The following is a 53,907-nucleotide window of genomic DNA, read 5'->3' as shown; positions in this document are numbered from 1 at the left end:
TCCGATGCCCCCTATGCCCACCAGCCCGGAAGCGAGCGCCACCAGCGCCTGCTGATCCTCGATTTCGGCAGCCAGGTGACGCAGCTGATCGCGCGCCGGCTGCGCGAGGAGGGGGTCTATTGCGAGATCTGGCCCTTCACCGCCGATGAGGCGCGTATCCGCGCCTTCGATCCCATGGGCATTATCCTCTCCGGCGGCCCGGCCTCTGTGACGGAGGGGGAGAGCCCGCGGGCGCCGCAGGCAGTGTTCGGGATGGGGCTGCCGGTGCTCGGCATCTGCTACGGCCAGCAGACCATGTGCGCGCAGCTCGGCGGCGTGGTGGAGGCCGGTGACCACCGGGAATTCGGCCGGGCGCATGTGACGGTGGCCGAGGATTGCGACCTGTTCCACGGGGTGTGGGACAAGGGCGCGCGAGAGCAGGTCTGGATGAGCCATGGCGACCGGGTCACGGCCCTGCCGCCCGGCTTTCGCGCCGTCGCCACCTCCGAGGGTGCGCCCTTCGCCGCCATCGCAGACGACGCCCGCCATTTCTACGGCGTGCAGTTCCACCCGGAGGTGGTGCACACGCCGCACGGCCATGCCCTGCTGAAGAACTTCGTCCGCCTCATCTGCGGCGCCAAGGGCGACTGGACCATGGGTGCCTTTCGCGCCGAGGAGATCGCGCGCATCCGTGCCAAGGTCGGCACTGGCCGCGTGATCTGCGGGCTCTCGGGCGGCGTCGACTCCTCGGTAGCTGCGGTGCTGCTGCACGAGGCGATTGGTGACCAGCTCACCTGCATCTATGTCGATCACGGGCTGATGCGGGGCGGGGAAACCGAGCAGGTGCTCTCCACCTTCCGCGACCGCTTCAACATCAAGCTGGTGCATCGGGACGCGAGCGACCTGTTCCTGGGCGCGCTGGCCGGGGTGACGGATCCCGAGATCAAGCGCAAGACGATCGGGCGTCTGTTCATCGAGGTGTTCGAGGAGGAGCAGGCGAAGATCGGCGGCGCCGACTTCCTGGCCCAGGGCACGCTGTATCCGGACGTGATCGAGAGTGTCTCCGCCACCGGCGGTCCGTCGGTCACCATCAAGTCCCACCACAATGTCGGCGGCCTGCCCGAGGGCATGCGGATGCAGCTGGTGGAGCCGCTGCGCGAGCTGTTCAAGGACGAGGTGCGGGCGCTCGGCCGCGAGTTGGGAATGCCGGAGGCGATCGTGGGCCGGCATCCCTTCCCGGGGCCGGGCCTGGCGATCCGCATCCCGGGCGAGGTGACGCGGGAGAGGGTGCAGATCCTGCAAAAGGCCGATGCGATCTTCCTCGAGGAGATCCGCAGCGCCGGGCTGTACGACGCGATCTGGCAGGCCTTCGCGGTGCTGCTGCCCGTGCGGACGGTGGGCGTGATGGGCGATGGCCGCACCTATGACCAGGCTTGCGCGCTGCGCGCCGTGACCAGCACGGACGGCATGACGGCCGATGTCTATCCCTTCGAGATCGCGTTCCTGACCCGGGTGTGCAACCGCATCGTCAACGAGGTGCGCGGCATCAACCGCGTGGCCTATGACGTGACGAGCAAGCCGCCCGGCACGATCGAGTGGGAGTGAGCGCTGCCGCCAGGGAGGCGGATAGCGGCTGAGGGCGGCTCTGGAGGGGCGGGACGGGAAGGGCCAGGATGCCCTTGCCATCCGGAGGACCGGGGGCGATTCCTTTTGGGGGAAACAGCCATGCTGAAGACGATCCTGGCCGCCGGGGTGGCGGCGCTTCTCGCACTGCCAGCCCTGGCGCAGCAAGCCGCGCCGGACACGGTGGCCGCCATCCGGGCCCGCGGCGCCCTTGTTTGCGGCGTCACGCCCAATTCCCCCGGCTTCGGCGTGCCGGACAGCCGCGGCGAGTGGCACGGCATCGATGTGGATTCCTGCCGGGCCATCGCGGTCGCCGTGCTCGGCGATGCTCGTAAGGTGCGTTTCGTGCCGGCCAGCACGGCGCAGCGATTCACCATGCTGCAGTCCGGCGAGATCGATGTTCTGGCCCGCGTGACGACCTGGAGCATGTCGCGGGAGGGAGGTCTCGGCCTCGCCTTTGCCAGCATCAACGTCTTCGACGGGCAGGGCTTCCTGGTGAAGACAGAGTCCGGCGTCACCTCCGCCCGCCAGCTTGATGGTGCGACAATCTGCCTGCTGCCGGGCACGACGAACGAGCTGAACGTTGCCGACTATTTCCGCACGCACAACATGCGCTTCACCCCCGTGATCATGGACAATGTTGAGGAGCTACGGGCGGCTTTCCTTTCCGGCCGCTGCGACAGCTACTCCACTGATGCCTCTGCGCTCGCCACCTACCGGGCCAGCCAGGGCGCGAATGCCAGCCGCTTCCTCGTGCTGCCCGACATCATCTCCAAGGAGCCGCTGGGCGTCGCTGTCCGCAAGGGCGATTGGCGCTTCTTCGACATGGCGCGCTGGGCCCATTTCGCCATGGTGACGGCGGAGGAGTTGGGCATCGACAGCCGCAACATCGACAGCTTCGCCAGCAGCCCGAACCCGGATGTGCAGCGCTTCCTCGGCAGGTCCGGCGACCTCGGCCAGGCAATGGGCATGAGCAACGACTGGGCGGCGCAGATTATCAGGCAGGTCGGCAACTTTGCAGAGGTGTGGGACCGCAATCTCGCGCCGCTCGGCATTCAGCGCGGGGTAAATGCGCTCTGGACCAAGGGTGGGCTTCAGTACGCGCCGCCGCTGCGCTGAGCCCTCGCGGACTGTGGATTACGCGGATCGTGGGGAAGGTTCTGCCTCACGGAGATGTTTCCGTTAGATGAAACTCGCAGCACTGGCCGACGACTCGCTGAAATCACGCGAGTCGTCGGCCTTTTGGCAGGTGCGTCATTGCCGGCCGTGTCCGGAACGCCACGGCAACCGACTACATGTGGGGTTCGTTTTCCGAACGCCGCGCGATATCTTGTGCGGACCACCTCCCAGAGGCATCCTCCGGTCCGGGGGAATTCAGGGGTTTTCTGCACGATGTTCGACGCCATTCAGCTCGAGGGCCACGGTCAGGTGAAGGTCGATCGCTCGCGCGATTCCCTTCTGACTGCCTTCGGCAAGGACACGCTGAGCGACCGTTATCTGCTGCCGGGCGAGTCCTATCAGGACCTCTTCGCGCGCGTCGCCAGCGCCTATGGCGATGACGCTGCGCATGCGCAGCGTCTTTACGACTATATCTCGAAGCTGTGGTTCATGCCGGCGACACCGGTGCTGTCGAATGGCGGCACCAAGCGCGGTCTGCCGATCTCCTGCTTCCTGAACGAGGCCGATGACAGCCTCGACTCCATCGTCGGCCTCTGGAATGAGAATGTGGCGCTCGCCTCCAAGGGCGGCGGCATCGGCTCTTACTGGGGCAACCTGCGCTCGATCGGTGAGAAGGTGGGCATGAATGGCAAGACCTCCGGGGTCGTGCCCTTCATCCGCGTGATGGACAGCCTGACGCTGGCCATTTCCCAGGGCTCGCTGCGCCGCGGCTCGGCGGCCGTGTACCTGCCGATCTCCCACCCTGAGGTGGAGGAGTTCGTCGAGATCCGGCGCCCGACCGGCGGCGACCCGAACCGCAAGGCGCTGAACCTGCACCACGGCATCCTGGTGTCGGACGCCTTCATGCGCGCCGTCGAGGCCGATGAGGAATGGGCCTTCACCAGCCCGAAGGACGGCGCCCTCGTGCGCAAGGTCTCCGCCCGCGCCCTGTGGATCCGCATCCTCACCGCCCGCATCGAGACGGGCGAGCCGTACCTGATTTTCTCCGACCACGTGAACCGCGCGATGCCGGAGCACCACAAGCTGGCCGGGCTGGAGGTGAAGACCTCCAACCTCTGCTCCGAGATCACGCTGCCGACCGGGCGCGACCATCACGGCAAGCAGCGTACTGCGGTGTGCTGCCTGTCCTCGCTGAATTGCGAGACTTGGTTCGAGTGGAAGGACGACCCCAACTTCATCCCGGACGTGATGCGCTTCCTGGATAACGTGCTGCAGTCCTTCATCGACAGCGCCCCGGACACGATGGCCAAGGCGAAATACAGCGCCATGCGCGAGCGCTCCGTCGGGCTGGGCATCATGGGCTTCCACTCCTTCCTGCAGGCGCAGAACGTTCCGTTCGAGAGCGTGATCGCCAAGGTGTGGAACGTGAAGATGTTCAAGCACATCCGTACCCAGGCCGATGCGGCGAGCCGCGAGTTGGCTGCCGAGCGCGGTCCGTGCCCGGACGCTGCCGAATACGGCATCATGGAGCGGTTCTCGAACAAGATCGCTATCGCCCCGACCGCCAGCATCAGCATCATCTGCGGCGGTGCGTCCCCGGGCATCGAGCCGATCGCGGCCAATGTCTACAACCACAAGACGCTGTCCGGCTCCTTCATCGTTCGTAACCCGTATCTACAGAAGGTTCTGGCGAAGCACGGGCGGGACGACGACGACACCTGGACCTCGATCACCGTCACCAAGGGTTCGGTGCAGCATCTGGACTTCCTGTCGCAGCAGGAGAAGGACGTCTTCAAGACGGCTTTCGAGCTGGACCAGCGCTGGGTGATCGAGCACGCTGCCGACCGCACGCCCTATATCTGCCAGAGCCAGTCGCTGAACGTCTTCCTGCCCGCCAACATTCACAAGCGGGACCTGCACCAGATCCATTATCAGGCGTGGAAGAGGGGCGTGAAGTCGCTCTACTACTGCCGCAGCCTGTCGATGCAGCGGGCTGACGTGGTCAGCGACAAGGTCGCAGTACAGCCGAAGCTCGGCTACGCGGTGGAGGACGTGGTAGCGCCGCTGCCGATCGCCGCCACGCCCACCGAGAGCACCAACTACGAGGAATGCCTCGCCTGCCAGTGATGTGAAGAGGTGTGATTGGACCGCCGGGTGTCGGCGGTCCCAATCTCCTTCCGAACCGTAGGGTCCTTGGCCCGCGGCATCGTCCAGGCCGGCCGCGTATTCCGGCCACAAGCAGACTCGACCAACGCCCATCAGGATTCCCGCCATGCCCGACGGCGCCATCTCCCGTGACGAACTGCCCGTTCAGTTCGACCTGCTGACCTCCAACCCCGTCTACAAGCCCTTCCGCTATCCTTGGGCGTATGACGCGTGGCTGATGCAGCAGCGCCTTCACTGGCTGCCGGAAGAGATTCCGATGGCTGACGACGTGAAGGATTGGCAGAAGAACGTTACCCCGGCCGAGAAGAACCTGCTGACGCAGATCTTCCGCTTCTTCACCCAGGCGGATGTCGAGGTGAATAACTGCTACATGAAGCACTACTCCCAGGTGTTTAAGCCGACGGAAGTGCTCATGATGCTGTCCGCCTTCAGCAACATCGAAACAATCCATATTGCGGCTTACAGCCACCTGCTCGACACGGTGGGAATGCCCGAGCTCGAGTACAGCGCCTTCCTCAAGTACAAGGAGATGAAGGACAAGTTCGACTACATGCAGAACTTCTCGGTCGAGAATAAGACCGAGATCGCGAAGACCCTGGCCGCCTTCGGTGCCTTCACCGAGGGGCTGCAGCTCTTCGCCTCGTTCGCCATCCTCATGAACTTCCCGCGCCACAATAAGATGAAGGGGATGGGTCAGATCGTCTCCTGGTCCGTGCGCGACGAGACGCTGCACTGCCTGTCCTGCATCCGTCTCTTCCGCACCTTTGTGCAGGAAAACCCGGAGATTTGGACTGAGGAGCTGCGTCGCGACCTTTACCTGATCTGCGCGACGATCGTGGACCATGAGGACGCCTTCATCGACCTGGCCTTCAGCATGGGCGGCGTGGAGGGCCTCGATGCGCCACAGACCAAGGAATACATCCGCTTCATCGCCGATCGCCGCCTGCAGCAGCTCGGCCTCGAGCCGCTCTACCACATCGAGAAGAACCCGCTTCCCTGGCTCGATGAGATGCTGAACGCGGTGGAGCACACCAACTTCTTCGAGAATCGTGCCACTGAGTACTCCCGCGCCTCGACCGAAGGGACGTGGGAGGAGGCCTTCGCCGAGCACACCTTCAGCGGCTCGCCGCAGCCCACGGGCGAGATCCTGCTCAGCGATTCGGCCCGACACTGAGTACAAAGGCGGTCCGGCAGCTATCGCCGGACCGCTTAAGAACCGTTTTCCGGGGCTGTTTCACACTTCATCCGCAATCCTCGGATCGGGGCCGTTCACGGTAACAGGTTCCACGGCTATGCTGGCCTCGTCGTCCCTGACTGAGGGAAACGGTTGTCCGGTGCGGGCGCCGCGTTGAACGGGAGTCGCAAAGGGCATGGCTGCGGACGAGCCAGACGGGCCAAAACCGCCGGGGCGCCCCCAGGCGGCTCCCCGGCACACCCGTCGGCTGACGGACAAGATCCTCATCGCCTTCCATCATGCCTGCGATCAGGGCGATTATGAGGTGGCGGAGGAAATGCTCCGGATCCTCGAGATGATGATCACGCGGCGCACGGTCGCGCCCGATGCCAACCGCCGCAAGAACATGGAGAGCCTCGTCGCCGCGCATGAGCGGCTCTGGCTGCTCCGCCATCCCGATACGGAGAGCTGAGCGCAAGTCTCAGCCAGGCGCGCCGCCCCAGGGCAGCACCGCGCCGCGCAGCACCGCATCGGCCTCCGCGGTCCAACCGTCTTCCCCATGCAGCACCAGCCCCGGATAGATCGCCGCTGGCGCCCCCGGCGCCTTCCGCGCGCGCAGCAACACCCGGCGCGCCGGGCGGCCAGTACGTGGCCAGAGCGGCATCACCTCCACCCCTCCAAGCCCTGCTGCGCGAAGCGCGGCAGTTCCGGCATCCAGCCGCGCGGCCGGAAGCACCAGCGTGGCCCGGCCGCCGCGGCCGAGCGAGGCGGCCAGCAGCGTCGCCCAGGGCTGCAGCCCGACACTCCCGCCATGGGTTGCCCCAGCCCTTACCGGCGCCGGTGGCGCGGAGCCGCCGGGCCAGTACGGGGGGTTGCTCACCGCATGGGCGCAGCGAGGCAGGCGAGCCCGCAAGGCCGGATCGGCCACGTCACCCTCGAGAACCTCCACTCGGTCGGCCCAGCCATTCAGTGCCGCATTCTCACGGGCAAGTGCCGCCAGTGCCGGGTCGCGCTCAACCGCGATCGCACGCGTGCCTGGGCAGCGGGCCAGCACGCAAAGGAAAACCCCGCCCGGGCCACATCCCGCATCCAGGACCAGCTCGCCCGACCGGGCCGGGACCGAGGCGGCCAGCATCACAGCGTCCAGCCCGGCGCGGAGCCCAGCCTCCGGTTGGCGCAACAGCACCTGGCCGCCCAGTAGGGTGTGGACAGGGCCCGAGGTCAGCCCGCCCGCCATTCCCCAGCCTCGCGCAGCAGGGTTTCGGCGGCGGCGGCCTGCTCCTCCGGCACGGCGAGGCGTTGGGGAAAGGCGCCGATGCGTCCCTCCACGGCACTGACATGCTGGTCCAGCAACAGGGGCCGCAGCCCACCATCGCGCAGCAGGGCCTGGAGGAAGCCCAGCCGGACGGGATCGCCCTCCGAGAGCAGGACGCGGATCATGGCACCTCGTCGTGATGGGGGTCTTTCCGGCCGCCCGTTGCTGCCTGCCGACCCCGCCGGTATGGTGCCGGCCCCCATGGACAGGTCAATGCCCGCGTGAGCGCCACCACCGCGCCCATTTCAGCCGCGCCCAATCCCGAACACGCGCTGGAAGCCCTCACCGAACTGGTCCGGGACGATCTGGAGGCGTGCAATCGACTCATCGTCGATCGGATGCAAAGCCCGGTCGCACTCATCCCGCAGCTCGCGGCGCATCTCGTTGCGGCGGGAGGCAAGCGCATCCGGCCGCTGCTGACGCTGGCGGCCGCCAAGCTGTGCGGCCATCGCGGCCAGCGCCACATCGCGCTCGCCGCTTGCGTGGAGTTCATTCACACCGCAACCCTGCTGCATGACGACGTGGTGGACGAGAGCGCGCTGCGCCGCGGCGCGCCCAGCGCCAATGCGGTGTTCGGCAACAAGCCCAGCGTTCTGGTCGGCGACTTCCTGTTCGCCCGCGCCTTCCAGGTGATGGTCTCTGACGGCTCGCTGCGGGTGCTAGACATCCTGGCCACAGCCTCCGCTACCATCGCGGAAGGCGAGGTGCTGCAGCTCGTCACCCAGAACGACACGGCGACCACCGAGGAGCAGTATCTCCAGGTGATTGAAGGGAAGACTGCCGCCCTTTTCGCCGCGGCCACCGAGGTCGGCGCGGTCGTTGCCGATCGGCCACAAGCCGAGGCGGAGGCGCTGCGCGAATATGGCCACAGCCTCGGAATCGCCTTCCAGCTCGTGGACGATGCGCTGGACTACTCTGCCAGTCAGGCTGCGCTCGGCAAGACGGTCGGTGATGACTTCCGCGAGGGGAAAATCACGCTTCCCGTGCTGCTGGCCTTCAATGCCGCCGGGGAGGAGGAGAAGGTCTTCTGGCGCCGCGTCCTCGAACAGCGGGAGCAGGAGGAGGGCGACCTGGAAAAGGCGATCGGCCTTATGCAGTCCCGCGGCACGCTGGACGCTACCATCACCCGCGCACGGGAATACGGGACGCGGGCGCTGAACGCGCTGGCAACTTTCCCGGACGGGCCAGAGCGGCGGGCGTTGGCAGGGATCGTCGAGTTCTGCATCGCGCGGGCGCGGTAGGGAGCAAGGCCGGGGGAAGGTGAACTCCTCGGGATCACCTACTCGCATTCCAAGATGATCAGCCAGCCGGCATCGCTGGACCGCCAACCTTACGGGCAGAAACAGAGGCGGCGGGGGGACACTTCCCCCCGGGCTTGCATTCTCAGCCCCGCCCGAGCCAGGGCATCTTCGTCGCCATGATCGTCAGGAAGGGGATGTTCGCGTCCAGCGGCATCGAAGCCATATGCGCGACCGTTCGGCCGACATGTGCCACGTCCATCCGCGGCTCCACCATCATCGACCCGTCCGGCTGCATCACACCCTTTGTCATGCGCTCGGTCATGGGCGTCGCGGCATTCCCGATGTCGATCTGGCTGGCGGTGATGTCGTGCTTGCGGCCATCCAGGGCGATCTGCTTCGTCAGCCCGGTCACCGCGTGCTTCGTGGCGGTATAGGCGGCGGCGCCGGGGCGCGGTGCGTGGGCGCTGATCGACCCGTTGTTGATGATTCGCCCGCCGCGGGGCGATTGGTTCTTCATGATGCGATAGGCGGCCTGGGCGCAGAAGAAGGTGCCGCTGAGATTGGCGGCAACCACGCCGTTCCAGTCCTCGATCGACAGCTCGTCGAAGTCCACAGCCGGGGCGCCGCGACCGGCATTGTTGAACAGGACGTCCAGCCGGCCGAAGCGCTCCTTCACCTGGGCGAAGGCGGCTTCCACCTGGGCGCGGTCTCCGACATCAGCGGTGATGGCATAGCCGCGATCGGAACCGGCGATGGTCTCCTGCAAGGGCTCGATCCGGCGGCCGAGGACGGCCACGGTCCAGCCATCCGCCAGCAGCGCCTGCGCCGAGGCACGCCCGATTCCCTGCCCAGCGCCGGTCACCACCGCATAACGGTCCGCCATGGAAGTTCCCCCTTGGTCGATTGAGGCGCGGAGCCTGCGTCCCGCGCCGGCCGCTGACAAGCTCCGGCTGGCGGCCGGCAGCGTCCACTGCCGACGCGTGTACCCCCGGAACTGATGGGCAACTGCCCCACCGAGGCCGCGTTCTCCGAGTGGATACCGAAGCCCAGACTGCGGAGCGCACACTATGAGCGACGACGAGACCACACCGCCCAGCGATGCCCAGGTCACCGGCAAGAGCCCTATTGCGGACAACCCGCGCGCGCACCGGCAGGCTCATGGGCGCAAGGCCGAGGAGCGCGGGGATGATCCGGCGGCTGGCACGGCGGACGAGCCTGTCTCGCCTGGCGAGTTCCAGGCCGGGGACAGGTCCGAGCTGGCGCAGGCGCTCGGCGGGCCCGTCGACATCTCCCCCATCCGTGGCCGCCGCATGATCGAGCGGGAAGAAGAATAGGCCGGGCCCCGCGGCCGCCGGCAACTCGCCAACCGCCATCACCGAACTGCCAGAGAGAAAGGCGCCTGCCATGAGCGACCGTCCCGACCCCGACGACGAGGTTGATCTCGTTGTCAGCCTCGCCACCATCGTGGGCATCATCGATGCAGCCCGCGGCGTGGGTGAGCTTCAGGAGGAGGCCACCAACGAGGACGTGCAAGATCCGGAGGTCGCGGACGAGATCGACCCCGACGCGATGGCCGACACGCTGAAGGGCCTCATTAACGAGCTGAACGAGGATGAGCAGGCGGCCCTGATAGCCCTTACCTGGATCGGACGCGGCGACTACGACGCATCCGAGTGGCAGGAGGTGCAGCGCCTGGCCAAGGAGCGCAACGAGGACGGTTCAGCGGCCGATTACCTCACAGGCATGGAGCTGTTTGGCGACTACCTGTCCGAGGGCGTGGCCGCCTTCGGCTACTCCGCCGAAGAGGTTGCCCGCTAGGACGGCATAGGGCCGACCAGGCTTCCTCGACCCTTCGGCGCCTACCCGCCGCCGCGCCCAGGTCTATACTGACCCAAAACGGGGCGGCGGGGGGCAGGATGGAACGCTACGGGATCGGCCAGCCGGTGCGGCGCCGCGAGGATGTTCGCCTCCTCACTGGCCGGGGCCGCTACACGGACGATATCGACCCGCCCAACTGCGCCCAGGCCGTCGTTCTCCGCTCCCCTCACGCCCAGGCGCGAATCCTCTCGATCGATACGGCCGCTGCGCGGGTCGCGCCCGGCGTGCTGCTAGTGCTGACTGGCCGGGATGCCGAAGCGGACGGGCTGGGACGCCTGCCAACGCTGTTCGACGTGGCCGGCCGGGACCGCCCACTTTTTGATCCCAAACGCGAAGTCCTGCAGACCACGCGCGTACGCTATGTCGGAGATCCCGTCGTGCTGGTGGTCGCGGAGACGCGCCAGCAGGCAACCGACGCGGCGGAGCTAGTGGAGGTGGCCTACGATCCGCTGCCCTCCGTGACGGACACCGCCGCTGCCGCCCGCGCAGGCGCGCCGGTCATCTGGGAGGATTGCCCGGACAACGTCGCGGTGCTGTGGGACAGCGGACGGCAGGAGGAGACCCAGGCGGCTTTCAGCCGGGCAGAGCGCGTCGTCTCGGTCGATCTCGTGAACAACCGCATGGTCGGGAACCCGATGGAGCCGCGCGTCGCGCTCGGGGATTGGGACCCGGAGACCGAGCGGTACATCTTCCATGGCCCGAGCCAGGGCGCGCACCGCATTCGCGACAACCTCGCCAAGCACGTGTTCCAAGTGCCGCCGGACCGCATGCGCGTGGTCTCCCCCGATGTCGGGGGTGGCTTCGGGGTGCGCGGCAAGCTGATGCCGGAGAACGCGATGGTGCTCTGGGCCGCGCGCAAGCTCGGCCGCCCCGTGAAGTGGCTTGCCGGGCGTACGGAGACCTTCCAGTCCGACCCGCATGGGCGGGACCAGGTGACCACGGCCGAGATGGCGCTAGACGCCAGCGCGAAGTGCCTGGGCGTGCGCATCCGCACCGTGGCGGGAATGGGCGCCTATCTGCAGGATATGGGCCCGCGGATCCCCACCACCGGCGGTGCGCGGGTGATGGGCACGGTCTATGACGTGCAGGCCATCAACAACCAGGTGCGCTGCGTTTTCAGCAACACCGTGCCGACAGACGCCTTCCGCGGCGCGGGCCGGCCGGAGACGGCCTACATTATGGAGCGGCTGTTCGATCAGGCGGCGCTGGCCTTCGGCATTGGCCGCGACGAGGTCAGGCGACGCAACCTCGTCCGCCCGGATCAAATGCCCTATCGCAATGTCGTCGGGAACCTGATCGACAGCGGAGACTTCCCGGGCACCCAGGCCATGGTGCTGAAGATGGCGAATTGGGAAGGGTTCCCCGATCGCCGTGCCGAGGCGGAGGGACGCGGCCGGCTGCGCGGGATTGGGCTGGGCTATTTCATCGAGGCTTCGGGCGGCATGCCCAGCGAGTGGGCGCGGCTGAGGATCACGCCCGAGGGCCGGGCCGAAATCCGCGTCGGTACCTTCAGCCATGGCCAGGGGCATGAAACTGCCTTCGCTCAGATCGTGGCGGAGCGGCTGGGGATCGATCCCAACCTCATCACGCTTATCCAGGGCGACACGGACGAGGTGGCCTCCGGCAGCGGTACTGGCGGGTCACGCTCCTCGCAGATGGGCGGCGTCGCGGTGCTGCGGGCGAGCCACGCGGTGGTGGAGAAAGCCCGGCGCATCGCGGCGCATCTCCTGGAGGCAGCGCCCGGCGATGTCGAATTGGCCGGCGGCCGTTTCCGCGTGGCTGGCACCGATCTCGGCCTCGACTGGTCCCGCGTCGTCGCCGCGGCGCACGACCCGGCGCGGCTACCCGAAGGCGAGGTGCCCGGGTTGGACGAGGCGCTGACCTATACCCGCGACAGCGAATGCAACTTCCCCAACGGCTGCCATGTCGCCGAGGTAGAGATCGATCCGGAGACGGGCCGGGTGGAGCTGGTGCGCTACGCCGCGGTCGACGATGTGGGCAACGTCATCAACCCGATGCTCGTGCATGGCCAGATGCATGGCGGGATCATGACCGGCATCGGCCAGGCGTTGATGGAGGAGGCGCGCTACGATCCCGAGAGCGGCCAGTTCCTCACCAGCACCTTCCAGGATTACTGCCTTCCCCGCGCTGGCGATGCCTGCACCTTCGAACTGGCACTGAACATCGTGCCCACTCCCACCAACGATCTCGGTGTGAAGGGTGCGGGCGAGGGGGGCGCCTGCGGGGCGCCGCCCGCCATCGTCTCCGCCGTTTGCGACGCTTTAGGAATCGCCCATCTCGACATGCCGTTGACCCCAGAAAAGGTTTGGCGGGCCGTCCGGCAGGCGGGCTGATCAGCAGCCCTCCGCAAGGTTGGCGTGCCGTACAGGCAGCAGGCGGCGCATTAGCGGAAAGTCCGGGTTCCAACTCCGCGACATGGCCCTAAGATCGTTCTTGTAATCGATAGGATGAACCGCGTGCCGACTTCGGTAGATCCCGAGAATCTGCACCGCCTGATCTACTGCAGCACGATGGATTTCGACGCGACGCACGTCCCGTTCACGTCGGAGATCCAGTCCATCCTGGAGCGATCGCGGAGCCACAACCCGACCAGCGGCATCACTGGTGCTTTGATGGCGGGGGAGTCCCGCTTCGCCCAGGTGTTGGAGGGAACGCTCTCCGATCTCGTGAGCCTTTACGGCAGGATCGCCCGCGACAGGCGTCACCGGGATGTGTTGCTGCTGACCATCGAACCCGCCAGGAGGCGGCACTTCCAGGATTGGGCGATGGCCTATGTCAGCCAGGAGGACCAGGCTGAAATCCCGCTCTCCTCCCGACCGCCCGGTTCGAACCTGTCCGGGTCCTCAGTTTCCGGCGCGGGCGTGCTCGCCCTGTTGCGCTACGTCCTGACGCCGGACAGGCGCGGGGACTGATGCCCGCTCTCCTACAGCGGACCCTAACCTTGGGCGAGGGATCGTGGCGGAACGGCACGACGCACTTTCAGTGAACGCGTCGGGCAGGTCCCCCAGTCCTTGCCGTCAGTGCGCCAGCAAACGCCGCGCTGCGGTGAAGCGCGAGCCCAGCCCACGGCAATGGCACGCGACATGCGGTGCGATGGCCTCGGCCCATTCGCGCGTGCCGGCATTTGCGCCGGCGAGCCGGTCGGCCGCCTCCTGAGCCGCGCGGGCCAGCGCCGCCTCGTCCACGCCCAGAACGCGGCCGTCGCGCAGCTTCCAGTCGCCGCCCACCATCACCTCGCGGATGGCTAGGCCATCCTCGGTAAAGACGAGCTGGTTGGCAGCGTCGTTGAAGGGCGCCCAGTTGATATGGGCGAGGTCGAGGAAGACGAAATCCGCCAGTTTGCCCGGCGCGATCACACCGGCATCGATCCCCAGAAGCCTCGCCGAGCCCTCGGTGGCGAGACGCACCGTCTCGGCCGTGCCGAGCCAATCCTCCTCCGTCGCGTCCTCCCACAGGCGTGAGGCAAAGGCGGCCAGGCGCATCGCCTCGAACATGTTCTGGTTGTCCGAGGAACCGGAACCGTCCGTTCCCAGCCCGACCACCACCCCGGCCCGGATCGCGCCGCGCACCGGGGCGATGCCGGAAGCGAGGCGCATGTTGGACCCCGGATTGTGCGACAACCCCGCGCCGCGCCAGCCGAGAAGCGCGAGATCCGCCTCGGTCAGCCAAACTCCATGCGCCACGCTGAACCGCTCGTTCACCAGCCCGAGCCCGTCCATATGCGCGAGCAGGGTGGAGCCGTAGCGAATCTCCCCACCGCCGGCCTGGTAGCGCGCCTCGGCCACATGGGTCTGCATCCGCAGCCCGTGCTCGGCCGAGAGATCGCGGCAGCCCTCCAGGAAGGCATCCGAGCAGTGCAGGGGAATAGTCGGGGCGCAGCCCAGCTGAACGGTGCCGCTTCGCCAGGACTTCGCGGCCTCGTGGATGGTCGAGAGAATGTCGTCGGCCTTGGCCATCGAGAGCCCTGCGGCCCGCGCCCGGTGCTCCTCCGGTAGGGCCTGGATGAGGCCAGGGGTTGCCTGGAAGAAAGTCAGGTCCGCCACCATTGGCGCCACAAGGGCACGCAGCCCGACCTCCTGGTATGCCTCTGCCATGGTCTGCAGCCCCTCCACAGAGGGACCGGGGAATTCAAAGGCCAGATCATAGCCGGCGGTGCAGCCCTTCCGCAGCATTTCCACCGCGGTGAGGGTGGTTGCCAGGCGCTTATCGGCCAGCCCGCGCCCACCGCCGATCCATGGCGCATGGGTAAGCAGCAGGGCCAGGTCCCACTTGTCGCCCATGCCCTTGGAAAGGCCGCCATGGCCGTGGGTGTGGCCGTTCACCAGCCCGGGGATAACCAGCCGGCCGGCGGCTTCGTGGCGGGCGACATCCTCCACCGCCGTGCCCGGAGGCAATAGGGCCGCGATGCGATCGCCCTCCAGCAGAATGTCGAGGAAGGGGGCGGAGAGCGCATCGGGCGAGAGAACCCGGGCGCCGGTGATGAGAAGGCGTTCCATGCGCCACACCCTGCAAGTCACGCGCCGTCTTGCCTACCCTGGGCCAAGCCCGGCCGCTCCCAAGCCCGGCCCGATCGGCTATACCCGCGCTTATGACAATCGGCATCGAGTTGGGGCGCACGAACACGGGTGCGGCCGGGATGATGGACCTGGAGGAGCTGCTGGCCACCCGCCTCCTCGTCCAGGGTAATTCGGGCAGCGGCAAGTCCCATCTTCTGCGCCGGCTGATGGAGCAGTCCGCCCCCTGGGTGCAGCAGGCCGTCATCGACCCCGAGGGCGATTTCACCTCCCTGGCCGACAAGTTCGGCCATCTGGTGATCGATGCCGCCGCCCATCCCGAGGAGGCCATGACGGCCGCCGGGGACCGGGTGCGCCGCCACCGCGTCTCCGTGGTGCTGAACCTGGAAGGGCTGGAGATGGACAAGCAGCTCCGCCACGCGGCCGCCTTCCTCGGCGGGCTGTTCGATGCCGAACGCGACCACTGGACGCCGATGCTGGTGGTGGTGGACGAGGCTCAGCTCTTCGCCCCCTCCTCGGGCGGCGACGTCTCCGACGATGCCCGCCGCGCCGCCCTCTCTGCGATGACGGACCTGATGTGCCGCGGCCGCAAGCGGGGCCTGGCCGGCATCATCGCAACCCAGCGCCTGGCGAAGCTGGCCAAGAACGTGGCCGCCGAGGCATCCAACTTCCTGATGGGCCGCACCTTCCTCGATATCGACATGGCCCGCGCTGCCGATCTCCTGGGCATGGAGCGCCGCCAGGCCGAGCAGTTCCGCGACCTGCAGCGCGGCCATTTCATCGGCCTCGGCCCCGCGCTCTCCCGCCGGCCGCTGGCGATGCGGATCGGCGTGGTCGAGACCCAGAGCCGTGGCTCCGGCCCCTCCCTCACGCCTCTGCCGCAGACCGGGCAGGAGGAGGCGCGGGAGCTGATCCTGGCCGCGCCCGATCCCGTCGCCCCGCGCCCGGCCCGCCGCCCGCCGCCGATGCCGGCGCAGGACATCCTGGCCCAGCTCGCCCAGGCGACCCCCCGTGCCGCGCCCGCGCGGGCCGCCGAGCCCGAGCCCTCCCCGGAGGAACTGGCCGAGCGGGAGGCGCGCACCGCCGGGATCCTCGGCGACATGCTGGCTGAGGAGGACGCAGCCTTCCGGCCCATCGGGGTGCTGTACCAGGACCTATTGGTGCGGCTGCGCATCCATGCCGTGACCGGCCGCCCGCCTGAGCTGCCAGCCTTTCGGCGCATGCTGGCCGTGGCCCGCGCCGGTATCCCGCCGGAGGCCGCAAACGACCCGGGCTGGCCCGAAGCCGCCGCCCGTGCCGACTCCCTGCCCGAGGATACGCAGGGCGTGTTCCTGTTGATCGCCCATGCGGCGCGCCAGGGCTTGCCCTGTCCGTCGGATGCCGCCATCGCCCGCGCCTATGGCAGCCGCTCGGCCGGGCGGGCGCGCCGGCTTCTCACCTGGATCGAGGAGCAGGGGCTGATCGTCACCCGCCCAGCCGCGGGCGGCCGACGGATCGTGGCGCTGGTTGGCCTTGCCTGGGAAACGGCGCCGGGCGACCCCGCGGCGGCGTGACTGGCCGCTTCCCTGTCGCTGCGCCATCCTGGGCGCAACGAAACGGGGAAGCATCCATGCGCATGACACGCCGCGGCGCCATAGCCGGCCTTGCCACAGCCCTCGTCGCGCGCGACGCGGCCGCGCAGTCCAACACCATCACCCTGGTTGTCCCCACCGCCCCGGCCGGCACCACGGATTTCGCGGCGCGTCTTCTTGCCGAGCCTCTGTCACGCCAACTGGGCCAGCCCGTGGTGGTGGAGAACAAGGCGGGCGCCAATGGTGCACTCGGCACGCAGGATGTCGCACGGGCGCGGCCGGACGGGACTCGGCTGCTGGTGCAGTATTCCGGCTATCATGTCGGGTCGCCCGCCATCGTGCCGAATATCGGCTACGATGTGCGGCGCGACTTCGCGCCGGTCTCGCTGCTGCTCGACGCGCCGCAGGTAATCTTCATCCACCCATCCATCCCGGCCGCCAATGTCCAGGAGCTGGTCGCCTACGCGAAGGCCAATCCGGGCACGCTGAACTACGCCTCCTCGGGCACCGGCTCGCTCCAGCATCTCGGCACGGAGCTGCTGAAGCTGCGCACGGGCACGGACATGACCCATGTGCCCTATCGCGGCACCGGCCCGGCAACGCAGGATCTCGTCGCTGGCCGCGTGCAGATGATGATGACCACTCCCCCGCCGCTGATGCCCTTCGTGCGGGAGGGAAGGCTGCGCGCCATCGCCATCACCTCCGGCACCCGGCACCCCGCGTTGCCGGACGTGCCGACGCTTGCGGAATCCGGCTTCCCGGACCTCGAGGTGATCGGCTGGTTCGCCGTCTTTGCCCCGGCCGGTACGCCAGAGCCGGTGCTGCGCCGCCTGACAGAGGCCTGCAACGCCGTGGTGGACACGCCCGAGTTCCGTCGCCGCGCGGAGGAGCAGGGCGCCATCATCCGCATCATGCCACCAGCCGAGATGCAGACCCGCGTGAACCGGGAGTTGGACGAGTGGACGCGCGTGGTGCGCGCGGCAAACATCAGGCCGGATTAGGGGTGGGGGCCCAAGCCCCCACCCTCATGCTGCCAGGGCGGACTGCCCGGGAATTGCCCCGCCGCGCACGGCACCCGGCGCCGTGGTGCCCCACTGCACCGCATGCCCCGCCGGAAGGGCGCGGCTGTTCGGTGTGGACAGCCAGATTCGCATCAGCACGCGGGAGGCGCCGGAAGCGGTATCGTCCGCATAGGCCGTGCGGCCGTGATAGGTGACGTGCTGGTTCATCAGCTGGATCTGCCCGGGTTCGAAAGGCAGCTGCAGGGACAATTCGTCCGCGATCGCGGCCAGCGCGTCCATCGCCTCTACCTGCTCGGGCCGCAGCGGCTGCACCCCCGGCTCGGCATGCGCCATCTCCACGTAGGTGCGGGAATACTGGCTGGTGAAGGCGCCGCCCGGCCCGCGGGAGAAGACCGGCATGGTGAACACCCGGTCCTGATGGCCCTCGCCTTCCTCGTCCGCCGGGCGCATGCGGTGAAAGTCCTGGTACAGCACGCGCAACAGGTCCGGCCGGCGCTCGGCAAGCGCGTCGTGGATCGCGACGGTCGACACGATGCGGCTCTCACCGCCGGCGATGCCGTTGGAGGCGCAGAGCAGCGCCAGCACGTCGCACTTGTCCGTATGGAAGCGCAGCGGGCCGGTGGAGCGCGACCGGGCGCGGGCGGAGGGGACGGCACCGCCCGCGTCAGGCCCGGTCACGGCAGCGCCGGTGCCCGTTTCGTCCCTCACCTCGGCCAGGATCTCGCCCTTGGTATTCTGCGGCAGGGGCGTGCCGAGATGAGCGCAGATACCCCAGAAAACCGTCTTCATCTCGTCCGAGGAATAGCGCTCGGCCGGCAGGCCGGAGATGCGGACCAAACCCCCCCCGTCCTCCAACTCCCGCGACACCGAGTCGAGCAGGGCTCGCAGAGTCGGCAACGGGAAGTCGGCAGCCCGAATCCGCGGCAGCGACGATGGCGTGGCCAGGCCGCGTGCCCGGATGCCGGCCAGCGCCGCGTCGATCTCGGCCACTGCCGCTCCATCGAGGCGGAACACCCAGCCCGGGTCATGCGCCAGCTCGGCGCCGGTCCAGGCGGCGCGGCCGCCAATGGTCTTGAGAGGATCGGTCTGCATCGGTTGACGGTCGCGCGCGGGCGCCGCGTCGGTCAAGACGGCCCTGGCATGCAGGCTGCATCAAGGCGCGCCGACGATGCACCCCTTCAAGGCCGCATGGGCAGGGCGAGCGGGGTGCGGCAGAATGGCGCCTGACCGCGCCCAGCCTCCGGGGATCTCCATGACTAACTTGCGCCGCCGCGACCTCGCTGCGCTCCTCACCGCCACAATGGGCACACTCGCGCGCCCAGCGCTGGCGCAGCCGGGCTGGCCCTCCAAGCCCATCCGCTTCATCATCCCCTGGCCGCCCGGCGGGCTGAACGACCTCATCGCGCGCGGCTACAACGACCAGGTCTCGCGCCGGCTCGGCGCCACGGTCGTGAACGACTTCAAGGCGGGCGCTGGCGGGCGCATCGGGGTGGCGGAGATCGCCCGCGCGGCGCCGGATGGCTACACGATCGGCATGGGAAATCTTGGCCCGCTGACCATCTTTCCGCACCTCTACCGGGACATGCCCTATGACGCGCGGCGGGATGTCGTGCCGGTGACGATGTTCGCAGCATCCCCCCTCGTGCTGGTGGTGAACAGGGATCTGCCGGTGAACAGCGTGGCGGAGCTGGTCGCGCTGGTGAAGTCGCGGCCGGGGCGGATGAACGTGGCCTCCGTCGGCGTCGGCACGGCGCAGCACCTGATTTTCGAGATGCTGAAGGAGCGAGACGGCATCCAGATGGAGCATGTGCCCTACAAGGGCACCAATGAATCCCTGCCCGCGATGCTGCAGGGTGATGTGCACGCCATGTTTGACACGCTTCCGCTGATGCTGCCGCAGTTGCGCGCGGGCGCGATCAAGGCGCTTGCGGTCACCACCCCCAGCCGCATCTCGCAGCTGCCGGATGTGCCGACCATGGTGGAATCCGGCTACCCGGATGCCGACGTGGTCACCTGGTACGCCGTCATCACTCCCGCCGGCACGCCGCGCCCGATCGTCGACCGCTTGTATGATGCCTATACCGAAGCCGCGGCAACGCCGGAGGTGAAGCGCCTGCTGGAGGATCAGGGGCTGATCTACCTGCCCAATACACAGGCCCAGTTCGCCGCGCGGATCGCAGCGGAGTCCGACCGCTGGGCGCGAATCATCCGCGAGCAGAAGATAAGCGTACAGTAGCGGTCAGGCGCCGCCCTGCACTTCATCGGTAGTGCCACGCCTTGCAGCACGGCTCCCGACACTGGCCGTGCCTCGTAGGAGGTCAACGAATGGCCCTGGGCCGCGTTCAACTCCGCCAGCACGATGCGGTGGTATCGCCCGGCAATGACGATAGCAGCTCTTGTTGCGCGGCTGCCCTCTCTTGAGGGGCGTGGCCGAGCGTAAGGGCCGGGGCGCAGCGATCCGGGGGTGACCTGGGCGCACGACGGAGGGAGAGGCGCTTGGCCCTGCTGACGAAGGACGACCTTCGCCGCCAGTCCCCGTTTGCCTGGGCCTGCCTTCTCGCCCTGGCCGCGATGGCCGCCTGGTTCTGGGTGTTGGACAAGCGAAACGCGTCCATGGGCACGATTGTGGCCATGGTCGGCTGCCTCGGCCTGATCCTACCGCCGCGCGAGCGCATGGACCTGCTGCCCTGGCGCCTCCGGGAGCTGCCGCGCGGCCTGGATGCCGCGCCAATTCTCGCAACTCTCGTTTCCAGCCCTGGCTACGGTTTGAACTGGTTTTACGGAGCCAACCTGTATGACGAGGTCGTCCACCTCCTCAGTGGCGGGCTTGCGGGAGCGGTGTTCGGCGCACTGCTCCTCGCGGATGGCCGCCCCCGCGGCGTCGGGCACCTTCTCCTCGCAGGAACGGTCTTCGGCCTGAACCTCGGCACGTTCTGGGAGGTTTTCGAGTACGTCACCCGCCTCATCGGCGACTGGTCTGACACCTGGACCGACGTGGCACTGACAACGGCTGGCGCCGCGCTAGGCGTCCTGCTGGTGCAGCGGATCAGGCGCCGGTGAGGCCGGATCCGCCGATGCGCGTGGCCACCTACAACGTGCATCGGGGACGCGGCCCGGGCGGCTTTTTCCGGCCGGAACGCATCGCCCGCGTCATCGCTGAGATCGGCCCGGACCTGATCGCGCTGCAGGAAGCGCAGCACTACCTGCGCCCGGGCAAGGAGATGTTCGACGCCGAGTGGCTGGAGCATGAGGCCGGGCTGCACCTTCTGCGCATTCCCGGCCGCGCTGGTGAACAGGGATGGCGGAGCAACCTCGTCCTCGTCGGGCGCGGTGCGAAGCTGCTGCGGCCGCCGACGAGCCTGCGGATCGGCGGCATGGAACCGCGAGGGGCCATTCTCGCCGATCTGGACCTGGGTTGGGGCCCGTTCCGGCTTCTCGCCACCCATCTCAGCCTGGGCGCGGCGCGGCGCCGGCACCAGGCGGAGGCGTTGCTGGCAGCCATGCGGGCCGGCGAGGGTGGCGGCCTTCCGACGATCCTGCTGGGCGATTTGAATGAGTGGCGCTCCGGCGCCTCTGCGCTTGCAGTGCTGGAGCCAGCCTTCGGTCCCCAGCCCTCCGCCCCGACCTTCCCGGCCTTCCGGCCGATGCTGTCGCTGGACCGGATCATGGGGCGCCCGCGTGGTCTCGTCGCCGCCGTGGAGGCCCACGATACGCCACTGGCCCGCCGAGCATCGGACCACCTGCCGCTCGTGGCAGAGATCGATGCATCGTTGCTCGAACGGCACTGATGCAGGGGTGCGCCTGGCCGGGCGCTGCAGCACAAGCGTCGAGAAATCGCCTCGGAGGACGATCGGCATGCTGTAGGCCATAAACACGGGCCACGCGGGCTGACCTTCCCGTCGCCTGAGACTTGAACCTAAGCCGCGCCTCAACAGACGGGAGGTCGACGAACTTCAGGTTCCTCGCGGACGTGTCCGGGAAGGCAGAGCCTTCCCGGGTACCGCGATTGCGCCCTTACCCGACCCGCCGCTCGCTGGTCGGCGGCAGGAAGCGTTCGGTGAACATGTCCGCAACCTTGGGCGGGTTCGTCACGCCATAGGCTTCGGCGTTGACGCGGATCAGCGTCTCGGCGCGCGCGGCGTCGATCGCGCCCGTGCCGCTAGCGCGCACGGCGGGGGTAAGTATGGAGCGATCGCGCGTCATTGCCCAGCGACGCTTCTCCAGCGCTTCGTCGAAGAGCGGCTCGCGCCGCTTGAGTGCGGCCATACCGGCATCGGGTTCGGCGATGAGCAGCTTGAGGCCCTCGATCGAGGCGCGCACGAAGCCGGCGGCCTGCTGCGGGTTGCGCTCCAGCCAGTCGGCGCGGGCAACCACCGCACTGCCGTAGATGTCCAGGCCATTCTCCGCATAGGGCCAGGCCACGATGTCCTCCTCCTTCGTCCCGAGGCCGACGAGGTTGAAGTAGGTGGTGAAGAGAAAGCCCGTCACGGCGTCCACCTGGCCCTGGGCCAGCATCGTGTCGCGCAGGTTGGCGGCCATGCTGGTCCAACGGATGCCGCCGGCCTCTATGCCGGCCACGCGCGCAAAGGCGGGGAACAGCATGCGGCTGCCCTCGCCCTCGGGCGCGCCAAGACGCTTGCCGGCCACGGCCTTGGGGTCGCTGATGCCGCTACGCTTGAGGGTGATGAGGGCCGCCGCCGTGCGGTCCAGCACCTGGTAGATGGAGACGAGGCGCTTGTCGGGGTTCTCGGCGTTGAACTTCACCATGGTCGAAACGTCGGTGTAGCCAATGTCGTAGGCGCCAGCAGCGACCTTCACCGCGGTGTCGCCGGAGCCGAAGCCGCGGTCCATGCGGACGGCCAGTCCTTCCCGGCGGAAGACGCCGCGATCCTCGGCCAGGGCGAACATGCCGTGGTTGCCCTGCAGCGCCCAGTCGAGCGCGAAGCGGATAGGAGACTGGGCGGCGGCGGTGCGGAGAACGGGCAGGGCGAGAGGCAGCGCGGCGCCGGCGGTCAGAAAGGTGCGGCGAGAGGGGGACATGGGCGGCGTTCTCCGGTGATGGCCTGGGAAGTCCTGGCGCCGGGGTCTGCGGCGCGGGCCGCGGTTCATGCAGGAACGATGCCGCGGGATTGTGCCTCCAGAGGCCCCATCAAGCGGGGACGGGCGCCTCGTCCATGTCCACGCCCACCGTCACGGAGTGGTGCCCGCCGCCGAGGATGACGCCCAGCAGCGGGGAGACGTCGCCGAAGTCGCGGCCCCAGCCGAGCACGACGTGCTCCTCCGATACAAAGAGGCTGTTGGTGGGGTCCAGCTCCACCCAGCCGGCACCGCCGTCGGATTCCGGCCCAAGCCAGGCGGCGACCCAGGCATGGGACTGGTCGGCGCCCTGGCGCCGCACACCGCCCGGCGGCGGACGGGTGCGGATATAGCCGGAGACGTAGCGAGCAGGGATGCCGAACATCCGCAGCCCGGTGATCATCAGATGGGCGAAGTCCTGGCACACGCCCTCACCCCGGCGCAGCACCTCCTCGACCGGTGTGGAGACGGTGGTGACACCAGAGCGGAAGGCCATCCGTTCGCGGAAGTGGCCGATCATCTCGACTATTGCCTCGCCAGCAGGGCGGTGCGGCGGAAAATAGGGGGCAAAGAAGGCGTGGGCGGTGGGCACGGGCGGCAGGGTGGGGCTGGGGAAGAGGAACTCGGCGGCGCCCGGGTCGCGGAGCGCCATGTCGCGGATCGCTTCCCAGGGTGGGGTCCGGTCGGGCAGGGGGGTCGGGGCGCGCACCTCCACCACGGATTCGGCCGTGACGCTGAAGCGGGAATGGGGTGCGTCGAGGTACAGCCAGGCTGTGGGGTTGCCGAAATAATCGGGTTCCTCGGCCCGCCGCGCCGGCTCGGGATCGCTGGAGAGAGACGTCGACAGCACGCGCTGGCGGTTCCCGAGTGGCCGGGGAAGGAGATGCAGCAGATGCGTCGCCATCTCCACGGGATGCTCGTAGGCGTAGGCGGTGACATGGCGGACCCGATAGATCACGCAGCGCCCCTTCTCACCGTGTCCACCCCCAGCAGCCGCGGCGGGGCGAGGAGGGTGAAGTAGCGGCGCCCGATCGCGTCCGACAGGGCACCGACCGACTCCTCCAGCGAGAGAAGCCGGGCCGAGAGGCCGGTCGCGGCGGTGGCCCCATCAGCCGCGGCTGCGACCTCCGCCGCCATCTCCTCGCCCTGCCTCCGGAGGCGTCGGGCCCATGCTGAGAGGCTGGGGTCGCCACCGCCCTCTACCCCGGCCAGCAGCGCTTCCGCCGCGCCGAGCTGGAACACTAGGCCACGAGGGTTCGCGGGGTCGGCCATCACCAGGTCCAGCGCGGGGGCGGGCTGCAACACATGGAGGTAGCGCGTGCGGTAGGTGATGACGGAATCGCAGAGCTCGAGCGCCAGGACGAGCGCGCTCTCCACCCGCGCCGGTGCCTCGGCCAGGAGATGGCCGAGCAAGGCCGCGACACTTGCGCCGCGCTCCAGCCGCCGCCCGAGATCGAGGAAGGAATGGGCGCCGCCTCGCACCATGTTCTCCGCCGCAACCCCCGCAACGCCGGAGGCGTAGCGCACCAACCCGCCGAGCGCGGCGCCGAGCGCGGCCGGGCCTTCGGCGGCCAGCAGCGCCGCGCGGGTGTCGCGCAGTGGCAGGGTGAAGGCGGCGTGCATGTCGCCCGTGAGGCGGTCCCGCGTGGCCTCGACCAGCCGCGCCACCTCGCCCGAGAGCCGGTGCAGCCGCCCCCCCTCGCGCCCCGCCCGTAGCAGGGCGCGGCGCAGAGCGGCGTCGTCACCGGAGGTCGGCACATCCTCGGCGCCGATCAGCCGCGCATCCAGCAGGCAGCGAGAGAGGGCACCAAGTTCTGCGATGTCCCGCGGCAGCATCGGCGCCCGGCTCAGCCGCGCGAGGGTCGCGCGCATGAGGCGGGCGGAATCGTCCAGCCGCTCCACATAGCGGCCCAGCCAGAACAGGTTGTCGGCGACGCGGGAGGGAAGATCGCCGGCCGTGCGGCGAATGGCCAGGGCGGGAACCTGCACCGTGCCGGGGCCGCGGATCTCTGCGCGCTCCTCGGAGACGACCCAGACATCCTTGCCCACCGTCTCAGGCCGGCCCTCGGCATCCGCAAGGCGCGCTAGGCCGCCGGGAAGGCAGCGCCAGCGGGCGCCGTCATGCAGGAGGAACATGCGCAGCACTACCGGCCGCGGCTCCAAGGCATCCCCGACCAGCGCGGGCGAGAGCGAGGGCAGCGTGCGCGCAACCGCCGCCCAGCCGCGTGGGTCCTTCTCCGCGGCACCGAGCGCCGTTCCACTAGCCCCACCGTCCTCCGCACCGCTCGCAATGCGGACGGCAGGGCGCGCCAAGAAGCTTTCTGGCCCGGCGCGATAGCGGTCCAGCGACGCCGGATCACCCAACCAGAGTGTTTCCCTCGAGGGTATTCCCAACTTCTCGCCAAGCAACGCTTCGCACAGAACAGGCAGGAAGGCAGGAAGGGCAGATGTCTCCGCCAGCCCGGCTCCGGGGTGGTTGTGCACGGCCAGCGTGCCGCCCCGGATCGCATCCAGCAGCCCAGGGATACCGAGCGCGGTGCGGCCGCCGAGCTCCAGCGGATCGAGTGAGGCGCCGGACACACGGGAGAGCAGCACACGGACGGGCTGCAGCCCCCGCAGCGTCTTGAGGAACAGCGCGCCGCCGCGGGCAGTAAGGTCGCCCACCTCAGCAAGGGCGCAGGACAGCTCTCGGGCGAGGGTGACGTGCTCCGCCCAGGCGGGATGCCCCACGCCGGGCGTCAGCAGGGCGACGGTGGCCGTGCCTGAGGGTTCGGCGCCGGCCGCGCGCTGCAGCACCTCGCGCCAGGCGTCCAGGAACGGGCGGAGCGGACGCATCTGCACGGCGCGGGCGCATTCTGGCAGGGTGCGGGCCATGTGGCCGCGATTGGCGAGGGCCTGGGCGATCCCCTCCATCGCCACGACGCGGTCGCCCGAGACCTGCCAGCGGCCATCGGGCCCCCGCAGCAGGTCAGCGGCGTAGGCGTGCAGGAACCGCTCGGCGGGCAGGCCGCGGCAGGGGCGGAGGAAGGCCGGGTTTGGGAACACCAACTCGGGCGGCACCAGCCCATCGGAGAGCAGGCGCTGCGGGCCGTGCAGGTCTGCCAGCACGGCCTCGAGTAGCCGGGCACGCTGAGCAAGGCCTTCGGCGAGGGCGTCGAACTCTGAGCCGTCGAGCACCAGGGGCATCGGGTCGAGCCGCCGGGCCATCTGGCGGGCCGCCCCAGGGCCGGTCGGTGGGGAGGGGAGAAGGCCGGCGGACCCTTCCTCTTCGAAGGCGCGGTCCAGCAGTCGGGCGCGCTCGACCAAGCCGCCCTCCGGCAGGCTGGAAAGTGATCCGAGCAGGCCGGACCAGTGTGGGCGGATACGGCCGCGGCCGTCCACCATCTCGTCCAGGGATGCGGTGCTCATGCGCTGCGACCCGGCGCTCGCACGCCACGCGCGGCGCCGGTATGCCCGGCCAAGCTGCCCCCCGCCGGCGGCGAGGCGCGGCTGGACGCGGGAAGGAGAGGGGCGGTTCGGGGCTTCAGCGTCGGGTTCCGTGCACAGGGGGGCCGAGGGGGCGCGCAGCATAACGGGCGCGCCGGGCCGCGATAGCCCGCCGTGCTGGCGCCGGGGCCAGCGGCCGTGGCATCAGGGACGCGGATCGCGCATCGGCGCGGGCATTGGGCCCGCGAGCGGAACCGGCATCGAATGGAGGGACAGCCCGTGGGCACCAGGTATCGTATCGGCAGGCGGGCGCTTCTCGGCGGCGGCACTGCCCTCTCCCTCATGCCCGTCTTCGGTGCGCGCGTTTCGGCGCAGAGCCTGGACAAGGTGGTGTTTCAGAGCGACTGGCGCGCACAGGCCGAGCATGGCGGCTACTACCAGGCGGTCGCCGCCGGCATCTATCGCCGGTACGGGATCGACTGCGACCTGCGCCAGGGCGGGCCGCAGCTGAACCCCGCGCAGATGCTGGTGGGCGGGCGCGCGGACTTCATCATGTCCAACCCCTTCCAGGCGCTGAACTATGCAAGGGACGGCATGCCTTTCCTGTGCATCGCCGCGATCTTCCAGAAGGACCCCGTGATCCTCATGACGCATGAGGAAGCGGGCATCGACAGCTTTGAGAAGATGCGCGGCCGGCCCGTTTCGATGAGCGCCGCGGGCCGCGTGACGCACTGGCCTTTCCTGCGCAGCCGCTTTGGCTTCGATGACGGCCAGATCCGCCCGAAAGCCGTTAGCCTGCAGCCCTTCATGGTGGACAAGGGTTCCATCTATCAGGGCTTCGTCTCCTCCGAGCCCTTCACGGCGATCCACGCCGGCGCGCATCCGCGCGTCCATCTTCTCGCCGATGCGGGCTACGAGGCCTACAACACGACGATCGACGTCTCCGCGCGAATGATGTCCGAGCGGCGCGAGGTGGTGCAGCGCTTCATCGATGCCACGGTGGAGGGCTGGACCGAGTACATGAAGGGCGAGGACATTGCCGCCGCCAACGGCCTCATCCGCCGCCACAACCCGGAGATGCCGGAGGAGCTCATGGCCTACGGGCTGCGCGCCATGAGGGAGCGCGGCATTGTGCAGTCCAACGAGGCGCTGACGCTCGGCGTCGGCGCCATGACGCATGAGCGATGGGACCGGTTCTACGCGATCATGCGGGAAACGGGCGTGTACCCGGCCGGGCTCGACATACGCCGTGGCTACTCGCTGGATTTCGTGAACCGGAAGGTCGGGCTGGTCTAACCGCGGATCACCAGGGCAGGTCCACCCAGGAAAGGTGGCCGCCCTTTCCGGCGCCGGTGTCCATGAACACCGCTGCGCCACCGCCCGCACCCACCTGCATGAAGGGGCGACCGTCGCCGCTGCGGACCTCGTGCCCGCAATAGACGGTGAAGCCCTGGGGGATGCGATCCACCCAGTCATGCAGTCGCTCGGGGTAGCCGTCGTCGCGCATGCGGCTCGTCACCTGGCCGAACAGCGCGCGCGGCACCAGGCCCTCGGGCTTGCGCGCACCGGCATCGGGCGGCGGCGGCGCGTGCAGCATGCGCGGGTGGAAGCCGCCATGCACGAACAGGCGCTGGTCGATGCGCAGCCAGGCGGGCGCGCGGCCGATCTCCTCCACCGCGCGGCGGCGCAGCGCCTCGGCGTCCTTGGAGGAGTCGATCTGCTCCAGCGTGCGGCCCAGCCCATTTGGCTCGATGCGGAGCGGGTTTCCCTCCAGCGCCCGGCGCAGCTTGTGGTCGTGGTTGCCGAGCACGAAAAGGCCTCGGCCTTCGGCGCGCAAGGCGAAGGCACGGCGCAGCACGCCCGGCCCGTCAGGCCCGCCATCGGTGAGATCACCGAGCTGGATGACGAAGAGGCGCTCGGCGGTCGCGCCTTCCACAGCCGCATGGAAAGCTTCCGCCTCGCCATGGACATCGCCCACAACGCGGATCCCCTCGAAGCGGATGCGGAGATCCCTCACGCCGCCTTCCCCTGCTCAGCGAGGGTTCCTCGCGCGGTGGCGCGAAGGGCGGCAAGGGCGCGCGCGCGGCCCTCCGCATGCTCTACCACCGGGCGGGGATAGCTGGCCTCGTCCAGCCCCGCAGCCGCTCGTAATCCCTCGGGCGCGTCCCAGGGACGGTGGATGAAACGGGACGGCATACGGGCCAGCGCGGGCACCCAGCGGCGCACATAGGCGCCCTCAGGGTCGAACTTCTCGCCCTGCAGAATCGGGTTGAAGACCCGGAAATAGGGCGAGGAGTCGGTGCCGCTGCCCGCGATCCACTGCCAGGAGGCGCCATTATTCGCGGGGTCGGCGTCCACCAAGGTGTCCATGAACCAGGCGAAGCCGTCCTGCCAGGGCTGCAGCAAGTGCTTCACCAGAAGCGATGCCGCGATCATGCGTACCCTGTTGTGCATCCACCCGATCCGCCAGAGCTGGCGCATCCCGGCATCCACGATCGGATAACCGGTGCGCCCGCGCTGCCAGACCCGCAGCAAGTTCCGGTCCGGGGTGAAGGGGAAATGAACAAAGGGTGCGCGAAGGGCGGTGCGGGTCAGCTCGGGCCGGTGCCACAGCAGGTGCTGAGAGAACTCCCTCCACAGGATTTCCCGGAGGAAGGGCGTGGCCTCGTCGCCGCCGCCCTCACGGGCCGCGTGCCAAACCTGGCGGGGCGACACCTCGCCCCAGCGGAGATGGGGAGACAGGCCAGAGGAGCCCTCGATGGCCGGGTCGTTCCGGCGGGTGGCGTAGCCGGGCAGGCCACCTGCGGCGAAGCGGGCCAGCCGGGCTAAGCCACCAGCCTCGCCGGGCACCCAGGCTGCCCCGAATTCAGCGGCCCAGTCCGGCACGGGCGGACGGGGCAGCAGGGCCAAGTCATCGAGCGTCAGCCCGGTGCCTGCGTGCGCCGCGCCAAGGAGTCGGTCGGGCGCTTCGAGCGGCGGCGGCGGATCACCCTGCGCCAGCACCTTGCGCGCGAAAGGCGCATAGACGCCGTAAGGACGGCCGGAGCCGGTGAGGATGGAACCCGGCTGCAGCAGGTGGTTGGAGCGGTACAGGACCAGCTCGGTGCCCGTGCCAGACAGGCGCCGAACCAGCGCAGCTTCTTGCGCCCGTGCCCAGGGTTCGGCCAGCCAGCCGGCATGGATCACCGTTGCCCCCGTCTCGCGCGCGAGCTCGGTGAGCAGGGTGACGGCATCGCCTCGCAGCAGCCGGAGCGGGGCACCGCGGGCAGCGAGGTCGCGGCCCAGTGCGTCCAGGCTATGATGCAGCCACCACCGCGCCGCGCCACCAGGGCCCAGATCGCCGGCCGCCGCGTCGTCCAGCACGAAGACGGGGAGGATTGGGGCCGACCGCGCGGCCTCCAGCGCCGGGTTGTCGGCCAAGCGCAGGTCCTGGCGGAACCAGAGGATGGCCGGGGCCGTCATGCCGCGGATTCCGCGCGCCGGCGCATCGGCGCCATCGGCACGCTGTAGAGCCGGTCCGGCCCGAGCAGGAACACCCGCCCACCGCGCGGAAACAGCCCGCCCAGTGCTGGATCCCGCACGTCCAGCCCGCCGGTATAGGCGCCGAAGGAGGGCAGGATGACACGGCGGGCATCGGTGGCGAAGCAGGGGCGGCTGATGCCGCCGGCGCGGGTGGCCAGCGTCGCCTTCGGATGGAAATGGCCGCTCAGCTCGCCCTGGCCGCGCGGGTCCGCTTCGTGCCGGAAGGTGAGGGGGCCGTCGGAGAACACGTTCACGGCGATCCCGGGCAGGCCGACAGGCGCGATCGGGTCGTGGTTGCCCAGCACCCAGACCACCTCCTCGACCGCGGCGAGGATGCGGCCCAGCGCGGCGCAGTCGGCCGGTGCCATGCGCTGGCAGCCGCCGGAGTCATGGAAGCTGTCGCCCAGCAGAACCAGCCGGCCGGGGTGGTAGCGGCGGACGGCGAGGGCGAGCTTCGAGAGGGTCTCGCGCGTGTCGTAGGGCGGAACCATTTGGCCGCGTGCGGCGAAATGGCTGCCCTTCTCCAGGTGCAGGTCGGAGACCGCCAGGGTGCGGTGCGCGGGCCAGAAGACAACGCCCACAGGGTCGAGCATCAGCCGCTCGCCCGCCAGGTGCAGCGGGGCGGCGATCACTGGCCGAGGCCCTTGGCGCTGCGGATGAAGCGGCGCGGCGGCGGTCGGCGCTTCCGGTCCTGTCGTCTCGGGCGGTCCACTACTCCGGAACGCACGCGGACGCCCTCCGTCACCTCGGCCAGCACATCCGCGAAATGCTCGGTGCCGCCGGTGGCTTCGTCCACCAGGGCGGCGGCCTCGGCTAGCAGCGCGTCCTCGGCACCGCCGGCCACCCATTCACGGCCCTCCTCGATGAGGGCGGGTACGGCAAGCGGCGAGACGCGGTCCAGGCGCCGGACGCGGATGGCGCCCCGGATGCGTGCGAGGAGGGTGGCAATGCGGCCGACATCGGTGAGGCCGGTCGCGGCCTCGGCGCGGGTGGCGCGGAGCAGGATGTGGTCGGGCTCGTGCTTGCGGAGGACGTCGTAGATCAGGTCGGAGTTCATGCTCATCTGTCGGCCGGATTTTTCCTGGCCCGGGTGGTTCTTCTCGATCAGCCCGGCAATGGTCGCGATGTTGCGGAAGGTGCGGCGGAGCATGGAGGATTCCGCGATCCACTCCTCCAGCTCCTCGCCGAGAATGTCCTCCTCGAACAGCTGCTCCGGCTCGGTCGGTTCGAAGGCGGACCAGGTAGCAAGTACGTAATCCGTGCCGAGATAGCCCATGGGAGCGTAGCCCAGGCGCTCCATCCGCTTCGTCACAAGCATGCCGAGCGTCTGATGCGCAAGACGGCCCTCGAAGCAGTAAGCGACCATGAACCAGCGGCCGCCCTTGGGGAAAACCTCGATCAGCATGCCGTCCCGCTGCGGCAGCTCGGAACGTCGCTGCTGCAACCGTAGCCAGTCCCGGACCGGGTCGGGCAGCGCGCGCCAGCGCTTCGGGTCGGCGAGGATTGAGCGCACGCGATAGGACAGGTTCGTGGAGAGCGGCAGGCGGGCGCCGGCATAGGCGGGGACGCGCGGATCGCCCTCGCCACCGCGGGTGACCACCATGGTCAGCGCGTCGATGCCCTCGTAGCGCAGCACCTGGCCGGCGAAGATGAAGGAGTTGCCCGGCTCCAGCGTGGAGGCGAACCACTCCTCCACCTCGCCCAGCACGGGGCCGCCGCGGATGCGGACCTTCAGCATTGGCGTGTCCACGATGGTGCCGAGATTCATCCGCGCCTGGCGGGCCACCTTCAGGTCCCGCACATGCACGAAGTCCTCGGCATCCCGGAACAGCTTGCGAAAGCGCTCATAGGCCTGCAGCGCATAGCCGCCATCCTCGACGAAGCGAAGGACGTCGTCGAAATCGCGCCGGGAGAGAGTGGCATAGGCACCCGAACGCGTGACCTCCGCGTAGAGGTCATCCGGGCGGAATGGCGCCTGGCAGGCCATGGCGAGGACGTGCTGGGCCAGCACGTCCAGCCCGCCGGGGCGGGGTGGCTCGCCATCCAGCTCGTTCGCCCGCACCGCCTCGGTAGCAGCGACGCATTCCAGCACCTCGAAGCGGTTGGCGGGCACCAGCACCGCGCGGGAGGGCTCGTCCATCCGGTGGTTGGCGCGGCCGATGCGCTGGAGGAGGCGGGAGACGCCCTTCGGCGCGCCGACATGGATCATCTGGTCCACCGCGCCCCAGTCGATGCCGAGGTCGAGCGAGGCCGTTGCCACCACCGCGCGGAGCTTTCCGGCGGACATGGCGGCCTCCACCTTCCGCCGTTGCTCGATCTGCAGGGAACCGTGATGGAGGCCGATGGGCAGGTTGCTCTCGTTCAGCTTCCAGAGCGCGGCGAAGATGAGTTCCGCCTGCGCGCGGGTGTTGACGAAGACGATGGTGACGGCGGCCGTCTCGATGCGGGCGAGGATGCCCGGGGCGGAGGCAATGCCCATATGACCGCCCCAGGGCAGGTGGCCCTCCGGCAGCATCAGGTCCATCAGCGGCTCGGCGCCGCCCTTTCCGACGACGAGGCGGACATCCTCGGCCCGCGCCGTGGGTGAGAGCCAGGCGCGAAGGGCTTCGGGATGAGCAACGGTGGCCGAAAGACCCACGCGCCGTAGTCCGGGCGCGAGCCCATCCAGCCGGGCCATGCAAAGGGCGAGCTGGTCGCCGCGCTTGGTCCCGGCCATGGCATGCGCCTCGTCCACCACCACGGCCTTCAGCCCGGCAAAGAACTCCGCGGCGTCGGGGTTCGCCAGCAGCACAGCGAGGCTTTCCGGCGTGGTCAGGAGAATGTTGGGCGGCGTCTCGCGCTGCCGGGCCCGGCGGTTATGCGGGGTGTCTCCGGTTCGGGTCTCGATGCGGATGAGCAGGCCCATCTCCTCGACCGGGGCCATGAGGTTGCGGGCGATATCGACGGCCAGCGCCTTCAGAGGGGAAACATAGAGGGTGTGCAGCCCCTCTCGCGGGTCCTTGTGCAGGTCCAGCAGGCTGGGAAGGAAGCCGGCCAGCGTCTTGCCGCCGCCCGTGGGTGCGATGAGGAGGGCGCTCTCGCCCGCCTTCGCGGCGCGCCAGAGGGCCAGCTGGTGGGGACGCGGCGTCCAGCCGCGTGCGGCGAACCAGCCCGCGAAGGGTTCCGGCAATGTTCCCATGGGCACGGGGTATATGGCATGGATTGCCCGGCCTGCGAGGGTGGCCCCGCAAGTCCCTGACCTGAAAGCGATCCGTATGGCCGAACTGAACGCCCTATTTCCGCTGATCCTGGCCGGGCTGGCGCTGCTGGGTGTGGTGGCGTTGCTGTTGCGGCGCTCTTCGGGTGGGGGCGATGCACTGGGGGCACTGTCGGGCAAGCTGGACGCGATGGGCGCGGCGCAGGACCGCCAAGCGGCAGCCGCGGCGGACCGGGCGGCGGCGTCTGAGCGGGTGCTGGCGGACCGGTTGGCCGAAGCGCGGGTGGCGACGGACGCCGCCCTGGCCGCACAGCGCGAGCGGCTGGGTCTGACGGAGCAAGCCCTGGCGGACCGGCTGGGGGAAGCCACGCGCGCCATGGCCGAGGCGCTCGCGGCCCAGGGGCTGGCGGCGGCGAACGGCATTGCAGCGCAGAACGAACGGCTGGCTGCGCAGGAATCGGCGCTGGCCGAACGGCTTGCCGCCTCCAGCCTCGCGCTGACCGAAACCCTGGCGACGGCGCTGGCCGCGCAGAACGAGCGGCTGGCGGCGCAGGAGAAGGCACTGGCGGACCGGCTGGCGGCGACCCAGGAGGCGCTGGGTACGGCGGTGGCGGCACAGAACGACCGCCTCGGCCGCGTTCTGAACGACAACGCGCTGAAGGCCGAGGAGACGGCGGGCAAGATTCATGAGCGGCTGGCCGTCATCGACGCGGCGCGCGCGAATATGGAGGCGCTGGGAGCTCAGGTGGGCAGCCTGGCCCAGATCCTGGGCAACAAGCAGTCCCGCGGCGCCTTCGGCGAGGTGCAGCTTCGCCAGATCGTGGAGGACCGGCTGCCGGCGGACGGCTTCTCCTGGCAGCACACCCTGGCGAACCGCACACGCTGCGACGTGCTGATCCGCCTGCCCTATCCGCCCGGCCCGATCGCCGTGGACAGCAAATTCCCGCTCGAGGGCTGGCTGGCGGCGCGGGACGCGGGGGACGATGGCGCTCGGATCGCGGCCACGAAGCGCTTCGCGTCCGATGTCACGCGCCATGTGGACGACGTGGCGGGCAAGTACATCTGCCCGGGCGAGACGGCCGAGGGCGCGCTGATCTTCGTGCCGTCCGAGGCGATCTATGCCGATCTTCACGCGGCCCACGCCCCCGTGGTGGACCGGGCGGCGCGGATGGGCGTCTACATCGTCTCGCCCAGCACCATGTGGGCCGTGCTCGGTACCATGCGCGCGCTGATGCAGGACGTGCGGATGCGGGCCGAGGCCGGGCAGATCAAGAACCAGGTGGCCGAGCTGATGAAGGATGTGGTCCGCCTGGACGATCGCGTCTCGAAGTTGCGCAAGCACTTCGTGGATATTCAGACCGACGTGCAACAGATTGAGATCACCACGAGCAAAATCACGCGGCGCGGCGTCTCGATCGAGGCGGTGGAGCTGACGGACGCGCCGGCACTGACCGGCCCTGACGGGGTGCTGGCGCCCGCGGGCCAGTGACGCGCGTGATCCCTGGAGCGGTACTAGGGGGGGGCCGGGTCAGGCGGCCTTGCTTGCCGCCGAGGCCCCCTCGGCCGCAAGACTGCCGCGGTAAAGGGCGGCAATCAGGTCCGACTGGGCAATGATGCCGGACAGGCGGCCCTCGCCGTTCACCACCGGGACGTGGCGGAGCCCAGCATCCGCCATCAGCGGCACAAGCTCCGCGACATGCATATTCTCATACACGGTGCGAATCGTGCTCGGCATGATCTGGCCGACGACATCTGGCGGGCCGCTCCGGCGCCCGGCTGTGCTGATTATGCGGCGGAACCTGGTTCCGAGCCCTTGGTGTGGCTCAAGGTCCGGGTCCCGGATGAAGTCCAGGTCCGAGACCATACCAATCACCCGCCGCGCGGGATCGACGACGGGCAGCGCCCGGATGTCATGGCGCCGCAGAAGCCGCCAGGCCTCGGCCAGCGGCGTGTCGGACTGCACGGCAATGACATCGCGCGACATGATCGCCGCGCAGGTGATCTCGCCGAAGCGGCGGCGATAGGCGTGGATCTCCGCCTGCTGCACGAGGTTTCCAAGGTCGTCCCGGCTGATGTCGAGGATTTGGTCGTAGCGGCTGAGAACGGCATCCAGATCCTCGGCCCGCACGCCCAAGCGCTCAGAAGGGCTGCGATCGGCGGTCTGGTGCCGATTGCCTGGCGCGGGCTGCACGACATGCGGGTAGGCCCGTCGCGTCACATTGTTGAAGGCCACGGCCGCGAGCATCAGCATCGCGGAGTTCACCAGGACCGGGAAAAGGACGAAATGGTAGCCTGCCGCGGTCACCGCGGGGCCGCCGACCACTGCGGTGAGCGCGACGGCGCCTCCCGGGGGATGAAGGCAGCGCAAGGCGAACATTGCCCCGATCGCGAGGGACACGGCGAACGGCGCGGCGACCAGCGGATCCGGAAGCCAGAGGGCACAAGTAACGCCGATGATCGCCGACACGGTGTTGCCGCCGATGATTGACCAGGGCTGAGCGAGGGGGCTGGCCGGTACCGCGAAAAGCAGCACCGCGGAGGCGCCGAAGGGTGCGATCAGCAGGGGAAGCGCAGCCCCGGGGCCTGTCACTGCCAGGGAAACCAGCCCGGTCAGCAGAAGGCCGAGAAGGGCGCCCGCAGCTCCCCGCAGCTGCTCTGCCCTGCTGACACCGACCGGTGCCGGCAGGAAGCCTCGCAACCAGTTGCCGATCATCCGGCGGCGACCTTGGTAGGCGCCAGCATGCTCACGGGCTTCGCCTGCTTAAAGCGGCGCGACCCCAGCGACGCGCATGAGGTGCTGCATCCCCACCTCCTCCGGCGCCAGGCACCCCAGGAGGGCGAGGTTGCGGTCCACCTCCGTAGAGAGGATGTCGATCCCGTGCCGCACGCCGGCTTCCCCACCCACCGCGGCGGCATAGAGGAAGGGCCGGCCGACGAAGACAAAATCCGCGCCCATGGCGAGGGCCTTCAGCACGTCCGAGCCGCGCCGGATCCCGCCATCCATCATCACCACCATGTTCCCGGCGGCCGATTTCACCTCCGGCAGGGCACGGAAGGCGGAGATGGCGCCGTCCAGCTGCCGGCCACCGTGGTTGGAGACGATGACGCCATCCGCGCCCTCCTCATGGGCACGACGCGCGTCTTCCCCGTGCAGGATGCCCTTCACGACGAGCTTGCCGGTCCATTGCCGGCGGATCTGGGCGAGGTGGGACCAGTTCAGGTGGTCCCGGGCACCGAAGTCGCGCTCCACGTTGCGGGCGATGATGGGGGCGCCGCGGGTGGCATAGGAGTTCTCGAAATGCGGCATGCCGTGGTGGCGAAGCGTGCGCAGCATGGTGTCGAACAGCCAGCGCGGGCGGATCGCGCCGTCCCAGGCCAGGCGCAGATTGGGCTTGAGCGGGGTGGAGAAGCCGGAGCGGACGTTGTTCTCGCGGTTGCCCATGGTGGTGGTGTCCACCGTGAGGACGAGGGTCTTGAACCCTGCCTTCGCCACGCGCTCGACCAGCCCCGCGATGCGGGCGGGCTCACCGGGGAGGTAGGCCTGGAACCAGCTTTCCGGCGCCTCGCGCGCGATCTCCTCCAGCGGGATAAGGGAGGAGCCGGACATGATCATGGGGATGCCCGCGTCACGCGCGGCACGGGCGAGCACGATGTCCCCGCGATAGGCCATCATCGCGCTGATCCCCATGGGCGCGATGCCGAAGGGGGCGCGGTATTCCCGGCCGAACAGGCTGGTCACCATGCTGCGGCGGGAGACGTCGATCAGGTAGCGCGGGCGAAAGGCCCAGTCCGCGAAGACGCCGCGGTTGTCCTTGAGGGAGGCGTTGGTCTCGGCCGCGCCGGCGATGTAGCCGAAGAGCGGGCGCGGCAGCTTGCGGCGCGCGGCCGGCTCGAAGTCATCCAGCGCCAGGATGGGGCGGAGCGCACGGGGGAGAGACTTGTTAACCCTCCGGTACACGCTCTTCGCCGGCGGCGGAACCGGGGCGGCGCCGTTGGAATCGGGAGGGCTCATGCCAGTCGCTCCAGCACGCGGTCGACGAAAAGGCCGGCGCTGCCGAGATATGTGGAAGGATCGGTGATCCGCGCGATCGCGGCCTCATCGAGACGGGAGGAAACGGACCCGTCACGGCCCAGCGCCTCGGCGAGCGGGATGCGTTCGGCCAAGGCAACGTCGCAGGCATGGTGCACGGCGTCATGCGCCGCACCGCGCCCGAGCATCGGGGCCAAGCCCATCATCACGGCCTCTGCCATGATGGCCCCGCCGGTAGCATCCAGGTTGCGGCGCATCCGGGCGGCATCCACCGTCATGCCCTGTGCGATCTGCCGGGCCTGGTCCAGCGCGCCGTGGGTCAGCAGCAGGGCCTGCGGGATGGCGAGCGGCTCGGCCTGCCAGGGGCCGGTGCCGCGCTCATGGTCCAGCGCCATGGCGGACATCACCTGCGGCACCAGCGCGTGCACGCCGCGGGCCTGGGCGAGGACGTATTCGCAGGCGATCGGGTTGCGCTTCTGCGGCATGGTCGAGGAGCCGCCGCGCCCGGCCTCATGCGGCTCGAACACCTCGGCCACCTCGGTCTGCATCAGCAGCATGACGTCGGTCGCCATCTTCGAGAGGGTGCCGCAGAGGATGCCGCACCAGCACACCGCCTCGGTGACGGTGTCGCGCGCGACATGCCAGGGGATGTCGGGGACGGCGAGATCGAGCTCCCGCGCCAGGGCCTCTGCCACGGCCGGGCCCTGTTCTCCCAGCGAGGCAAGCGTGCCCACGGCCCCGCCGAACTGCACGCGCAGCAGGCGCGGCAACAGGGCGTCCAGCGTGTCCCGCGCGTTGATCAGCGGCGCGAGCCAGACGGCGCATTTGTACCCGAATGTGACGGGCAGGGCGTGCTGGAGGTGGGTGCGCCCGGCCATCACCGTGTCCCGGTGCTCCCGCGCGCGGGCGGCAAGGGCCACGATGGTGGCGTCCAGCTCGGTGCGGATCAGCGCGAAGGCCTCTCGCAGGGCCAGTACCAGGGCGGTGTCGAGAATGTCCTGGGTCGTCGCGCCCCAATGGGTCCAGCGCGCCGCGTCCTCGCCCGCCAGCGCACCAAGCTGCTTCACCAGCCCAACGACGGGGTAGCCGGTGTTCCGCGTGGCGGCGGCCAGCTTCGGGAGGTCAAGCCTGTCGGCGCGGGCAGCCTCGGTGATGGCGCGGGCGGCGGCTTCGGGCACGATGCCCAGCCCGGCCTCAGCGCGGGCAAGTGCCGCCTCCACGTCCAGCATGCGCTGCAGGAGCGCCATCTCGCCCACCGCGCCGCGCATGGCATCGGTGCCGTAGAGAACGCCCCAGACGGCGCCGTCCGCGGGGTTGACGGTCATCCCTCCATCTCTGCCAGGATCGCCTTGGCGATCTTCAGCGCGTGGTTCGCCACGGGCACGCCGGCATAGGCGCCGACCTGCAGCAGCACCTCCGCGATCTCCTCCGGCGACACGCCCGTGTTGCGCGTCGCCCGCACATGCAGGCCGAACTCGCCCTCCCGCGCCAGGGCGGCGGTAACGGCGAGGGTGAGGAGGGAACGGGTGTGACGCGGCAGGCCCGGGCGGGTCCAGATCTGCCCCCAGACATTGCGGGTGATGTAGTCCTGGAAGGGCGCATCCAGCGGGGAAATATTTGCTTGTGCGCGGGCCACATGCGCCTCCCCCAGCACGGCCTTGCGCACAGCCAAGCCGGCGGCGAGCGCGTCGCCCTCGGGCCCGGCGAGATGGCCCTGCAGCGCGGCCGTCACGCCATCGGCCGCCTCGAACGTCGGGATGTGGGCGACGCCGGGCAGGACGTGCAGCACCGAGCCCGGGATGGCGTCCCGGATCGCCTCGGCGGCAGGGACGGGCGAGCCCTGGTCGAGGTCGCCGACCACGATAGTCGCCGGGCCGCGAAGCCTTCCGCGCAGATCTTCGGCGCGGCCGTCCCGCAGCGCGGCGGCGGCGGCGGCATAGCCCTGGGGCGGGGTGGCGAGGAGCATGCTCAGCAGGGCGCGGGAGGAGGGGGAAGCCGGGTCCACCACCCACCGGCCCATCACGCCATCGGCCACGGCCGCCATCCCGCCGGTGGTCACCGCCTCGATGCGGGCCTGCCAGAGGGAGGGCGGGTTGAACTCCAGCGCGGTGGCGAGGAGGAAAAGGGAGAGGACGCGATCCGGGCGGAGGGCCGCCATTTCCATCGCGATGCGGCCACCGATCGAGATGCCGGCCACATGGGCCGCCCCGACGCCAAGGGCATCGAGGACCGCGAAGGCGTCCTCCGCCAGGTCGGCCATGCTGGCTTTCTGGCCGAGAGGGCTGGTGAACCCGTGGCCGCGCAGGTCCATCCGGATGACGCGATGGGTGCGGGCGAGCGCCTCGGCCTGGGGGTCCCACACATGCAGGGTGGTTCCCACGCTGTGCAGCATGAGCAGCGGCGGTGCGCCGGGCGGACCCTGGACCTGCACATGGACGGACATGTCGCGGATGGCGATGAACATGTGGCCGTTCTTCTCCCCGAGCCGGCGCCTGCGGGGCGGGCGCCGGGCCCCAAGGCGTATCACGGGGGTTTTCGGCCGGGAACCCGGCGCGGCGAGTACCGGGGCCGGGCTTGCCCGCGGCTCAGACGCCGGCGACGGTGACCTGGCCCTGATCCTGCCCGCGCATCGCCCAGCCGGTGGTCCGGTTCTCGATAGCGACGGCCACGACATACATGATCACGCCCATCACGCCGGTGATGATCAGCCCGGCAAAGACCAGCGGCACGTCGAAGCGCGAGGAGGCCAGCATCATCAGATGGCCGATGCCCTCATTGGCCGCGACCGTTTCCGCAATGATGGAGCCGACGAAGGCGACCGTGATGGCGATCTTCAGCGAAGCAAAGAAGTAGGGCATCGCCCTGGGCAGCCCAACCTTGCGGATGATGTCAGATGGCTTGGCACCCAGCGCGCGCAGCACGTCGCGCAGCTCCGGCTCCACCGTTGCGATGCCTGTCGCCACATTCACCACGATGGGAAAAAAGGAGATCAGGAAGGCGGTGATAATGGCGGGGATCGTGCCGATGCCGAACCAGATCACCAGGATCGGCACCACCGCCACCTTGGGCACCGAGTTGAAGGCGATCAGCAACGGGTAGAGCCCGTGATAGAGCAGGGTGGAGGAGCCGATCGCCACGCCCAGCAGCAGGCCGAACACGATGGCCAGCGCGAAGCCGATCAGCGTTGTCATCAGCGTCTGCCAGGAGTTCGTCAGCAGGGGCAGCCACCACTTCACCATGCTTTCGGCAATCGCCGAAGGCGCGGGGAGGATGAATTGCGGGATGGCGAAGGCGCGGCAGGCTACCTCCCACAGGAGGAAGGTGCCGATGATGATCAGCCAGGGCAACGCGGTCTGCAGCCGGCGCCGGCGGCGGGCCGCGGCGGCCATAGACTCGATCCGGCGCTGGGCCGCGGTGGGGGCGGTGGCGGGCTCGAGAGGGGCGGTGCGGTCATCAAGCGGCATGGGGGGCTTCCTCTCCGGCGCCAGGCATCGCCACCTCCTCGCCGCGGCGGGCGGCGCTGATGTGCTCGCGCAGATCGTGGACGAGCTCCTGGAAGGGCGGGGTGTAGGTCAGGTCCAGGGTACGGGGGCGGGGAAAGGGCACGCTGCGCTGCGCGATGATGCGGCCGGGGCGGGCCGACATGATCATCACGCGGTCAGCCAGGAACACGGCCTCCTTCAGGTCATGCGTCACCAGAATCACGGTGGGCTTGAGGATGTTGCACACCCCCTGCAGCTCCACCCACAGATCCTCACGCGTGAAGACGTCCAATGCGCCGAAAGGCTCGTCCAGCATCAGCAACTGGGGGTCATGGATGAGGGCGCGGCAGAGGCTCGCCCGCTGCTGCATCCCGCCGGATAGCTGGTGCGGGGTCTTGTCCTCGAAGCCTTTTAGGCCGACCAGCTCCAGCAGCTTGCGGGCCTTGTCCTCATACATGGCGCGCTCGGCGCGCAGGCGCCGACGATGCGGCTCCACCACCTCGAGCGGCAGCATGACGTTCTGAAGGATCGTGCGCCAGGGCAGCATGGTGGGCGCCTGGAAGGCCATGCCGGCGATGGAGAGCGGGCCATCCACCTCGTGCCCGGCCACGATGACACTGCCGGCCGAGCAGGGCCACAGACCCGTCACCAAGCGCATGAGCGTCGACTTCCCGCAACCAGACGGGCCGACCACCGCCACGAACTCGCCTCTGGCGATCCGCATGGAGGTGTTACGCAGGGCCAGCGTGCCTTCCGCGCCCCCGTACCGCATGGAGACCTCGTCGATCTCCACGAAGGGCCTCTCGTACCCGGTCATGCCCGATCCTGCCTTTCCGCCACGCCCCATCGGGGCTGGTACCCTCCGGCGCACGGCGCCGTGATCCTGCCCGGGTCCTAGCAAGGGTTGCGCCATCACGGGTAGGACAAACCTCAATCTATCGGCACCGATGTCCTGCCCGGCCCTTGGCACCTGACTGCAGCGCACCCAATCTGCCCGATCACTGCAGGAAGGACGCCCCATGCCGGTCGAGGACATCTCCCCCAGAGACAGCTACGAGGCCTTGCGGAGCGATCCGGACACCATGCTGGTGGATGTCCGCACTGATGCGGAGTGGAATTTCGTCGGGATCCCCGACCTTTCTGCGACCGGCAAGCAGCCGGTGCTGATCCCCTGGCAGCTCTACCCCTCCATGGGCGTGAACGGTGCCTTCATCGAGCATCTGCGGCGTGCAGGGGCAACGCCGCTGAGCAAGCTGCACTTTCTCTGCCGGTCCGGCGCAAGGTCCCTCGCGGCCGCCCAGGCGGCCCAGGCCGCCGGCTTCCCGCACGCGGCGAATGTCGCGGACGGTTTCGAGGGGCCGGTGGACGAGGATGGTCACCGCGGCCAGGTGGCCGGATGGAAAGCCAGCGGCCTGCCCTGGCGGCAGCGCTGACGGTCATGGCGCCGGGCCCGGGCGTATCCCGGGCGCCGGCGCTATGTTCTCACTCCACCCGGATATTCGCGCGGCGGGCGACCTCGCCCCAGCGCCGGGTCTGGTCCGCCACGAAGTCGCGGAACTGGTCAGGCGTGAAGGTACCCGCGGTGATCCCCAGCTCCTCGTAACGGGCGCGCACCTCGGGGGTGGCGAGGGCGGCCAGCGCTTCGCGGTTCAGCCGCTCCACCACCGGGCGAGGCGTGGCGGCGGGGGCGAAAAGGCCGTGCCAGGACACGCTCTCAAAGCCGGGCAGGCTCTCCGCGAGCGTGGGAACGTCCGGTGCCTGCGGGATACGCTGCAGGCTACCAACGCCGATGGCGCGGACGCGGCCTTCCCGCGCATGCGGCCAGCCCGAGGAGAAGTTGTCGAAGGCCATCGGCAAGGTGCCGGCCAGCATGTCCGTCATGATCTGCCCGCTGCTGCGATAGGGCACATGCACGGCGTCGGTGCCCGTCAGCTGGGTGAACAGCTCGCCCGCCAGGTGGATCGAGGTGCCGACGCCCGACGAGCCGTAGTTGATCTGGCCCGGCCGCGCCTTCATCAGCGCCACCAGTTCCTGCAGGTTCCGGGCAGGGATGTTGTTGGCGACGACCAGCATGTTCGGCTGGCTGCCCAGAAGCGCGAGCGGCGCGAAGTCGCGCAGGTTGTCGAAGGGGATCTTGGGGTAGATCGATGGGTTGATCGCGTGGCTGCTGATCGTGCCCATGCAGATCGTGTACCCGTCCGGCGCCGCCTTGGCGCAGGCATCGGCGCCGATGTTGCCGCCGGCACCGGCGCGATTGTCGATGACCAGCGGCTGGCCGAGGCGGCGGGACATCTCGCCGCCGACCAGACGCCCGATCAGGTCCGTCGTGCCGCCGGCCGCGAAGGGAACGATCACCCGGATCGGGCGGGTGGGCCAGCTCTCCTGGGCGAGGAGGGGCATGGGGACGAGGGAGAGGGCAAGCGCCGCTCCCATCAGGGCGCGCCTCATCGGGCCGGGCTTGCGCATCATTCGTTCCTTGTCCTGGTCCGCCCTGAAGGGCTTCGCTTCCGGACGAGGAGAGGCCATCGCGGCGGCGCCGCGTCAAGCGATGCGGGCGCGGTGGCTGATGTCGCGCTGCGCGCGCCGCGAAGCGTGATGCGTGGAACAGACTGCCGAGCATGATCGCCGTCGCGCGCCGCGGCAGAAGGTGCGCGGCTTGTTCCGTGCAGCGTGACGGCCACGCGCGCGTTGCGGGAGGGTATGCCTGCCGAGGACCGGATGCCGGACGTCAATTCCATCGCCGGGACGCCGCGGGAGCGGCTATTGGAGGCGCATTCGCGGCTCTGCCCCGTCTATGGCTGCCCGATCGCCTATTTTCATGCTCATGAGCCGATGGAGGAGCTGGTCTCCTCTCTGCTCTCGCACCGCACGCGCAACGCGGACAGCGCGCGGGCCTTCCGGACCTTGAAGGAGCGGTTCTCGGACTGGGAGGCGGTGCGGGACGCGCCGGTCGAGGCCGTGCAGGACGCGATCGCCTCCTGCACCTGGCCGGAGGCGAAGGCGCCGGCGCTGCAGCGCATCCTCCGGCTGGTCACCGAGAGGGTCGGGTCGATGTCGCTGGACCACCTCGCCGCCATGCCGGTGCGGGAGGCGCGGGACTGGCTGGAGTCGTTGCCCGGGGTAGGACCAAAGACGAGTGCGGCGGTGCTGTCCTTCTCCTCTCTGCGGGCACGGGCGCTGCCGGTGGACAGCCACCACCACCGGGTGGCGCAACGGCTGGGGATCATCCCGGCGAGCGTCTCGGTCGGTCCCTCGCATCAGGTGATGGAGGCGATGCTACCGGCAGAGTGGGACGCACAGACGGTCTATGATCACCACGAGGTGCTCATGCTGCACGGCCAGCGGGTGTGCCACTTCCAATCCCCGGCCTGCGGGCGCTGCGTGCTGCTGGAGATGTGCCCGACCGGGCAGGCGCGGATGGCCGGGTTCAGCCCCGCCCCGCCACCGCGCGGTTCTCGAGCCGCGAAAGCAGCCGCACCACGGGCCAGAGGATGAGGAAATAGGCCAGGGCCGCGGCCACGATCGGCGAAGCGTTGTAGGTCACGCTCTGCGCCTGCCGGGCCTGGAACAGCAGCTCTGGCACGGCCACGACCGAGGCGATGGAGGTGAGCTTCACCACCTCCAGCGTGTTGGAGACAAGGTCCGGCAACACGTTGCGCACCGCCTGCGGGATGACGACCAGCCACATCGCAGGCGTGGTGCGCAGGCCCAAGGCGCGTGCGGCCTCCATCTGTCCGGGCGGCACGCTGTCGAGCCCCGCGCGGAGGACCTCCCCGTAGTAACTGCCCGTGTTGAGGAAGAAAGCCAGCGCCACCGCGCCCCAGGGGCCGAGATCGACGCCAAGGAACGGCAGGCCGGCATAGAGGAAGATCAGCAGCACCAGTGGCGGCAGTGCTCGGAAGGTGTCGGTCCAGGCGGCGAGCGGCCAACGAATCCAGCGGTTCCGCGCGCGGGAGAGGAGCGCGATCGCCGTGCCATGAGCCAGTCCGAGCGGCACCACGACGGCGGCCAGCAGCAAGGTCTGCCCCAGGCCGCGCCAGAGGATCGGCATGGCCTGGCGAATGATGTCCAGGTTCAGGAAGGAGTCGACGAAGTCCTCGAGCACGGGATCCCCCTTCAGCGGCCGGGGATGGCGACGCGGCGCTCGATCCAGCGCCCGGCGCCGACCACGGGCAGGAACAGCAGCGCGTAGGCGATGGCGCCGAGCGTTAGGGGCGAGGGATTGCCGGAGAAGGCCATGGCCGATTGCGCCGAGCCGAGGATCTCCGCGACGCCGACGACGGAGGCGAGCGCGGTGCCCTTGGTGATGGCGATGGTGCGATTGGTCAGCGGCGGCACCACCATCCGCACGGCCTGTGGAAGGATGATGCGGAACAGGATGGCAAGGAACCGCAGCCCGAGTGCCTTGCCGGCATCCCATTGACCCTTGGGCGTGGCGGTGATGCCGGCCCAGAAGATCTCTTCCGCGAAGGCGGCGAGGACGAGGGTGAGGGATAGCCAGGTGGCCCAGAAGCCGGAGAGGGAGATGCCCATCCCTGGCAGGCCGAAATACAGAAGAACGATGATGACCAGCGGCGGCAGCGCGCGGAACAGGTCCACCACGAAGATGATGCCCCAGTTCAGCACGCGTATCCCGAAGGCGCGCAGAACGGCGAGGCCGAGGCCGAGCGCCAGCCCCGCCGTGATGATGAGCACCGCAAGAGCGAGCGTGAGGCCGAAGCCTTGCACGATCTTCGGCAGCCATTCCGCCATCACCCTCGCATTGAGGAAGGTGAAGGCGAACCCGTCCAATCCCCCCATGTGCCGGTGCTGCTAGTTGCAGCGCGGTTCGTGCGGGGTGGGGTCGTAGCCGGGCAGGCCGGGCACGCCGTAGCCGGGGAACACGGTGTTCTCGGCGTCGTCAGCCGCGGGCTTGGTGCCGAACCACTTCTCGGAGAGCTGGGCAACGAAGCCGTCCCGCTTCATGCATTCCAGCACGTTCTCAACCTGATTCCGCAGCTCGGCATTGTCGCGGCGAAAGGGGGCGGCCCAGTGCGCGCGGGTCTCCCGGATGGCGAAGTCCGGCACGAGATTGCGCTGCTGGCTGGCGGCATACTTCACCACGGTGTTCCCCGCGAGCACCGCATAGGCGCGGTTGGAGATCACGGCCTGCACGGCGTCGGGGTTGGAGTCGTAGGCCTGGAAGGTGAAGCCGAGGCGTTCGGCATTCGCCTGCGCCCAGGCGTCATAGGCGCTGCCCTTGTTCACCGCGATCACCTTGCCACGGATATCGTCCAGGCTGCGGATCGGGGCATTGCCGCGGCGGATGCCGAACTGGAACTCAGTGTAGAGATAACCCTCCGCGAACAGCATCCCCTCCGCCCGCTCTCGGGTCACCGTCACCGGGGCCGCCAGGAAATCGTAGCGCCCGGCATTCAACGCAGGGACAAGGCCGGAAAAGGAAGCGCTGTCGATCGTGATCTCGCGGCCCATGCGACGCGCCACTTCGCGGAACAGGTCCACGTTGAAGCCCTGCACGCCGCCTTCCATCCGGGGGAAGGCGTGGGGGGCGAAGGTGCCGTCCACGGCCGTGCGTAGCGGCGGGCCGCCGGCCGCAGTGCCCTGGGCGAAGGCGGGCGTGAGGGCAGCCGGGATGGCGGCCAGGCAGGCGGCGAGGAGAAGGCGGCGCATGGAGGGGACCTCAGCGGGATTCGGCGTTGCGGCACCATGGCATGCAGGAAGGCTGCCTGGGGAGAGGGGCGCAATGCCAAGATCCTGCCATGATTGCGTCGCGCCATTGCCCTGAGCCGGGCGCTCCATGCGCATGTCTCGCCACTGCCGGCGAGTCGGAGAACTCTCCATGGACCGCATCGCCCTCGCCCTCATCGCTTCGGGCCTCGTCCTGATCCTCACCATCGTCGCCATGGTGCTCGGCAACGGACAAGGCGAGGTACTGCCGGCCTATGCCGGATCCGGCGCCGCGCTTTCCGGCGCCGCTATCGTGGCTGGCCTTGCGCTGCTGGAACGGCGCGCCTTCTCGCCTCGCAGCGTCCGCTCCTTCAATGCCTGACCGGAAGGGCCGGGCCTGAAACCAGGCCCGGTCGCTTCCAGCCTGGCCTGACCTAGGCCTTCTCGGGGTAAAGTGCGGCCAGCCCAGACTCACTCGCCTCGCAACGGCCCCGCTCGGTGATTAGCCCTGTGACGAGGCGCGCCGGCGTCACGTCGAACGCCGGATTTGCAGCCGATGTGCCCTCGGCGGCCACCCGCACCGTCACCACGCTCCCATCCGGAAGACGGCCAGTGGCGTCCGTCACCTCGGTGCCGGAGCGCTCCTCGATCGGGATCTCAGACAGCCCGTCGCGCACCTTCATGTCCAGGGTGGAGTGAGGGAGGGCCACCCAGAAAGGGACGTTGTTGTCCTTCGCGGCAAGCGCCTTGAGGTAGGTGCCAATCTTGTTGGCCACGTCCCCCTGCCGGGTGACGCGGTCCGTGCCCACCAGCACGATGTCCACCATCCCGCGCTGCATCAGATGCCCGCCGGCATTGTCGGCCACCAGCGTATGCGGCACGCCGTGCGCACCCAGCTCCCATGCCGTCAGCGCCGCGCCCTGGTTGCGCGGACGCGTCTCATCCACCCAGACATGGACATCCAGGCCGGAGTCATGCGCCTGGTAAATGGGCGAAAGGGCCGTGCCGAAATCCACGGTGGCGATCCAGCCGGCATTACAATGCGTCAGTACCCGAACGGGCTCGCCGGGCGGCTTGCGAGCGGCGATGTCGCGCAGCAGCTCCAGCCCGTGCTCACCGATACGACGGTTGGTCTCCACGTCGTCGTCGCAGATGGCAGCGGCCTCGGCATAGGCCGCGTCGGCGCGCCGCTCCGGCGGGTGGTTGCGAACGGCGGCGCAGATGCGGTCCAGCGCCCATTTCAGGTTCACCGCAGTCGGCCGCGTCTCGTTCAGCATTGCCGCCATGCGCTCGAGGTTCTCGATCGAAGGATCGCGGCGCAGTGCCATGGCCAAGCCATAGGCGCCGACGGCACCGATCAGCGGCGCGCCGCGGACCTGCATGGAGCGGATGGCATGCGCCACCGCATCCTCGTCGGAGAGAACCAGTTCCTCCACCGCCCAAGGCAGGCGGGTCTGGTCGAAGATGCGGATGGAGTGACCGTCGGCGTCGAGCCAGACGCTACGGAAGGGCTTGCCGGCGATCTTCATGGGGCGATGTCAGATCCGATGGTGAAGGGCGCAGACGAGGGTGAACAGACGGCGCGCGGTCTCCAGGTCCAGCGCGACGCGGCCTTGCAGGCGTTCCCGTAGCAATTCGGCGGCCTCGTTGTGCAGCCCGCGCCGGCCCATGTCGATCGCCTGGATGCGCGCATCCGCAGCACCCTCGACCACTGCCTGCTCATGGCCCTCGATGACCATGTTGTAGTCCTTGATCAGCCGCCGGAACGGGCCGAGCGCCAGCGCGTAGGCGTGCAGCGGCGCGTCCTCGGCATCGCGGACGTCAAAGACCAGGCGCCCGTCGCGCAGGCAGAGGTGCAGGGCATAGGGGCCAGGCGGCAGGCCCTCCGGCGCGAAGCAATTGCTGGCGAGCAGGTCCGCAACAGCCTGCTGCCGGTCCGCTTCCGCATGCGGGAGGTGCAGGGGTGGGTGATCGGGCAGGGCGATGCGCACGATGTCGCACGATGCCTCCCTGGCGATCCCAGCCTCACGCTCGAGGTCCTGCACGGCGTCAGGCATCCCGCGAGGGGCCCGGCACCGGCTGCTCATCCTGCGGGCGGTCGTGATCGGCGAAGCCGAGGCGCATCATCCAGCCGACCACTCCGCCCTTCACGGGCCGAAGAAGGAGGGTACAGACCACGGCGAAGAGGGGCAGCCACACGGCCATGTGCAGCCACATCGGCGGCTCATAGGCCTTCTCGACCCAGAAGACGGGCGGGAACAGGACATGGCCGGCAAGAAAGATGACGATGTAGGGGGGCGCATCGTCCGCACGGAGCCGTCCGAGCGGCGCGTGGCAGACCTCACATTCCTCAACGACGCGAAGGAAGCCCGAGAAGACACGTCCCTGGCCACAGACGGGGCAGCGGTTGGAAGCGCCTCGCCGGATCATCGTCCAGAGCGAGGCGGGCGCGACCGCGTCAGCCGTGAGCGGGGCAGCGCCAGTCGTGGGCCGCCAAGTCGTCACGGCCGGGGCATTTGCCTCGGGCGCGCCTTGCTGCGTTGCCATGATCGAGTCCTCCCGGGGACGGGTTGTGAACGTGTCCCATCGCGTTTTGTTGCAATGCAATATGGGGCCTTGCCCCCGCTGCGGCAAGCGGCGAAGGCTTGTCCGGGCAGGGTTGCGCCATCACCATTCCCGGATGGAACGCCGCATCCTCGTCATCAATCCAAACCGCGACCTTGCCTGCACCGCTGGGATCGCTGCCGCCGTGGCGCCGTTCTCGCGGCCTGGCCAAGCCCGGTTCGACACCATTCGCCTTGAGGGCGGGCCTCCCGCGATCGCCAGTTGGCGGGACTGGTACTCGGTCGCCCTTCCGCTCTGTGCCGCGGTGCAGGCGGAGGCTGCAGATGCCTATGTGGTGGCCTGCGTGTCCGACCCTGGGGTGGAAGCGGTTCGGGAGGTGACGGACCGCCCGATTCTCGCCCCCTTCCGCGCCGCTGTCCTTTCGGCTCTGGCGCGGGCTGATCGCTTCGGGGTGATCGCCTTTGTGGAGGCCAGCAAGGCCCGGCAACGGCGGGTGCTGCTGGCCATGGGTGTGGAGGCCCGGCTTTCCGGGACCGTCGCGCTCAACCTGCCAATGTCGGCGCTGACAGACCCGGCCGCGCCCCGGGCCGCACTGGTCGCGGCCGGGAGGCAACTGGTGGAGGCGGGGAGCGGAGCCGTGGTGCTGGGCTGCACGGGTATGGCAGGACACCGCGCCTTCCTGGAGGCCGAGATCGGGGTTCCGGTAATCGAGCCTTGCGCGGCCGTGGCGGCCCAGGCGCTACTCGCCGTTGCCTAAAACGGCGAAGGCCCGGCCGTTCCCGGCCGGGCCTTCCATCCCTGCGGCAGGGCTTCAGCGCGTGGCGACGGACTGGCTGGAAACGTCGCGCGAAAGACCGGCCCCGGCGATCCGCGCGCGTTCGCGCTCCCAGTACTCGCGGCGAAGATTGCGCGTCTCGCGCTCGCGATCCCTCACCTCGACGTTCTCGGTCCGCTTCGGCTCTTCCGCGCGGTTGAAGCGGGAGAGGAGGTTGCCGAACAACCCATCCTCTGCGCGCGCCTGCATGGGCGGCAGAAGAGCGAGGCCGGTGAGGGCGAGCACGGCAACGGCGCGGGTTATCATGTGATGGTCTCCTGCCGCGAGGAACGCGATGCCGCTACATGGGTTGCGGCTCAGCGCCGACGTTCCTGGTCCAGGCGACGGCGCTCCTCGGCGATGCGGCGCTGCTGCTCCTCCAGCTGCCGCTCGCGCTCAGCAAGCTGGCGATCGCGCTCGTAACGGCCACGGTCATCGCCGCCCCGGCTCTCGCGGCGGGCGCGGTCGCGCTCCCAGGCCTCGCGCCGGCGCTCGCCATCCAGGCGCTCGTCGTCGGAGCGGCGGCGGCCGCGATCGTCGGCGCGGCGCTCCTCGTCCTCGCGGTCGCGGCGGGCCTCGTCGCGGCGGCGGCGGTCCTCCTCCTCTGCGCGGCGGCGCTGGTCCTCGGCATTGCCACCGCCGAACTGGCGGATGGCGCCGTCCAGCAACTGGTTCAGGTCCTGCGCGCGCGCCGGAGCGGCGCTGAGGGCGACCATGGGCGCAAGGAGCGCGAGGATTGCGGAGAGCGGGGCGGTTCGGCGCATGATGTCCTCCTGGGCGGCTCCGGGGAGCACTGTGATGAGGTGAACCCGGTGCGGGGAGCCGGCATCGGGTGCAGTGGGGAGGGAAGCTGCCTCCGGTGTCGCCGCTAGGGCGGGTTGATGGCGGCCGAAGGGCGCGTCAGCGCTGCGGGTTGTCGCTGAGCAGGGGGATCGCCGTCTCGGCCGGGGCAATTGGGCTTGTGGAGCGCGTGTCGGTGCGGTCCGTCGGCAGGCCCGAGCGCTGGCGGTTCAGGTCGTCCACAAGGGCGCGCGTGCCGCCGGGGCCGCCCGACTCCAGGTCGCGCGCAGCGTCCGTGATGCGGTCCTGCTGCTGGTCCCGCTCGACCTGGCGGGCGGCTTCGGCCTGCGCCGCGTTCTGGGCATGGGCCGGGGCGGAAGGGAGGACGGCAACGGCCGCCAGGGGAGCTGTGAGAAAGGCGAGAACGAGGGCGGTGCGGTGCATGAGGTTACCTCCGCTCCATCAACGCGCCGGCCTCGTCGAAAGTTGGGATGGCCGAACGGTGACGCATCAGCGCCCGGCAGGGCGCCACTCCGGCGGTGCTTCCGCACCTGTCTGCTCGGTAATCCGGCCATAGGCTTCCACCCGGCGATGGGCGGCGAAGTTGAAGATCGTCTCGCGGCCCAGGCGGCACATGTCGAGGTCGCAATCGGCGGTGATCAGCTCGTCATCCCAGGAGGTGGCCTGAGCCATGATCTCGCCCTGCGGGTTCACGATGATCGAATGGCCGAACAGCTCGTGGTTGTCCTCGTTCCCTGCCTTGGCGGTACCGACGCCGAAGGTGGCGTTCTGGTAGCAACCGGCCTGGATGGAGAGGTGCGAGTGCGCGACGCGGAGGTGGTGCGCCTCAAAGCCGCGGTTGTCCTGGTTCAGACTGGGCGTGTTGTAGCCGCACATGACCAGCTCGACGCTCTGCAACCCGAGCACACGCCAGGCTTCCGGCCAGCGGCGGTCGTTGCAGATAAGCATGCCGACATTCACCGGCCCCGCGCTGCCGACGGGCGCGCGCACGACAGGAAAGCCGAGGTCGCCCACCTCGAAGTAGCGCTTCTCCAGGTGCTGCACCTTACGGCGCGGGTCGTACTCCGCGTGCCCGGGCAGGTGGACCTTGCGGTATTTGAGCACGATCTCGCCTGAGGGATCGACGAAGACCGCCGTGTTGAAGTGCCGGCCCTCGGGCGTCTTCTCGGCATAGCCGAGATGGAAGGCGATCTTGTACTTGCGCGCCGCCTCAAAGAGCGGGGCCGTCTCGTTCGAGGGGAGCGCCGTCTCGAACCAGTTGTCGGCGGCAGCCCGGTCCTCCTCGTACCAGCGCGGGAAGAAGGTGGTCAGTGCGAGTTCGGGGAAGACCACAACCTCTACGCCGCGCTGATGCGCCCTCTCCATCAAGCGCACCATGCGGCCGACCGCCACGTCGCGGCCCTCGGCCTTCTGGATGGGGCCGAGCTGGGCGGCGGCGACGGTCAGGCGGCGGGGCATGCGGTGCGTCCTCATCAGGTGCGGCGCGCACACTATATATGTGAGCGGATCAGAACAGCCCGTAGCGGGCACTCGAGCGCTTGCGCCGGTCGCGCTCGTTCTCGTTGTCATTCGCCGCGGGCGGGCGCGCCGCCTCGTGATAGGGCTCGCTCACCGCGCGGCGGCGCTCCCAGTTCTCCGCGTAGCGCGCGGCCAGCGACCGGTCACGCAGCACCAGCAGGTTTTCGGCGTTCCGCTCCTGGGCAGAGCGGCTGAAGTTGAAGGAGCCGGTGATCACCGCTTCGCCGTCGATCACGATAACCTTGTTGTGCGCGATCCCCGTGGGATCATCGACCCAGACCTCGAGCCCTGCCCGCGCCGCCTCATCCGCCTGGGAGTAGCGCTCGGTCAGCTGACTGTCGTCCACGATGATCCGCACCCGCACGCCGCGCCTCGCGGCCGCCTCCAGCGCCTGGGCGATCGGAGGGGAGGTGAAGGAATAGGCCTGCAACAGCACCTCCCGCCGCGCGGCGCCGATGGTGGAGACGATCGTCCCCGTGCAGTCGTCGCCCGGCGTGAAGCAGACGGCCGGGCGGGGGATGACGCCGCCTGTCGTTGTCTCGGCTGGCTGACCCTCATTCAGGAACCATGCCCCGGCAAGCAGCGCGCCAAGCACGATGCCGCCGAGGAATGGGATGAGGGCAGGGGAGCCGCCACGCGCCGGTGTCATGCGCGCTCGTCCGGCTTGCGCCAGGACTCCGCGACCGCTGGCGGTGCGGAGCGGCGCTGGGAGGGCGCCGGCAGGGGTGCATCGGACTCGATCTCGTCATGCTCCCTAGGCTCGCCAAAGGCGGCCAGCCACCAGCCAGCGCGGCCGAACAGGACAGCGCAGACCAGGGCGAGCAGCGCATTCGGGACGGAGGTTCCCGGGCCTGTCAGCCAGGTCCAGAACCCGAACCCCAGCAAGGCCGAGAGCACGGCGATGATCAACGGCCGGTTCATCGGCGCGTCCTGATGAAAGCTGCCGCGCCGCCCACCACCGCGATGATCATCCCCGCCAGGAAGTGCGCCATGCCGAAGCCGCCGAAGCCCAGGTAGAAGGCGACGAACAGCGTGAAGCCGAGCAGGATCACCAGCCCGATCAGCAGCTCGGGGGAAGGCGGGCGGCGGCGCCTCATGCCAGTGCCACCGGACGCCCGTGCTGGCGCGGTACGAAGCGCCCCTGGCCGGGGCTGGCCAGCACCGCCGCACCGTCCCAGATCTTCTGGCCGCGGAGATAGGTGGCGGCGACGCGGCCGCGCAACGCCCGGCCCTGATAAGCGGAGTGCTGGAATTCCGGCCGGTCCAGGATCTTCGATTCGTCGAAGGTGAACTCGCCGCGTTCCATCACCATCAGGTCGGCATCGCCTCCGATGGCGATGCGGCCCTTCTTCGGGTCCAGCCCGTGGTAGCGGGCGGGCTCGGCCGCGCAGTACTTCGCCATGAGAGTGGGCGGCAAGCCGCGTTCCTCCAGCAGGGTGAACATGACGGGCGCGAAGCTCTGCATGCCCGTCAGTCCCGCGCCGAGGGCGAAAATGTCGCCCTTGTAGATCTTGCGGTCTCGCTGCCAGGGCGCATGGTCGGTGGAGATATAGGCCACCTTTCCGGCGAGCAGGCTGGCCCACATACGCTCCACTTCGTCCGCAGTGCGGAAGGGCGGGTTGCACTTGCCGAAGCCCTCGAGGCGGATGATGTCCTCCTCGGTCATGCAGAAGTAGTGAAGGCAGGCCTCGCCGGAGGTGCGGGCGCCGTGGCCGCGGAAGTCCTCGGCGATCTCGAAGCCGCGGGCCAGCGACGAATGGGCGATGTGCACATGCGCCCCCGTCTCCAGCCCGATCTCGAAGATGGCGAGGTTTGCCAGGTTCTCGGCCAACGGCGGGCGGGTGCGGCAATGCCAGATGGGATCGGTGTGCCCGGCGGCCTTGGCCTCCGCCGTCAGCTTCATCACCAGCTCCTGGTCCTCGTTATGGACGGCGACCATGAGGTTGGTCTTCGCGATCTCGGCGAAGGCATCCCGCATCAGCCCCGGCTCGATGCGCGGGAAGCGGACAGCGTCATACTCATAGGTGGAGAACTTGAAGGAGCAGGCTCCGGCCTCGGCTAGCCCCGCGATTGCATCCACGCCGCCATCCTTCTTGATGGTGCCGTAGAGCGCGACATCCACATGGGCCAGCCGGTGCAGCCACTCCACCTTGTCCCGCAGGATGGTGGCGTCCGTCACCGGCACCG

54 protein-coding genes (2 of these 54 cut by a window edge) are annotated in these 53,907 nt (G+C 69.3%); 21 read left to right on the top strand and 33 right to left on the bottom strand.

Annotated elements, in window-relative coordinates; translation table 11 throughout:
• The 5 genes from guaA to ACVBD7_RS08595 all read left to right on the top strand — a co-directional run.
• On the top strand, positions 1-1,584 hold the 3' portion of the coding sequence (gene guaA / locus ACVBD7_RS08615) for a glutamine-hydrolyzing GMP synthase (protein WP_458097069.1). 21 nt of this gene lie to the left of the window's left edge; only the last 1,584 of its 1,605 coding nucleotides appear in the window; its start codon lies beyond the left edge, outside the window; its stop codon occupies positions 1,582-1,584.
• A 120-nt stretch (positions 1,585-1,704) separates the two neighbouring features.
• The gene (locus ACVBD7_RS08610; RefSeq protein ID WP_458097068.1) at positions 1,705-2,721 is read left to right on the top strand and encodes an amino acid ABC transporter substrate-binding protein; all 1,017 of its coding nucleotides are present in this window, start codon (positions 1,705-1,707) and stop codon (positions 2,719-2,721) included.
• 273 nt (positions 2,722-2,994) lie between these two features.
• Entirely contained in the window at positions 2,995-4,848 is a 1,854-nt protein-coding gene (locus ACVBD7_RS08605; protein ID WP_458097067.1) for a ribonucleoside-diphosphate reductase subunit alpha, read from the top strand.
• A 145-nt stretch (positions 4,849-4,993) separates the two neighbouring features.
• A complete protein-coding gene (locus tag ACVBD7_RS08600) occupies positions 4,994-6,061 on the top strand; it encodes a ribonucleotide-diphosphate reductase subunit beta (RefSeq protein ID WP_458097066.1) in 1,068 nt (355 codons plus the stop codon).
• Positions 6,062-6,257: 196 nt separating this feature from the next.
• Entirely contained in the window at positions 6,258-6,533 is a 276-nt protein-coding gene (locus ACVBD7_RS08595) for a hypothetical protein (RefSeq protein WP_458097065.1), read from the top strand.
• A 9-nt stretch (positions 6,534-6,542) separates the two neighbouring features.
• Here the strand turns inward: ACVBD7_RS08595 and ACVBD7_RS08590 are convergent, their stop codons facing one another.
• Entirely contained in the window at positions 6,543-7,298 is a 756-nt protein-coding gene (locus ACVBD7_RS08590; RefSeq protein WP_458097064.1) for a tRNA1(Val) (adenine(37)-N6)-methyltransferase, read from the bottom strand.
• Positions 7,283-7,501 (bottom strand): putative signal transducing protein, encoded by a 219-nt coding sequence (locus tag ACVBD7_RS08585; protein ID WP_458097063.1) that lies wholly within the window; start codon positions 7,499-7,501, stop codon positions 7,283-7,285. Before ACVBD7_RS08585 ends, ACVBD7_RS08590 begins: the two co-directional genes overlap by 16 nt.
• 96 nt (positions 7,502-7,597) lie before the next feature.
• On the opposite strand from ACVBD7_RS08585, the gene ACVBD7_RS08580 reads away from it, so the two are divergent.
• The gene (locus ACVBD7_RS08580; RefSeq protein ID WP_458097062.1) at positions 7,598-8,617 is read left to right on the top strand and encodes a polyprenyl synthetase family protein; all 1,020 of its coding nucleotides are present in this window, start codon (positions 7,598-7,600) and stop codon (positions 8,615-8,617) included.
• Between the two features lie 142 nt (positions 8,618-8,759).
• Here ACVBD7_RS08580 and ACVBD7_RS08575 read toward each other — a convergent pair whose 3' ends face one another.
• Positions 8,760-9,500 (bottom strand): SDR family oxidoreductase, encoded by a 741-nt coding sequence (locus tag ACVBD7_RS08575; protein WP_458097061.1) that lies wholly within the window; start codon positions 9,498-9,500, stop codon positions 8,760-8,762.
• A gap of 184 nt (positions 9,501-9,684) precedes the next feature.
• On the opposite strand from ACVBD7_RS08575, the gene ACVBD7_RS08570 reads away from it, so the two are divergent.
• The 4 genes from ACVBD7_RS08570 (at position 9,685) to ACVBD7_RS08555 (ending at position 13,428) form a co-directional block, all read left to right on the top strand.
• Positions 9,685-9,951, top strand: coding sequence for a hypothetical protein (locus ACVBD7_RS08570; protein ID WP_458097060.1), 267 nt, complete (start codon positions 9,685-9,687; stop codon positions 9,949-9,951).
• A 70-nt stretch (positions 9,952-10,021) separates the two neighbouring features.
• Entirely contained in the window at positions 10,022-10,435 is a 414-nt protein-coding gene (locus ACVBD7_RS08565; protein WP_458097059.1) for a DUF3775 domain-containing protein, read from the top strand.
• A 98-nt stretch (positions 10,436-10,533) separates the two neighbouring features.
• Positions 10,534-12,849, top strand: a complete 2,316-nt coding sequence (locus ACVBD7_RS08560) for a xanthine dehydrogenase family protein molybdopterin-binding subunit (RefSeq protein WP_458097058.1) — start codon at positions 10,534-10,536, stop codon at positions 12,847-12,849.
• A gap of 123 nt (positions 12,850-12,972) precedes the next feature.
• Entirely contained in the window at positions 12,973-13,428 is a 456-nt protein-coding gene (locus tag ACVBD7_RS08555) for a BLUF domain-containing protein (protein ID WP_458097057.1), read from the top strand.
• A 105-nt stretch (positions 13,429-13,533) separates the two neighbouring features.
• Here the strand turns inward: ACVBD7_RS08555 and ACVBD7_RS08550 are convergent, their stop codons facing one another.
• Entirely contained in the window at positions 13,534-15,012 is a 1,479-nt protein-coding gene (locus ACVBD7_RS08550) for an amidohydrolase family protein (protein ID WP_458097056.1), read from the bottom strand.
• A 92-nt stretch (positions 15,013-15,104) separates the two neighbouring features.
• Between ACVBD7_RS08550 and ACVBD7_RS08545 the strand changes: the two genes are divergently transcribed.
• Together ACVBD7_RS08545 and ACVBD7_RS08540 are read left to right on the top strand one after the other, a co-directional pair.
• Positions 15,105-16,583, top strand: coding sequence for a helicase HerA domain-containing protein (locus ACVBD7_RS08545; RefSeq protein ID WP_458097055.1), 1,479 nt, complete (start codon positions 15,105-15,107; stop codon positions 16,581-16,583).
• Between the two features lie 56 nt (positions 16,584-16,639).
• Positions 16,640-17,602, top strand: a complete 963-nt coding sequence (locus ACVBD7_RS08540) for a Bug family tripartite tricarboxylate transporter substrate binding protein (RefSeq protein ID WP_458097054.1) — start codon at positions 16,640-16,642, stop codon at positions 17,600-17,602.
• A 24-nt stretch (positions 17,603-17,626) separates the two neighbouring features.
• On the opposite strand, the gene ACVBD7_RS08535 is transcribed toward ACVBD7_RS08540, so the two are convergent.
• Positions 17,627-18,715, bottom strand: a complete 1,089-nt coding sequence (locus ACVBD7_RS08535) for a TauD/TfdA family dioxygenase (protein ID WP_458097053.1) — start codon at positions 18,713-18,715, stop codon at positions 17,627-17,629.
• A 160-nt stretch (positions 18,716-18,875) separates the two neighbouring features.
• On the opposite strand from ACVBD7_RS08535, the gene ACVBD7_RS08530 reads away from it, so the two are divergent.
• From ACVBD7_RS08530 to ACVBD7_RS08520, 3 genes are all read left to right on the top strand, one after another.
• Complete coding sequence (locus tag ACVBD7_RS08530; RefSeq protein WP_458097052.1) at positions 18,876-19,859, top strand: Bug family tripartite tricarboxylate transporter substrate binding protein; 984 nt, start codon at positions 18,876-18,878, stop codon at positions 19,857-19,859.
• A gap of 260 nt (positions 19,860-20,119) precedes the next feature.
• Positions 20,120-20,683 carry a hypothetical protein gene (locus ACVBD7_RS08525; RefSeq protein ID WP_458097051.1) on the top strand — a complete coding sequence of 188 codons (564 nt, stop codon included), beginning with the start codon at positions 20,120-20,122 and terminating at the stop codon, positions 20,681-20,683.
• A gap of 14 nt (positions 20,684-20,697) precedes the next feature.
• On the top strand, positions 20,698-21,411 hold the full coding sequence (locus tag ACVBD7_RS08520) for an endonuclease/exonuclease/phosphatase family protein (RefSeq protein ID WP_458097050.1): 714 nt from the start codon (positions 20,698-20,700) through the stop codon (positions 21,409-21,411).
• A 226-nt stretch (positions 21,412-21,637) separates the two neighbouring features.
• On the opposite strand, the gene ACVBD7_RS08515 is transcribed toward ACVBD7_RS08520, so the two are convergent.
• From ACVBD7_RS08515 to ACVBD7_RS08505, 3 genes are all read right to left on the bottom strand, one after another.
• Entirely contained in the window at positions 21,638-22,663 is a 1,026-nt protein-coding gene (locus ACVBD7_RS08515) for an ABC transporter substrate-binding protein (RefSeq protein WP_458097049.1), read from the bottom strand.
• 109 nt (positions 22,664-22,772) lie between these two features.
• The gene (locus ACVBD7_RS08510; RefSeq protein ID WP_458097048.1) at positions 22,773-23,657 is read right to left on the bottom strand and encodes a transglutaminase family protein; all 885 of its coding nucleotides are present in this window, start codon (positions 23,655-23,657) and stop codon (positions 22,773-22,775) included.
• The gene (locus ACVBD7_RS08505; protein WP_458097047.1) at positions 23,654-26,107 is read right to left on the bottom strand and encodes a circularly permuted type 2 ATP-grasp protein; all 2,454 of its coding nucleotides are present in this window, start codon (positions 26,105-26,107) and stop codon (positions 23,654-23,656) included. Before ACVBD7_RS08505 ends, ACVBD7_RS08510 begins: the two co-directional genes overlap by 4 nt.
• Before the next feature lie 282 nt (positions 26,108-26,389).
• On the opposite strand from ACVBD7_RS08505, the gene ACVBD7_RS08500 reads away from it, so the two are divergent.
• Positions 26,390-27,421: an ABC transporter substrate-binding protein gene (locus tag ACVBD7_RS08500; RefSeq protein WP_458097046.1), complete on the top strand. Its 1,032-nt coding sequence runs from the start codon at positions 26,390-26,392 to the stop codon at positions 27,419-27,421.
• 7 nt (positions 27,422-27,428) lie between these two features.
• Here ACVBD7_RS08500 and ACVBD7_RS08495 read toward each other — a convergent pair whose 3' ends face one another.
• From ACVBD7_RS08495 to ACVBD7_RS08480, 4 genes are read right to left on the bottom strand one after another with little or no spacing between them, the layout of a single operon-like run.
• The gene (locus ACVBD7_RS08495) at positions 27,429-28,142 is read right to left on the bottom strand and encodes a metallophosphoesterase (protein WP_458097045.1); all 714 of its coding nucleotides are present in this window, start codon (positions 28,140-28,142) and stop codon (positions 27,429-27,431) included.
• Positions 28,139-29,587 carry a cryptochrome/photolyase family protein gene (locus ACVBD7_RS08490; protein WP_458097044.1) on the bottom strand — a complete coding sequence of 483 codons (1,449 nt, stop codon included), beginning with the start codon at positions 29,585-29,587 and terminating at the stop codon, positions 28,139-28,141. Before ACVBD7_RS08490 ends, ACVBD7_RS08495 begins: the two co-directional genes overlap by 4 nt.
• Positions 29,584-30,279, bottom strand: coding sequence for a ligase-associated DNA damage response endonuclease PdeM (gene pdeM / locus ACVBD7_RS08485; protein WP_458097043.1), 696 nt, complete (start codon positions 30,277-30,279; stop codon positions 29,584-29,586). The genes ACVBD7_RS08490 and pdeM overlap by 4 nt, the downstream gene beginning before the upstream one ends.
• The gene (locus tag ACVBD7_RS08480) at positions 30,276-32,825 is read right to left on the bottom strand and encodes a ligase-associated DNA damage response DEXH box helicase (RefSeq protein WP_458097670.1); all 2,550 of its coding nucleotides are present in this window, start codon (positions 32,823-32,825) and stop codon (positions 30,276-30,278) included. Before ACVBD7_RS08480 ends, pdeM begins: the two co-directional genes overlap by 4 nt.
• A gap of 76 nt (positions 32,826-32,901) precedes the next feature.
• Here ACVBD7_RS08480 and ACVBD7_RS08475 point away from each other — a divergent pair, with 76 nt between their 5' ends.
• Positions 32,902-34,332: a DNA recombination protein RmuC gene (locus ACVBD7_RS08475; RefSeq protein WP_458097042.1), complete on the top strand. Its 1,431-nt coding sequence runs from the start codon at positions 32,902-32,904 to the stop codon at positions 34,330-34,332.
• A 39-nt stretch (positions 34,333-34,371) separates the two neighbouring features.
• Here the strand turns inward: ACVBD7_RS08475 and ACVBD7_RS08470 are convergent, their stop codons facing one another.
• The 6 genes from ACVBD7_RS08470 to ACVBD7_RS08445 all read right to left on the bottom strand — a co-directional run bounded on the left by ACVBD7_RS08470 (position 34,372) and on the right by ACVBD7_RS08445 (position 41,172).
• Entirely contained in the window at positions 34,372-35,556 is a 1,185-nt protein-coding gene (locus ACVBD7_RS08470; RefSeq protein ID WP_458097041.1) for an HPP family protein, read from the bottom strand.
• 48 nt (positions 35,557-35,604) lie between these two features.
• Entirely contained in the window at positions 35,605-36,855 is a 1,251-nt protein-coding gene (locus ACVBD7_RS08465) for an alpha-hydroxy acid oxidase (RefSeq protein ID WP_458097040.1), read from the bottom strand.
• Positions 36,852-38,198, bottom strand: a complete 1,347-nt coding sequence (locus ACVBD7_RS08460) for a class-II fumarase/aspartase family protein (RefSeq protein ID WP_458097039.1) — start codon at positions 38,196-38,198, stop codon at positions 36,852-36,854. Before ACVBD7_RS08460 ends, ACVBD7_RS08465 begins: the two co-directional genes overlap by 4 nt.
• The gene (gene pcaDC, locus ACVBD7_RS08455; protein ID WP_458097038.1) at positions 38,195-39,337 is read right to left on the bottom strand and encodes a bifunctional 3-oxoadipate enol-lactonase/4-carboxymuconolactone decarboxylase PcaDC; all 1,143 of its coding nucleotides are present in this window, start codon (positions 39,335-39,337) and stop codon (positions 38,195-38,197) included. Before pcaDC ends, ACVBD7_RS08460 begins: the two co-directional genes overlap by 4 nt.
• Positions 39,338-39,458: 121 nt before the next feature.
• Positions 39,459-40,337 (bottom strand): ABC transporter permease, encoded by an 879-nt coding sequence (locus ACVBD7_RS08450; protein WP_458097037.1) that lies wholly within the window; start codon positions 40,335-40,337, stop codon positions 39,459-39,461.
• Positions 40,327-41,172 (bottom strand): ABC transporter ATP-binding protein, encoded by an 846-nt coding sequence (locus ACVBD7_RS08445; protein ID WP_458097036.1) that lies wholly within the window; start codon positions 41,170-41,172, stop codon positions 40,327-40,329. Before ACVBD7_RS08445 ends, ACVBD7_RS08450 begins: the two co-directional genes overlap by 11 nt.
• Before the next feature lie 202 nt (positions 41,173-41,374).
• On the opposite strand from ACVBD7_RS08445, the gene ACVBD7_RS08440 reads away from it, so the two are divergent.
• Positions 41,375-41,788 carry a rhodanese-like domain-containing protein gene (locus ACVBD7_RS08440; RefSeq protein WP_458097035.1) on the top strand — a complete coding sequence of 138 codons (414 nt, stop codon included), beginning with the start codon at positions 41,375-41,377 and terminating at the stop codon, positions 41,786-41,788.
• A 49-nt stretch (positions 41,789-41,837) separates the two neighbouring features.
• On the opposite strand, the gene ACVBD7_RS08435 is transcribed toward ACVBD7_RS08440, so the two are convergent.
• Positions 41,838-42,824, bottom strand: a complete 987-nt coding sequence (locus ACVBD7_RS08435; RefSeq protein WP_458097034.1) for a Bug family tripartite tricarboxylate transporter substrate binding protein — start codon at positions 42,822-42,824, stop codon at positions 41,838-41,840.
• Between the two features lie 201 nt (positions 42,825-43,025).
• Here ACVBD7_RS08435 and ACVBD7_RS08430 point away from each other — a divergent pair, with 201 nt between their 5' ends.
• Positions 43,026-43,850 carry an endonuclease III domain-containing protein gene (locus ACVBD7_RS08430; protein ID WP_458097033.1) on the top strand — a complete coding sequence of 275 codons (825 nt, stop codon included), beginning with the start codon at positions 43,026-43,028 and terminating at the stop codon, positions 43,848-43,850.
• Here ACVBD7_RS08430 and ACVBD7_RS08425 read toward each other — a convergent pair.
• From ACVBD7_RS08425 to ACVBD7_RS08415, 3 genes are read right to left on the bottom strand one after another with little or no spacing between them, the layout of a single operon-like run.
• Positions 43,783-44,460 (bottom strand): amino acid ABC transporter permease, encoded by a 678-nt coding sequence (locus ACVBD7_RS08425; protein ID WP_458097032.1) that lies wholly within the window; start codon positions 44,458-44,460, stop codon positions 43,783-43,785. The two genes, ACVBD7_RS08430 and ACVBD7_RS08425, sit on opposite strands and share 68 nt — an antisense overlap.
• Positions 44,461-44,471: 11 nt before the next feature.
• Positions 44,472-45,155 carry an amino acid ABC transporter permease gene (locus ACVBD7_RS08420; RefSeq protein ID WP_458097031.1) on the bottom strand — a complete coding sequence of 228 codons (684 nt, stop codon included), beginning with the start codon at positions 45,153-45,155 and terminating at the stop codon, positions 44,472-44,474.
• 12 nt (positions 45,156-45,167) lie between these two features.
• Positions 45,168-46,025, bottom strand: coding sequence for a transporter substrate-binding domain-containing protein (locus ACVBD7_RS08415; protein ID WP_458097030.1), 858 nt, complete (start codon positions 46,023-46,025; stop codon positions 45,168-45,170).
• Between the two features lie 169 nt (positions 46,026-46,194).
• Here ACVBD7_RS08415 and ACVBD7_RS08410 point away from each other — a divergent pair, with 169 nt between their 5' ends.
• A complete protein-coding gene (locus ACVBD7_RS08410) occupies positions 46,195-46,404 on the top strand; it encodes a hypothetical protein (protein ID WP_458097029.1) in 210 nt (69 codons plus the stop codon).
• A gap of 52 nt (positions 46,405-46,456) precedes the next feature.
• Here the strand turns inward: ACVBD7_RS08410 and mtnA are convergent, their stop codons facing one another.
• Genes mtnA through ACVBD7_RS08395 form a run of 3 tightly spaced genes read right to left on the bottom strand, consistent with a single transcriptional unit; the run spans position 46,457 to position 48,569 of the window.
• The gene (gene mtnA, locus ACVBD7_RS08405) at positions 46,457-47,551 is read right to left on the bottom strand and encodes an S-methyl-5-thioribose-1-phosphate isomerase (protein ID WP_458097028.1); all 1,095 of its coding nucleotides are present in this window, start codon (positions 47,549-47,551) and stop codon (positions 46,457-46,459) included.
• A gap of 9 nt (positions 47,552-47,560) precedes the next feature.
• Positions 47,561-48,079 carry a UPF0262 family protein gene (locus ACVBD7_RS08400; RefSeq protein ID WP_458097027.1) on the bottom strand — a complete coding sequence of 173 codons (519 nt, stop codon included), beginning with the start codon at positions 48,077-48,079 and terminating at the stop codon, positions 47,561-47,563.
• Positions 48,072-48,569, bottom strand: coding sequence for a DUF983 domain-containing protein (locus tag ACVBD7_RS08395; RefSeq protein WP_458097026.1), 498 nt, complete (start codon positions 48,567-48,569; stop codon positions 48,072-48,074). Before ACVBD7_RS08395 ends, ACVBD7_RS08400 begins: the two co-directional genes overlap by 8 nt.
• A gap of 133 nt (positions 48,570-48,702) precedes the next feature.
• Between ACVBD7_RS08395 and ACVBD7_RS08390 the strand changes: the two genes are divergently transcribed.
• Positions 48,703-49,344, top strand: a complete 642-nt coding sequence (locus tag ACVBD7_RS08390; RefSeq protein ID WP_458097025.1) for an aspartate/glutamate racemase family protein — start codon at positions 48,703-48,705, stop codon at positions 49,342-49,344.
• A 54-nt stretch (positions 49,345-49,398) separates the two neighbouring features.
• Here the strand turns inward: ACVBD7_RS08390 and ACVBD7_RS08385 are convergent, their stop codons facing one another.
• The 8 genes from ACVBD7_RS08385 to ACVBD7_RS08350 all read right to left on the bottom strand — a co-directional run.
• Positions 49,399-49,668 (bottom strand): hypothetical protein, encoded by a 270-nt coding sequence (locus tag ACVBD7_RS08385; protein ID WP_458097024.1) that lies wholly within the window; start codon positions 49,666-49,668, stop codon positions 49,399-49,401.
• 50 nt (positions 49,669-49,718) lie between these two features.
• Positions 49,719-50,165 (bottom strand): hypothetical protein, encoded by a 447-nt coding sequence (locus ACVBD7_RS08380; RefSeq protein ID WP_458097023.1) that lies wholly within the window; start codon positions 50,163-50,165, stop codon positions 49,719-49,721.
• Between the two features lie 136 nt (positions 50,166-50,301).
• The gene (locus ACVBD7_RS08375) at positions 50,302-50,625 is read right to left on the bottom strand and encodes a hypothetical protein (RefSeq protein WP_458097022.1); all 324 of its coding nucleotides are present in this window, start codon (positions 50,623-50,625) and stop codon (positions 50,302-50,304) included.
• 66 nt (positions 50,626-50,691) lie between these two features.
• A complete protein-coding gene (locus tag ACVBD7_RS08370; protein WP_458097021.1) occupies positions 50,692-51,660 on the bottom strand; it encodes an N-carbamoyl-D-amino-acid hydrolase in 969 nt (322 codons plus the stop codon).
• Positions 51,661-51,709: 49 nt separating this feature from the next.
• On the bottom strand, positions 51,710-52,369 hold the full coding sequence (locus ACVBD7_RS08365) for a phospholipase D family nuclease (RefSeq protein ID WP_458097020.1): 660 nt from the start codon (positions 52,367-52,369) through the stop codon (positions 51,710-51,712).
• Positions 52,366-52,641: a hypothetical protein gene (locus ACVBD7_RS08360; RefSeq protein WP_458097019.1), complete on the bottom strand. Its 276-nt coding sequence runs from the start codon at positions 52,639-52,641 to the stop codon at positions 52,366-52,368. The genes ACVBD7_RS08365 and ACVBD7_RS08360 overlap by 4 nt, the downstream gene beginning before the upstream one ends.
• Positions 52,638-52,817, bottom strand: a complete 180-nt coding sequence (locus tag ACVBD7_RS08355) for a hypothetical protein (protein WP_458097018.1) — start codon at positions 52,815-52,817, stop codon at positions 52,638-52,640. The genes ACVBD7_RS08360 and ACVBD7_RS08355 overlap by 4 nt, the downstream gene beginning before the upstream one ends.
• Positions 52,814-53,907: the 3' portion of a dihydroorotase gene (locus ACVBD7_RS08350; RefSeq protein WP_458097017.1), read on the bottom strand. 289 nt of this gene lie beyond the right edge of the window; only the last 1,094 of its 1,383 coding nucleotides appear in the window; the start codon falls outside the window, past its right edge — the gene reads right to left on this strand; the stop codon is at positions 52,814-52,816. Before ACVBD7_RS08350 ends, ACVBD7_RS08355 begins: the two co-directional genes overlap by 4 nt.

The organism is Roseomonas sp. WA12, assembly GCF_054165765.1.
The sequence above is the reverse complement of the archived record's forward strand: the minus strand, read 5'-3'. Positions and strand labels throughout refer to the sequence as shown.

What these genes read in the sequence shown, in the direction of transcription:
- ACVBD7_RS08610 (WP_458097068.1), top strand. Translation starts at nt 1,705, where the DNA reads ATGCTGAAGACGATCCTGGCCGCCGGGGTGGCGGCGCTTCTCGCACTG.
- ACVBD7_RS08605 (WP_458097067.1), top strand. Translation starts at nt 2,995, where the DNA reads ATGTTCGACGCCATTCAGCTCGAGGGCCACGGTCAGGTGAAGGTCGAT.
- ACVBD7_RS08600 (WP_458097066.1), top strand. Translation starts at nt 4,994, where the DNA reads ATGCCCGACGGCGCCATCTCCCGTGACGAACTGCCCGTTCAGTTCGAC.
- ACVBD7_RS08595 (WP_458097065.1), top strand. Translation starts at nt 6,258, where the DNA reads ATGGCTGCGGACGAGCCAGACGGGCCAAAACCGCCGGGGCGCCCCCAG.
- ACVBD7_RS08590 (WP_458097064.1), bottom strand. Translation starts at nt 7,298, where the DNA reads ATGGCGGGCGGGCTGACCTCGGGCCCTGTCCACACCCTACTGGGCGGC.
- ACVBD7_RS08585 (WP_458097063.1), bottom strand. Translation starts at nt 7,501, where the DNA reads ATGATCCGCGTCCTGCTCTCGGAGGGCGATCCCGTCCGGCTGGGCTTC.
- ACVBD7_RS08575 (WP_458097061.1), bottom strand. Translation starts at nt 9,500, where the DNA reads ATGGCGGACCGTTATGCGGTGGTGACCGGCGCTGGGCAGGGAATCGGG.
- ACVBD7_RS08570 (WP_458097060.1), top strand. Translation starts at nt 9,685, where the DNA reads ATGAGCGACGACGAGACCACACCGCCCAGCGATGCCCAGGTCACCGGC.
- ACVBD7_RS08565 (WP_458097059.1), top strand. Translation starts at nt 10,022, where the DNA reads ATGAGCGACCGTCCCGACCCCGACGACGAGGTTGATCTCGTTGTCAGC.
- ACVBD7_RS08560 (WP_458097058.1), top strand. Translation starts at nt 10,534, where the DNA reads ATGGAACGCTACGGGATCGGCCAGCCGGTGCGGCGCCGCGAGGATGTT.
- ACVBD7_RS08550 (WP_458097056.1), bottom strand. Translation starts at nt 15,012, where the DNA reads ATGGAACGCCTTCTCATCACCGGCGCCCGGGTTCTCTCGCCCGATGCG.
- ACVBD7_RS08545 (WP_458097055.1), top strand. Translation starts at nt 15,105, where the DNA reads ATGACAATCGGCATCGAGTTGGGGCGCACGAACACGGGTGCGGCCGGG.
- ACVBD7_RS08540 (WP_458097054.1), top strand. Translation starts at nt 16,640, where the DNA reads ATGCGCATGACACGCCGCGGCGCCATAGCCGGCCTTGCCACAGCCCTC.
- ACVBD7_RS08535 (WP_458097053.1), bottom strand. Translation starts at nt 18,715, where the DNA reads ATGCAGACCGATCCTCTCAAGACCATTGGCGGCCGCGCCGCCTGGACC.
- ACVBD7_RS08530 (WP_458097052.1), top strand. Translation starts at nt 18,876, where the DNA reads ATGACTAACTTGCGCCGCCGCGACCTCGCTGCGCTCCTCACCGCCACA.
- ACVBD7_RS08520 (WP_458097050.1), top strand. Translation starts at nt 20,698, where the DNA reads ATGCGCGTGGCCACCTACAACGTGCATCGGGGACGCGGCCCGGGCGGC.
- ACVBD7_RS08515 (WP_458097049.1), bottom strand. Translation starts at nt 22,663, where the DNA reads ATGTCCCCCTCTCGCCGCACCTTTCTGACCGCCGGCGCCGCGCTGCCT.
- ACVBD7_RS08505 (WP_458097047.1), bottom strand. Translation starts at nt 26,107, where the DNA reads ATGAGCACCGCATCCCTGGACGAGATGGTGGACGGCCGCGGCCGTATC.
- ACVBD7_RS08500 (WP_458097046.1), top strand. Translation starts at nt 26,390, where the DNA reads ATGGAGGGACAGCCCGTGGGCACCAGGTATCGTATCGGCAGGCGGGCG.
- ACVBD7_RS08490 (WP_458097044.1), bottom strand. Translation starts at nt 29,587, where the DNA reads ATGACGGCCCCGGCCATCCTCTGGTTCCGCCAGGACCTGCGCTTGGCC.
- ACVBD7_RS08480 (WP_458097670.1), bottom strand. Translation starts at nt 32,825, where the DNA reads ATGGGAACATTGCCGGAACCCTTCGCGGGCTGGTTCGCCGCACGCGGC.
- ACVBD7_RS08475 (WP_458097042.1), top strand. Translation starts at nt 32,902, where the DNA reads ATGGCCGAACTGAACGCCCTATTTCCGCTGATCCTGGCCGGGCTGGCG.
- ACVBD7_RS08470 (WP_458097041.1), bottom strand. Translation starts at nt 35,556, where the DNA reads ATGATCGGCAACTGGTTGCGAGGCTTCCTGCCGGCACCGGTCGGTGTC.
- ACVBD7_RS08465 (WP_458097040.1), bottom strand. Translation starts at nt 36,855, where the DNA reads ATGAGCCCTCCCGATTCCAACGGCGCCGCCCCGGTTCCGCCGCCGGCG.
- ACVBD7_RS08460 (WP_458097039.1), bottom strand. Translation starts at nt 38,198, where the DNA reads ATGACCGTCAACCCCGCGGACGGCGCCGTCTGGGGCGTTCTCTACGGC.
- pcaDC (WP_458097038.1), bottom strand. Translation starts at nt 39,337, where the DNA reads ATGTTCATCGCCATCCGCGACATGTCCGTCCATGTGCAGGTCCAGGGT.
- ACVBD7_RS08450 (WP_458097037.1), bottom strand. Translation starts at nt 40,337, where the DNA reads ATGCCGCTTGATGACCGCACCGCCCCTCTCGAGCCCGCCACCGCCCCC.
- ACVBD7_RS08445 (WP_458097036.1), bottom strand. Translation starts at nt 41,172, where the DNA reads ATGACCGGGTACGAGAGGCCCTTCGTGGAGATCGACGAGGTCTCCATG.
- ACVBD7_RS08440 (WP_458097035.1), top strand. Translation starts at nt 41,375, where the DNA reads ATGCCGGTCGAGGACATCTCCCCCAGAGACAGCTACGAGGCCTTGCGG.
- ACVBD7_RS08435 (WP_458097034.1), bottom strand. Translation starts at nt 42,824, where the DNA reads ATGATGCGCAAGCCCGGCCCGATGAGGCGCGCCCTGATGGGAGCGGCG.
- ACVBD7_RS08420 (WP_458097031.1), bottom strand. Translation starts at nt 45,155, where the DNA reads ATGGGGGGATTGGACGGGTTCGCCTTCACCTTCCTCAATGCGAGGGTG.
- ACVBD7_RS08415 (WP_458097030.1), bottom strand. Translation starts at nt 46,025, where the DNA reads ATGCGCCGCCTTCTCCTCGCCGCCTGCCTGGCCGCCATCCCGGCTGCC.
- ACVBD7_RS08410 (WP_458097029.1), top strand. Translation starts at nt 46,195, where the DNA reads ATGGACCGCATCGCCCTCGCCCTCATCGCTTCGGGCCTCGTCCTGATC.
- mtnA (WP_458097028.1), bottom strand. Translation starts at nt 47,551, where the DNA reads ATGAAGATCGCCGGCAAGCCCTTCCGTAGCGTCTGGCTCGACGCCGAC.
- ACVBD7_RS08400 (WP_458097027.1), bottom strand. Translation starts at nt 48,079, where the DNA reads ATGCCTGACGCCGTGCAGGACCTCGAGCGTGAGGCTGGGATCGCCAGG.
- ACVBD7_RS08395 (WP_458097026.1), bottom strand. Translation starts at nt 48,569, where the DNA reads ATGGCAACGCAGCAAGGCGCGCCCGAGGCAAATGCCCCGGCCGTGACG.
- ACVBD7_RS08390 (WP_458097025.1), top strand. Translation starts at nt 48,703, where the DNA reads ATGGAACGCCGCATCCTCGTCATCAATCCAAACCGCGACCTTGCCTGC.
- ACVBD7_RS08385 (WP_458097024.1), bottom strand. Translation starts at nt 49,668, where the DNA reads ATGATAACCCGCGCCGTTGCCGTGCTCGCCCTCACCGGCCTCGCTCTT.
- ACVBD7_RS08380 (WP_458097023.1), bottom strand. Translation starts at nt 50,165, where the DNA reads ATGCGCCGAACCGCCCCGCTCTCCGCAATCCTCGCGCTCCTTGCGCCC.
- ACVBD7_RS08375 (WP_458097022.1), bottom strand. Translation starts at nt 50,625, where the DNA reads ATGCACCGCACCGCCCTCGTTCTCGCCTTTCTCACAGCTCCCCTGGCG.
- ACVBD7_RS08370 (WP_458097021.1), bottom strand. Translation starts at nt 51,660, where the DNA reads ATGCCCCGCCGCCTGACCGTCGCCGCCGCCCAGCTCGGCCCCATCCAG.
- ACVBD7_RS08365 (WP_458097020.1), bottom strand. Translation starts at nt 52,369, where the DNA reads ATGACACCGGCGCGTGGCGGCTCCCCTGCCCTCATCCCATTCCTCGGC.
- ACVBD7_RS08360 (WP_458097019.1), bottom strand. Translation starts at nt 52,641, where the DNA reads ATGAACCGGCCGTTGATCATCGCCGTGCTCTCGGCCTTGCTGGGGTTC.
- ACVBD7_RS08355 (WP_458097018.1), bottom strand. Translation starts at nt 52,817, where the DNA reads ATGAGGCGCCGCCGCCCGCCTTCCCCCGAGCTGCTGATCGGGCTGGTG.